Raw genomic sequence first — 57,671 nt, 5'->3', positions numbered from 1 at the left:
CTCTAATAATATGTGTTTTATTAATTATAGGAGGCCTGCTATGAAAAAATTAAAGTCAATATTATCATTTATTATAGTTTTTAGCTTTTTGTTATATACATCACAATATAAAACTTATGCTCAACAAAATTCAAACACCAAAGCCCCAATTAATGTTGCAGTTTTCTTATATGATCTTGATGAATTATTTCTTTCTAATGTAAAACAAAGCTTAGAAAACATCCAAAAAGAAAAGCCTAATAAAATTCAATTTACCTTTTTTGATTCAAAAGGAAATCAAAGTACTCAAAATGATAATGTTAGCAAAGCACTTACTAAAAATTTTGACCTTTTTGTAGTTCAGCCAATCACTCAAAATTTGGATATTTTAAGCAATACTCTCAACATGATATCCTCCAAAAATATTCCCTTTATAATATTTGCGCCACCAAGTACTCAATTAGCAAATTTAGCCAAAAATTATCCTCGCTCTATTGTTATAGGTGGCGATGATGAACAATCTGGAATTTTACAAGGTAAAATTCTTGCTGATGAATGGAAAAATAAAAAAGCATCTCTAGATCATAACAATGATAATACATTACAATACATAATTATAAAAGGTCCTGCTAATGACCCTGCAACCATAGCAAGAAGTAAATATTCTATTCAAACTCTAAATGAAGAACAAGTGAATACCCAAGAACTTTCTTCTACCTCTTGTAATTGGGATAGGATATGTGCTAGAGATACTATTGATGCAGTTATGCTACATCATGATGGTAAAACAGAAGCAATAATAGCTAATAGCGATTATATGGCAATAGGTGTCATTGAAGCTCTTCAAAAGTACGATTTTAACAAAAATGATCCTTCAAAATACATTCCTGTTGTTGGAATTGGTGGTTTACCTAAGACAGAAGAATTAATTAAAGAAGGTTCCATGTTGGGAACTGTTATTCAAAACCCAACAGATTATGCAAATGCAGTTTATGCTGTAGGACTAAATCTTGTTGCTGGAACCTCTCCATTAAGTGGAACAAATTATAAATTTGATGAAACTGGAAATACAATTAGAATTCCTTACTATCCATATACAAAATAATAAAATATTATGTATAAATACACATTCATAAAAACTTGTTTAAATTTGATTGTAAATCTGATAAGAATATCGAAAGAAGAAGCTCATTTTATCTAGAATGGGCTTCTATTTTTATATTGGTGCACAAAAAAATGAAGGCAAACTAGCATTTCTACTTGATTTACCTTTATTATTTTAAAATCTCTATTAAACTATCCAAAATCCATATTCATCTACTTAATATCCATTAATAACTGTATCAACTGTAAGGTATTAATCTCACATAAAATTTATCTCACACCAATTCCTTGATACATCCTCCACAAATACTAATTCCTTTAAATTCAGTAACTTCATTTTCCATCCCACAGAAAATGCATCCTTTATAATATTTTTTTACTACTATTTGATTATTTTCTTGTGAAATCTCTACAGGATCACCTTCACTTATGGATAGTACTTTTCTTATTTCTTTAGGCAGTACAACTCTTCCTAAATTATCAACATTTCTTACTATTCCTGATTTCTTCAATTTTTATTCCTCCCTTAACTTAAATTTATAGTTACTATAAACTGATTTACTTTAATCTATAAATATTATGAAATGAATTTATTTTAATCTATAATTATTGTGTAAATCTTTTTCAACTTCTACAACATAGTCCTTGCACATTTCAAATATTCTAGAACCAACGCCTTCATCAAAAGCCAATAATTTATCAATTGAAAATTCGCTGCTTACTATTATAGGTAAAAATTTAAGATATCTATAATTAATTATTTCAAACATTATATTTGTATCACTTTCATTGATTTTTCCTTTGAAAAGATCATCAATAAGGAGAATTTCACAAACTTTATATTTGTGAAGCAATTTTGTGTAATACTCAGCATCTATCATGTTTTGTTTTATTTTTGTAATCACATCACGATATGGCATATATACAACTTTAGTCTTTCTTTCAAGAAAATTTATAGCAAGTGCTACACTTAAATGAGTTTTGCCACTTCCAACCTGACCACAAAATAAAATACTATTTCTTCTGCTGTCTTTAACTTCATTAAAGTCATTATAATAGGCTAAAGCTGTATCTTTTGCTCTTTGAGAAGCTTCATTCCAGATTTCAAAATTTGAGAATTTATGCTTGGACATTTCAGTATTAATTCCTGAAGCCTTCCATTCATGCCTAAGCTTTTCTACTTTTCTACAATCACAGGTTATGGCTAACGGCTGAGTGTGCTCCTGAGGTATTAAAATCCAACCTGTATCCTGACATTTATCACATTTAACTGAAGAGCGTACTCTGGAATTTCGTCCTTCTAAGTTATCCCTTGATTCCATTTGAGAGTACTTATCTTTAGATGAGTTTTTCTTCAACACGCTTTCGTTCTTCTTCTGTAAGTCTTCGTGGTTCTTTTGGTTTGATTCTTGTAAATTCATTCTTATCTGCTTTACCATTCTTTCCAATGGTTCCATGGTCATTCTTTTTCACCTCCACATCTTCCTTAGGATATCCTTGCATTCTCCAATTTTTTAGGATTCCATTTATATAATTCATATCAATTTTGTTTACCTCAATTGCCTTGTTAATAGCCATCTTTACATATTTTTCTCCATGGATATCAAGTGCTAATGCAATGGAGCCAGAATTAATTATTCCTGGAATTCCAGTTATCTTTTCATAATGCAATAATATTTCTAATGCTTTAGAATTAACGCCTTCAGCTTTAGGATCATCATTATTAGCAGTTTCACCACAGGAACTAGCATTCATATGAGGAATAGCATGGTCATTAGTTTGTATATTTTCTTCTTGGATTTTCTCTAAGGATAATTCCGTTTCTTTTACCTCAAGTTTCTCACTCTCTTTCTTTATCTCCTTCTTATTCTTATTCTTATTCTTATTCTTATTCTCTTTCTTATTCTGTTCCGTTACAGTAACGTTACTTATAATATCAGATTCAGCTTCTTGAGTTTTAATACTTTCATTTCCACAACTTTCTTCTTCATTCTTCTTATCTTTTGTTTCTTCAAAATTATTATCTTTATTTTCACTAGAATTTTCCTTTGAAACTTGTTCGATTTGTCTTTTCTTTTCTCTATGTTCTGCTACCCTTTTTCTATTTTGAGCTCTAACCTTTTCCATGCCCTCAACGTTTTGATGCTTTTCCCAGTTTATTATTTTAATAACATTGTTTGAAGCTACTTCTATCATTTCCAAATCACATAGTATTTTAAGTGCAGATTTAATTGCTTCTAAAGGCTTTCCAAATATTGCTGCAAGCATTTCTGCTGTATATGGAATATTTTCATTTAAATAAACATATCCCCCTCCATTAATTCTGCCAGCTTGTACAAGCAGTCTTATCCAAACATATATGATCATAATTCCTTCTGGCATTGTCTCTATTAATTTAATTTTTTCATCTTCAAATATATGACTATCTATCTTAATCCATTTTATATCTGACACTATTTTCACGCTCCACTAAACAAAATACTCTAAATCTTTCAAGTCCACTCCATGACGGAATTATATCCAATGAATTGCAAACACTTATATAACACTTAAATATTTTGAAATTCATTAATTATAACCCCTCCCCTTTTTTACTTAATCAAAACACCCTTATGTTCTCCAGTTTTTTTACCTTTTTCAAAATCATAATAAATACATTGCTCTACCTGTTTTACTGGAAAACACTCTCCTAACATTTCGGTGCACACCTTTGCATTTTTAGGATAATTTTCTAGTATTTCAATTAGATCTTTGGCTGTTAATCCTTCAAGTTTTCTTATCATTTATAATCCCTTCCTTCTAAAACACTCGTTCTATTCCACCTATTCACACATTTGTATGAAATTCCCATATTTTTATTATATGTATCCATTTGTGTGAAGTCAATATACTTTTAATAATATTTCCATTTTTCGTTTACATTCGTATGAAAAATCTGTAAAATATTTGTGAGGAGTGATAATTATGACCTTAGGAGAAAAAATCAAATTCTATAGAACTAAACTGAATTTATCTCAAGAGGAATTAGCTCACAAATGTGAACTTTCTAGAAATGCTATATATAATTATGAAAATAGTAAAAGAAATCCAACAATATCAACTTTAGAATTGATAGCTCATAATTTAAACTTATATGTTTCTGATTTATTAGAAGATGTTAATGATGCAAATTTGTATTCGAATAGATTGGGAATTTTAAAAGCAATAGATAAAGATATTGAAAATAATGTTTTGGCTGATAAAGAAAAAAGACAAGTTTATGAGAATGAGATGGATGAGCTTGATAAGAATTATTTTTTTGATTTATTTAATCGAAGGACTTCATTAATGACTCCAGGTGAATATTTTAAATTTATTTTATCTCTATGCCCTCTTAAAGAAACAAACCACATAACTGAAGAAGATATTGAAGAACTATCAATTCTATTTTATAGGTTGCTAACTTTAAAATCCTATGAAAGGGATTCTCTTAATGCAACTGAGAAAATACTTCCTGGTCATTCAAAAAAATATGAAAAATATGAATTTGTTACAAGAAACCAAAAGTAAGCTTTTTAATTTCTGTTAATAAAAAAGAAAAATAATGCAAAAATTGTTTGGCTAAATAGTTTTTGCATTATTCTTATTTTGTTAATTTACTAGAATAACTCATTAAAAAAATCGTAAATTCAATCTTCTTGAATAATACGATTTTAAATTTAATCTTTAATTATATTAATTCATCATTTAAGAATGTTATACACTAATTGTGGCACTTAAACCCCTTATATTAATAAACTTTATTTTTTAACCACAGGTATCCAAATTTCGCTTTTGTAGTCAGCTGCACTCATATCACCATTGGAGTACCACTCAACTTCTGGTGCTTCTGCATGCTCATAACCTGATGTAGGAAACCATTCAGAAAAAATCCTTCCCCAAACTTCTGCCATAGCTGTAGGCATAGGGCCAGATATTTCAAATACTGCCCATGTAAGAGATGGTATTACAAGTTCACATAAATTTTCAGGACAGTTTTTTTTCGTTGTGGTGGCTATATAATAATCCGTTGTATTATCTTCATACATACCACTGTATACACCCAATAAACCATATGGTTCAGTGTCGCCCAATCCAACGATTTGTTCAAATGTCTCTTCTGATGTCCCACTCCACATCTTTCCAATATTTTCACCTAAACTTTCATCACGCGAAAACCTTTTCTTCAAACCTACAATGGTAAATGATTCTTTTTGCTCAATTCGGTAATTCATTTTATTCTCTCCTTATCTATACTATTTATTTTATTTATAAATAAGCTTATTCATACTCTATTTATAATTAAGTTTATTTATAAAATAATTTCATAATCAATGTACTCGCCTGAAAAAGCAGAATCATATTTATTATCCCTTCTTTGATGAAGTTTAAATTCCACGCTTTCATAGATTATGCTGTGCTGAAATTAAGCGAATATGAATCCTCCAATAATCGGTGCAATATACCTCTATTAGAGTCGTTTATTTTTTAATTCCAGCCTCAACTATTGCCCCCACTAATTCATAATTTACATTACTAAAAATAAATTAAACTTACATATCCATAATGATCTCCCTTGCAACACTTTCTTCAATTGTGGTTGCAAAAACACCCTTACTAAATTCTACAACATCTCCAATTCCATTTTGTATAACAAATCGTAATTTTCCATTTTTAACTTTTTTATCTGTATATAATTTCTTAACTAATTCATCTCTATTTATATATTCAGGTATAACAATTGGTAATTTAGCCTTTTTAAGAAGATTTATAACTTCATTCATTTCTTGCTCTGTCATATAGCCTAATTTATATGAAAGCTTCACCTCTGCTACTAATCCAATAGATAATGCTTCTCCATGTAGCAATCTATATCCGCTAACAGTTTCTATAGCTCTTCCAACAGTATGTCCTAAATTGAGCACTTCTCTAAGACCATCCTCTTTTTCGTCTCTCATGACAATTCCATCTTTAATTTTACAGTTTTCCTCTGCTATGTATTCGCACGATTTTTTTTCAACATTTAATATTTCATCCATGTTTTTATTTAAGAAATCAAAGAAATTTCTACTAGCTATACATGCATGCTTTATAGTTTCAGCAAGGCCGCTTGATATTTCTCGTTTCGAAAGAGTCTCCCAAGTTGCAATGTCTAAATATACTTTTTTAGGCTGATTAAAAAGTCCTATTAAGTTAGTTGCAAGTGGTGTATCTACAGCTGTTTTTCCTCCTACAGAAGCATCTGCAGCCGCCAGCAATGTTGTAGCATAATTAATGAATGGAATACCTCTACCAAATGTACCTGCAACAAAACCAGCTAAATCAGTTACAACTCCACCACCAACTGCTATTATACAGCAATCTCTTCTATATCCTTTTTCAAGCATTGCATCTTCTATATTTTCTTTCGTTTTTCTTGTTTTATTTATTTCACCAGCTGGAAATACAAAAATATCTGCTTGATAACCAGCTTCAATTAATTTTTTAACTATTGTTCCTGCATATAAATTTTCTACATTGCTATCTGTTATTACTGCAAACTTAGAAATTCCTTTTAGCAAATCATTTCTTAAATCTTCTACTAAGTTATCCATTAAATGAAATCCGATTTGAATTTCATAAGAATCATCAACAACTTTTTTTAAATTCACATTATATATACTCATTTTCCCCCCATAATCTATCTCTTTAAATTATTGCTTATATTTCAAATCATAATAACTCAGATACATCAACTAAAAAATTATCAACGTTATTATTTTCCCTAAAATTAATCATATTACAATTATAAACATTTTTATCATATTAATCTATAATTATCAAAACAATACTGCTCTTTTTAGGAAATCCTCCAATGCTGACTTCCACATATTTAACGTAAATGATAACTAATCAACTTTTGAGATATTTGGATAGTTGAAAATTGAAATGAAATCCTTCATCATCCTAGCCATTTCCTCTGGTGATTTCTGCTTACTATCATTCAACCATCGAATAAGAATCCTCATAAATCCACCAGTACTAAAGGTTAAAGCATACTGAATAGTTTCTTTAGAGAAAGGCATCTCCCTCCCTTTAACCTCATCAAAAGCTGGTGGTAAAAGCTCATCAATCTTTTGAAGAAATAGGGGAAGTAATTGATGTCGATTGACAAGTGATAAAAAAGCTAAATGCTTTTTCATTACTTTAAAAAATACTGTAGCAATGTTAGGTAATGATAATTCTGTTTCTTCCAGAACAGCTGCTCTATATTCCAACCAAATTTTATAAAAACACCCTTCTAAAATTTCATCTTTTGAAGAATAGTTACGGTAAAAAGTTCGTCTTGAAAGCCCTGCATTATCAGTGATTTCCTGTATAGTAATCTCTCTATAATTTTCTGTCTCCATGAGTTTTAGCAGAGCATTTTCCATCCAGAGTTTTGATTGATTAGATACTGTATTTCCTTTATTTTTACCATTCATGTTTTGTTCCTCCTTTACTGTCACAGATTTACTAATTTGTAGCTATTGATCATAAATGCTTGAATATGCTTTTTTAAATATTATAATAAATATTATTAACAGACACAATTGTGTCATTAAAAAGGGGGAATTTTTATGAATACTATGAACTCTATTGTTTGGATCTTTCCAATCATTTTCATGCTTCATGATTTTGAAGAAATCATTATGGCTGAAGCATGGGGTAAGCGCTATAAAAAAGCAATCGATACAACTTGGCCAAATCATCAACCATTTGCTTTGAATTATGTAAACTACTGTAAAACACCAACCTTTTCTATTGGCGTGGAAATAATCTTTTTATTTTTTTTATTGATTAGTTTATTTTCTCTAATCTTTCAAAATTATTTTATATGGTATAGCGCTTTCTTAGGAATAACTATACATTTTGTTTTTATCCATGTGGTTTTATGCATCCATTTTAAACACTATGTACCTGGAATAGTAACATCAATTCTTTTTCTATTCCCTAGTATTTGGTTACTATTTACTACTGCAAGTATATTACACTATAACATGACAATAATTTTGTTAGCTTCCTTAACAGGAATTGCATTAACAACTTTAATATCACCAATGCATAAGCTTATGGGGCCTTTATCTAGATTTTTATACAAATATTCAGAAGCCTCTAAATGAATATAATAAAAGAGAACTAGTGCCATCTATATAGTTGATACTGGTTCTCCTCTACTACTTCAATACATTATTAAATTCTCATTAATATATACAAAATCTTTATTCAGACTTTATAATGTTTTAGAATAAAATCATATAGTATTAATCATTTAATTTTCATAAAAAGAAGCTGATAATTGTCGTCTTTCTGTAAATCTTTTGAATGTATTCTTAGGGTATCCTACCATTACTACTCCTGTTATTTTCTTTCCTTCTGGAATTTTAAAAAGCTTGTACATTGGCGAATTATCATTAAGAGCACAAATTTCAAATAATCCTGCCCAACATGATCCAAGTCCAAGTGATGGGGCATATAATTCTAGATAAGACAATGAGAGAATTGAATTTTCTCTACCATTACGAAAATCTTTATCAGCCAATGTTAAAATTATACTAGGTGCATCTCTTAAGATTGTATCAACTTTATTACTCCTATAGCCACTAATCATTCCTGCCATTGCCTTACTTAATATTTCACTATTTTCAAACCATTTAATGCATTCTTCAACTGCTAATTCAATTGTTTTCTTATCATCTACTATTAGAAATGATATACCTTGCGAATTACTTGCAGTTGGTGCTAAATGAGCAATATCAACAAGCTCTAGTAACTTTTCTCTTTCAACTGGCATATTTTTATATGAACGAATAGAACGTCGTGATCGCATAAAATTCTTTGCTTCTTCTGGATTTAATTTTTTAATTTCTCCTATCTCACTTTGCATAGATAATGGGGATTTTTCATTATCTATAGCTTCTTTAGGACATACAGCTACGCAATGTCCACATTCTAGACATGCATTAGGATTAACTTCTTTTGGACCAGTAGCTTCTAGTTTTATTACTCCTGTTGGACATTCCACCACACACATTCCACATTTTATACATTTTTCTTCATTTACAGTTATTAAACTCATTTTATTCACTCCTTATTAATTCTTTCTCTCGTAGATAGTACGAATAGGCTAAATTTTTATTTGTTTTATTTTTTAATATTTTCCCTTAAAATATCACCTTTGATAATCACCTCCTTAAGTCCATACAAGGTATTTTTTTGAGAATGTTCATTCTAATTAGTGCAAAAAAATTTTTTATATAATAAACATAGAAAGCTTCATTAATATTATTCATTTTTCTTTACACTTTAAATTTCTTACATTATGAAACTAAATAGTGGTTACTCTTTTCTATATGTTCAAGGCTTCAACAGGACATAAATGTTTTTGGGAACGATTATTCTAATTAGTTTAAAAAAATTACTTATTTAATAGATCCATAAAAAAATTGCCTATACGATGAAGTTTTTCCTTACTCGCTGATATTCTTAACTGTACACGAATTCCATGCAAGGTATTATGAAGCACTTCTGACAGAATTTCAGGATCATAAGCACAAGAAATTTCACCTGCTTGTTGTCCTTTTCGAACAAGATCAGCAAGGAGTTGTTCTGTTTGCATAAATATCCTTTCTGTTCTTTCTTTTATCTCTTTATCCATAAGAGCCAATTCTGTAGCTGAATTTACAGTTAAACATCCCCATTGTTTATCTTCATATCCTTCTATAATAAAATCAAAGATAAATTGTATAGCTTGTTTTGCTGTTTCTGCCTTTAAAACTCCAGCTTGTATGTTATTTCTTATTAATTCTTGATAAAAATCCATCGCTTTTAAAAATAATGTATGCTTATCACCAAAGGTATCATATAAACTTCTACGATGGATTCCCATATGCTCTACTAAATCATTTAAAGATGTCTTTTCATAACCTTGTTTCCAAAATAATTCCATTGCTTTTTGAAGAACTACATTTTCATCAAATTCTCTACTTCGTCCCATTGATTTCACTCCTTTATAAAACTGATAATATCATTTTGAGAACGATCGGTCAAGAATTATTTTAAATATGTTTTATTGTAGTTTCAATTTCATAATTGCCCACTCTGCCATTTCCCGAACTTTTGAATTACTATCGTTACAAGCATACAATAAATGTTCTTTATATTTTTCTTCATAATTATTTACCATTACATTAATAGCATTAACTTTCCATTTCCAAACACTTGGTTTATCTATATACCAGAACTTAGTCTGCATCACTTCTTCTAAATAGGAATAATCCATTTTAAGAATTTTTTCTAAAGATATATGCTCACTTAATTCTTCCAGCTTAGGAAACTCTTCTGTTTCTGTCCAACTATTTTTATTCATAGGACAAACATCTTGGCACACATCGCAGCCATAAACCCAGTTTCCTATTTCTTCTCTGTATTTTTCATTAATCATATCTCTTCCCATAAAGGTGGTTATGCAAGAAACACATGCTATAGGATTCATTGTATATGGCTCTGATAAAGAAGCTGAAGGACAGGCTTTCATGCATAAATTACACTTATCAGAACAAGGCCTTACCTTTGGTGTTTCTATACATTCTAATTCCCTATCAATAAGCCAAGCCTCCAAATATACTGTGGAGCCACTTTCAGTATAAAAAAAATTATTCTTTCGAACTATTCCAAGTCCAGCTTTCATAGCTGCAAAACGTAATGGCACAAGACCAAAACCTCTCTCAGTTTCTGCTCTAAGCCCTAATTCCCTCATATATTTTTCAAATTTTAGACTATCTTGAAAATCTTTAGAATTCTCATCTTTTCTTCCATCAACCAAATAGTATTTTGCAATCATTCCTTTTAAATGTTTTGGAATATGATATTTTCCATATTTTCTTACGCATATTACAATTGATTTTGCCCAAGGGTAAGTAGCTTGCAAATTGATAAAACGTTGCTGACTTTGATAAAAACCTTTTGCTTGTGGAATACGTTCAATTCTTTCTTCAAGCTTTTCTTTATAGCCATCTATATCAGATACCTTAATGATTCCACACTTTTCATATCCAAAATTTATTGCTGCATTTTTAATTTCCTCTGCCAATAAAGTCATTTTCCACACCTCTTTCTTGGTCATATAAAACTAATATGTCTGTAAGCTTGCCTTATATTTGCTTTTATATGACCTATTTAATGATTCTAATTATTCTCTTTCAACTATTAAGGCAGTTCCTTGTCCTCCACCAATACACAAGGTTGCAAGTCCTTTCTTGGCATCTCTTTTTTCCATAGCATGTAGTAAAGTTACAAGAATACGTGCTCCAGATGCACCAATAGGATGTCCAAGTGCTATAGCTCCACCATTAACATTAACTTTGTTCATATCTAAATTTAAGCCTTTAGTTATTGCTATACTTTGTGATGCATAGGCTTCATTTGCTTCAATTAAATCTAAATCTTCAGCTTTTAAATTGATTTTATCTAAAGCAGCTTTTGTTGCATAAAATGCACCATATCCCATTATTGCTGGGTCTAATCCTGCTGATCCATAGGATGTGATTTTAGCAAGTGGTTTTATTCCTAATTCTTTAGCTTTGTCTCCACTCATAATTACTAAGGCTGCTGCTCCATCATTTAAGCCAGATGCGTTACCTGCTGTAACTGTACCATTTTCCTTAAAAATAGGTTTAAGTTTTCTTAAGGCTTCTATGGTATTACCAAACCTAGGGAATTCATCTTGGTCAAATATTATTTCACCTTTTTTTGTTTTAATTACTACAGGAACTATTTCATCTTTAAATTCTCCATTTTTAATTGCTCTTTCTGCTTTTTGTTGTGATAAAAGTGAAAACTCATCTTGTTCTTCTCTTGTTACATTCCATTTTTCAGCTACATTTTCTGCAGTTACTCCCATATGATAATCATTGAAGGCATCCCATAAACCATCTTTTATCATTTCATCAACAAATTGCCCATGTCCCATTCTTTGTCCCCATCTTGCATTATCAAGTAAAAATGGTGCACTAGACATATTTTCCATACCACCTACTACAATAGCATCAGCATCACCAGCTTTTATGATTTGAGCTGCTAAACTTATTGCTCTTAAACCTGAACCACAAACCTTATTAATTGTAAAAGCAGGTATTTCTACAGGTAGTCCAGCTTTCACAGCAGCTTGCCTTGCTGGGTTTTGTCCAAGACCTGCTTGAAGCACATTTCCAAAGATAACTTCATTAATTTCTTCTGGTTTAATATTTGCTCTTTTAACAGCTTCTTTTATAACTATTGCACCTAATTCAACTGCTGGTACATCTTTCAAAGTTTTGCCATAAGCTCCTATTGCAGTTCTTACTGCACTTACTATTACTACATCTTTCATTTTTTATTCCTCCCATAATGAAAATTTTATTTGTTATTTTTTTAACAAATATTCGTATAAGAATCTATAAATATATTTTGCAAAAAGGATTGTTCAAAACTTAAAGATTTCCAATGGAAATAAACATTTATTTATTATGGATTATTGAGTATTGAACATTGATAATTGCACTATATTTAATATAAGAGCATTCGTAAAACTTACTAAATTAATTTGCACCTGCTCTATGACTTTATATTATCAAAGGATTATACATCTGTAAAATTGATATATTCGAATTGACAATTCGTTTTTTTCAATATATCATTAACTTAATATAGAGATTGGAGTGAAGTTAATGGATATAAGACATTTTAAAACCTTTAAAGGAATTATAGAAGAAGGTAATTTTTCAAATGCAGCAATGAAATTAGGGTATACTCAATCTACTGTTACATCGCAAATTCAGCAGCTAGAGCAGGAACTTTCAATCAAGTTATTTGAAAAAATAGGCCGTAATATGGTACTCACTCCTTTAGGAAAAGAACTAATACCATATGCAGATGAATTACTTAATACAGTAAAAAAAATTGAGAGCATTGGAAAATATGGTGATAATATTACAGGAGAATTAAAAATTGCTGTTGCAGAATCCTTGATGTCTTATAAATTACAAAATGTATTATATATGTTTAAAGAAAAAGCTCCTAATGTGAAACTTTCTATGGTTTCCCTCAATTGCTATGACATAAAAAATATGTTAGCCAGTGGTGAAGCAGATCTTGGTTTAATGTATAATGTGGGAAGTAAAAATGAAAGCTTAACTGCTGTTAAACTTTCCGATTTTGGCGTAGCTTTAGTATGTTCCCCTCAATTTGAACAAGAAAAATTTGATTTCAGCACACCTAATCAAAAAATTAATACAAGCCTTATCATTAATGAAGTTGAATCAATTTATAGAAAAATCCTTGAAAGCTATTTTTTTGATAAGAACATATTTTTAAACAATACAATCGAACTTGGCAGCATAGAAGCTATAAAAAAATGCGTGGCAAGTAATCTTGGAATTTCATTCTTACCACGTTTTACAGTAGAAGAAGAACTTACTAATGGAAAGTTAAAAGAAATAAAGGTAGACTCTTTAGATGCAAAAATCACAGCAATTTATGCTTATCACAAAAATAAATGGATAAGCCCTGCAATGTCACTATTTATTGAATTGGTAAGAAAAGATTTTAATATTCAATAAAAGAAGGGAGAACCTATCCAATAATTTGGATTTGGTTCTCCTCAATTAAATATTATTAATTTGTAATTTATATAATTAGTATTTTAAATAAATTATCACTCCCAGTACAAGGAAGTATATTCATCATATCTATGATTTAATTTCTCTGCTAAGCTCATTAACTTCCTTTTCTGACAATCCCGTTGCTTTGATAATTTTATCAATGTCAACTCCTAATTTTAATAAGTTTTTTGCAATTTCAATTTTTTCTTTTTCTACGCCCTTCTCTATTCCCTTTTGTTCTACTATTGGATCATATAATGTTTTAGTCATAAGCTTTACCTCCTCTTCAATTTTCATATCTCTAAAATATTTGCCATTCAAATATTCAATTAAATTTTGCACTGCAAGAAGAAACGTATGCAAATCAGTTCCTTCTATTAGCTTATCTTTGAATAATTCATCACAAGTATATACAATAATCTTAGCTTTTTCTCGTGCTTCAGCTAAATACTCTTTCAAAAGTATTTCTTTATTTTCTTTATTACTATCAATTATGCTTTGTAATACTTTTCTTAATTGGAAAAGATTCAAAGGAATCAATGGATACATATATTGGGATTTTAGCGTATCAATATCATATTTCCAATATTTAATTACTGGAACAGTGTAATTAACTTGTTGACCATTAGGAAATATTATTATCATACTTAAAATGTCTTCAATATTTCTATTTTCCTCCATATATATTACCCTCTGATTTGGAAAATATAAAACATTTTTATCTATGCCCTCATTTCTTGCAACTTCCTTTGCATAATTAAATCCATATTCAAAAGTTCTTATTATCATATTATTGTCGTTATTTAATTGAAATTAGATATGGTAATAATGTTTTTTATTGCTAGCCTTTTCAGTAAATTTAGCTAAGAAATCAGCTCTTATTAAATCTATCATTGGAATTTCTTTAGCTTCATAATTTTCTTTTGGAAATTCCTTATTTTCCATTGATATTTCAACTTCTTCTTCAGTAAAATTCTCTTCAAAAATTCCAGTAAGTAATTTTATTAAAACACCTTTTGATGTTGTAAATAGAGCTTTTATAATTTCATCAAGCCTTATCCTCTCACTATCTACTGCCAATATTATCACTACTTTCTTTTAATTTTAAGCTATATTTATCTATCTTTCAATATAAACCAGCTCATTCTTAAACGCTCATATGTATATACTATAGTTATTTCCAATTCCACAAATAATATACGCACATAAGTTCTTATTCTCAGTAAAAATACCACAGCATACTTCATTTTATTTATAATTTAGTTCAACATATCAGTCTATTATTATCCCTGGATGTTCATATACATCATTAGGATTCATTCCAATCCTAAATCCATCATTAAGTTTCTCAATTTCACTCATATCTTCCTTACTAATTTCAAAATTAAATATATCTGCATTTTCTTTTATCCTTGTATATGTTGTTGATTTAGGAATGGTGGCAACCCCCATTTGCAAATCCCACCTTAATACTATTTGGGAAATTGATCTTTCATATTTCTGTGAAAGCTTCTGTAAATATGTAATTTTAAAAACTAATCCCCTCATTAAAGGAGACCAAGCTTCTAACTGAATATTATATTTTATGCAATACTCCATCAATTCTTTCTGAACAAGCCTTGGATGAAATTCTATTTGATTCACTGCTGGCATTATCTCAGCATTTTTCATTAATTCTTTCAAATGATTCGTTGTAAAATTACTAACTCCTATAGCTCTTATATATCCTTCCTTATATAACTTTTCAAGTGCCTTCCAAGTTTCTTTATTTAAAGGTTGTGGCCAATGAATCAAATATAAATCGAGATAATCTGTCTTAAGCTTTTCTGTAGAGTTTTTGAAAGCCTTGAGAGTTTTATCGTAACCTTGCTCAGAATTCCAAACCTTGTTAGCTAAGAATATTTCATCTCTAGATATGTCACTTTCCTTTAATACACTACCAATTACTTCTTCATTTCCATAAAAAGAAGCTGTATCTATATGACGGTATCCGATTTTTATACATTCCTTTAATGAATTCTTAAGTTTGGTTAAGTCTTCAGCATTATAAGTTCCGAATCCAAGCAAAGGCATTTTAACTCCATTATTTAAAATTACATAATCTTTATTATTTTTCATTATTTTTATTCCCTTCATTTTTTTACAAAAGTTGAGGCCACTAACTTATTATATTATAATAAGTTAATGGATATTTTTCCTTTATACTTGTTATCATTTTTATTAATAAACATTTCAAATCAAATAAAAAGAGAGGTATTTTATTTCATATGAAAATCGACAATACAGATATTAAAATTTTGAAGGAACTTCAATTAGATAGTCGTTTATCCGTTAGAGAAATATCAAAAAGAGTAAACTTATCCCCTCCATCAGTTGCTGAAAGAATAAGAAAATTCGAAGATAGTGGAATAATTGAAGGATATACTATAAAAATAAATGAAGCTGCTTTAGATTTTTCTATACAATGTATGATTCAAATTGATATTAAAAATAGTAATTTCGAAAAATTCAAAGAATTTATTTATAATCATCCTCGTGTAATTTTCTGTTATAGAATCGCAGGTCATTCTTGTATATTACTGAAATTATGTGTTAAATCAATATCTGAAATCGAAAAATTTGTTGATTCTATTTCATCATTAGACTCAACAACTTCTACACATATTATTTTTTCAGAAATTCCTATAAATAAGAGTATAGAGAAATTCTTTTCAGATTTCTAAATTTATGTATAACTCTCTATATGCAAGTCATTAAATTCACACAATTTTTTATAAATATATTACTAAAATAACGAAGAGAACCTGCTCAATTTATAACTTGAACTTGGTTCTCCTCCATTATTTATATCCGTAAATTGCTTTGTATAGCTTGCAATTTTATATTTTGTATTTATCTTATTCAATATTTTATACTGCACATTAGCGTAGCCATAACTGCTTTGAAGAACAATATCCTCTTTCTTAGAAACAAGTACAGTTCCAGAAAATCTATCAGCCTTAGCCCAAGCATCCATGTATTTTAGTAGTTTATAATTTAATACTTCCATAACTATCTCTCCTCTATAAGTAACTTGAGATAAATTATACTGCCTTCTTTTTAAACTTAATTGTAAAAAACGGACAACGCTATGTTTTAGTTATGTACTCTGAAGGATTCATGCTGGTTAGTTCATAAAACTCATGTATGAAATGAGATTCATCATAATAACCTGCATCTATAGCAAAATTCACAATTTTATTATCCTTTTTTAAATTCATTATCCTGAGAGTATTTTGAAATCTCACAATTTTTATAAAGGTTTTTGTACTAACACCTACTCTACTATGAAAGATCCTCCTTAATTGTTTTTCACCTATTACTTCTGCTTCTGTAATATCCTTTATTTTTATTATTCCCCTTGCCTTATATATTCTGTAAAGTACATTTTGAAATTCATTATCCCAAGGTATTGACTCTTTCATGTTTAATGTAAAATATTTATTAGCATAATTAATCTTGCTTTCAATGCTATCAAGTCTACTTAATTCTTTCCCAAACTCTATAAAAAGATTTTGCTCTATATTATATATGAATTCCATTTTATCTGTGAATTTATCAGAGTTTTCTTTTATGAAGGCCTGCAATCCTCCAGGATAAAATCTAATACCAAAGGTTTCAATATTGCTATGATCCATATTAACTATTGAGCTTTTACTCATTGTTCCAACTAATATGTTACGACAGTCATCTCCATATTTATCGCTACCAAACAGTACGTCAATACATCCATCAGGCACTACTATTTCACTTTGTATTTGATTTAAACTAATATCTTTAATTATAGGCGAAACCCAATAACAGCATATATATTTCCTTAGATTTTCAGCTGGCATAAATTCTATATATAATTTATTGCATGAACTAATAAAACTGGGTTTTATTTGGACTGGTTCATAAATTCTCTTGTTCATCAATTTATCCATCCGTTAAATTTTTATATATTTACAATTATATCATATGATTCCTATTTTTCTTTACTAGATCTAACGCTTTTTCATAATATATTCTCTTAAGAAATCAGGCAAATGCGCAGCCATATTATATGAAAATGGAACAGCAACTTTATAACGTGATTTAAGCCTTTTTTTCAAAAGTATTTCTGTAATAGCCTCTGCTGCTCCTTTTGAGGAAGTCAGCTTTTGTCTATGTCTATATTTTTCATCTGATTCATAAAAGTTCGAATAGAAAGAATTTGCATTTGACATAAGCTCCTTTGAATTATTAGCCATGGTTTTAAAAAAATTTGTTTTTGTTGGACCAAGTTCCATAACAGTTGATTGAATGTTATAGTTATGTAATTCTAAACGCATTGCATCACTCAATGCTTCAACTGCATATTTAGAAGCACAATATGTCCCATTTATTTGTTGAACAAATTTTCCTGAAATAGATCCAATATTAATAATTTTGCCAGATCCTTTCTTACGCATTTCAGGAACAACTGCCTGAATCATATTAATTATTCCAAATACATTTACATCAAACATGTCTTTTGCACTATCTATATTAATTTCTTCTAAAGCACCTCTAATCGAGTATCCTGCATTATTTACTAGTATATCAATCTTTTTAAACCTTGATATTATCTCATTTATTGCATCAGAAATAGAATCTTCCTTAGTCACATCTACGGATAACTTTAATGCTGCCTTCAAATCTTTTAAGGTTTCCACCTCTCTAGCTGTTGCTACAACGGTATATCCTTTCTCATTTAAAACCTTACAAAGCTCTCGTCCAATACCAGAAGAACATCCTGTAATTAAAATAACTGTTTCATTTTCCATCAAAATCAACCTCCATTAACAAAATTTATTTACATAATAAACCACTTGGAGGTTAACTGCATTATCATTTGTTAAGATTTATTTTTTTTCTTATTCTGCTAAGTGATACTGGAGTTATTCCTAAATATGAAGCAATATGACATTGTTTAAGTCGGTTTTCCAATCCTGGATATACATCAAGAAATTGTTTATAACGTCCCATGCTATCTAATAATTTAAAACTAATCGCATGTTCTTCTTTCATCATAAGAAAACCATCAATCATTTTTTTATAAAATAAAAGTAACTTATAATTTCCTTCTACTATTTTCTCAAAATCCGAAATTTTAGCAACAAGAACCTCACTATCTTCTAAAGCTTGTATATAGTACATAGACTCTTTTTTACACAGATATGCCGCATAGGAAAATAATACTCCACCTTCCTTATAAAAATATTTTGTTATATCATTTCCTATAGTATCAACATAATAGGAACGAAAAATCCCCTTAACAATTATCCCTATTTCATTAGATTCTTCACCCTCTTGTAAAAAAAACATATCTTTTTTTATTGATTTTATTTTAAAAATATTTTGCAATGATGATATACTTTCCTTATCAAGAGAAATTTCTTTGCTTTTCAAAAGATTAATTAATAAATCATCATATGTATTCTCCTTCATTGAAAAACCTCGCTTACTCCATAGTTTTAAAACCTTGATTCACTTAAGCTTCTTTCTAGGATTTTATATACGTATATTTTAATTGCTTAAGAGTAATCTACTCTTTTATTGTACGCCCTAAATTATTTTATTTCCATATAGTCCCTTGTGGAATTATTTTCATAAGGCATTTATCATCCCCCATTTTTATGCTTTTTAAAAGCTCTACTTCTACTTTACACTCAAATGCTTTTTCAAAGAGTACTTTACTATAACCTGTTGTACATTGACACCAAGTATTTGTCTCTAATCTATCCACTTCTGCAAGCATTGGACATGGACAAGAATGAAATTGAAGATATAATTCTCCATCTTCACAATATAACCCTGCTGCTTTTGCCTTAGGTAAACTTCCAAACTCCTTCATGTTAGATGAAGATTTTACTAGATACTTCACCAATTCTAATTTTCCATCCATTCCGTATCCACACTGGCATCCCATTCTTATTTCCTTAATGGTCATATTATCAAAATTGTTTTCTAATCTCTTCATTGTAGCTTTTACCCATGTAGAATTATCCTCTGTTCTTGCCTCTTCATCTTTTCCATATACTATTTCCTTAGCCATATGATCATTGCTTGCACTTCTTACTGCACCGTAAATAACTTGTTCTTGAATCTTTCTTATATCAAACATTTTTACTCCTCCATTTTTTATGTTATATTTAGATTTTAATTGTATATTCATTAAATTGAATTTATTCTAGCTTTGTATTTTTATTAAAATAGTTCTATATTCATCGTATTTTATGAAAACAAAAAACAGACTCCTTTAAAATAAAACTACATCCCTGCTACAGTTTTTATTTTACTAGAAAGTCTGTTTATAAACTTCTGAATTCTTGCTCTATTTAATTGGTATACATAAATCCATAACAACATTAAGATTTTCCCAGTCAATGTTTCTATAAATATTCAAACCATATCTTTCATCCATTTCATAGCCACTTTCTGTCAGCCATACATTAAATAGGCCTTGAAATACAGTAAAAATATCTTGTACAAAACCATCAAAACGATAAACAGCATATTTGCCACCTAAAATAGTTGTAATATTATCCAAAGCACAATCTTTATCTACTGTCATACAAATATCATATAAACATTTATCTACACTAGTAAAGGTAGGATCAGCATAAGATCTTTCAATTAAAATAGTGTCTTCTTTAAAATAATCCTTATACTTTTCTAAAAAATCCTGCCAGTTATTCTTAAGTTCAATATAATTTCCAATATATCTTTCATATATAACCTTAAAATCCTCAAGTTCCTGTATACTAACTTGCTTGTCATATTCTTCAAATGATTCAAATCTAGCAATCTTATCATTATAAAAAGGATTTAGTACCCAATCTAAATGTTTGTCACTTCTATATTTAACTGGAGAAATATTATTTTGCTTTTTAAATGCTGAGCTGTAATTGGATGGACTATATCCATAATCATAACCAATATCCGTAATAGATTTATTCTTTTCAGTTTTAAGTTTAAAAGCACTTTGTTCCATTTTTAATCGTTTTATAAAAGCATAAATGCTTTCACCTGTTTCTGCCTTAAAAACTCTACTGAAATAAAATTTTGATAAATGGCAATGATCTGCAACCTCTTCAATTGAAATTTCTTCTTCTAAATGCTCCATTATGTAATCAATACCTTTAATTACTAATTCGTTTGTAATCATAATATATATCCCCACCAATTGCTTCATTATAATTCTAGTTTGAATAGTATAAGTATAATTTAACACTAGTACATAGATACTAGTATCTGTTATTTTATTAAATTTTTAAAGAAATATAAAGAAAAATTATACTAATTTTTCATATGTCAAACTAAAATATGGTGGTCCCTCAATGAAACCAAGTTTTTTATATAACAATTCTGCTGGATTCCCAACCAAAACACCTAAACCAATAACAGGAGAAATTGTATGTGCAATATTTATTGAATTCATCATCATTGCTTGTGCAATGCCTTGCCTCCTATATTCTGGCAATACAGAAACCTGATTGATTGTTGAAAAATTATTTTGGGAATCTGGATAAATTCCTGCTATGCACACAGCAATAATTTTGTTTGTATCTTTGGTTTTAACTATTGTTCCAAAATGTAGTGTGTTGGTCTGTGAAAATAAAACAAAACGCCTATTGATTTCTCCTTCAGTATAAGAAATACCTGGATCTCCATATACTTTGAAAGTATGTCCATTTAAATGGGCTTCATACACAACCTGTATTATTTCATCCTTATCAATTTCTTTTGGCGTTGTAAAATAAAAATCATCATTTAGTTTTATTTTAAATTCAGCTGTTGGTCTATACATCCTCCGTTCAGCCCATCTTTTTGTAGCTCCAAGTGATATTAGTGCATCAACATGGCTCTCTGGTATATTATCAAAATATAAAATTTCATTTTTACTATTTTTCTTTGAATAATTTATAACTGTGTGCCAAAATTCTTCTGTGTGGCAGAATGGTGGAATTAAAAAAGGTGAAGAAAAATGGTTATTATGAATGATTATTCCACCAATTGGCACACTGTCTTTGAATATAAGTGTTCCATTACCTTTTGGAGCACAACTTTCTAAAACTTCCTTCCAATCAATATTCATATAAATGTTAGTGCCATATATTCCATAATGAGTGGAGAAATAGTCGTCCCTTACCTGTTGAAACAAATATTTGCTCATATACTTATCCTCCAAAAGCAATCTTTAATACGCGATAATTTATAGACAGGATAATTCTAATGAATTTTTCTACTACAAAAAAACTCGGTATTTTACCATGACTTTTCCTTAATTCCTTAATCAAAACTGATTTTGCATCTTCAACATATATTATTTATATTTCTCTATTGCACCAAAACAAGTTCCATACGTTTCTCCTGTTTCAGGGTTCTTTGGCGAATTAATATTATACATAAGACCTGTTCTGCCATATCTGCCTTTATTGTTTTCATCAAAAAAGTCCTCATCCATTGAAATATGTTTAGCCTTTAGTGCAACAACTACATCTCTACATCCTTCAAAATGTTCTTTTTCCCACAAAAGTTCACATTCAATATTCAAAAAGCACTCTTTAATCCTTGGCGCATATACAGTCATTGCTTTTTCTGCTGTAAGACCTGACATGGTTATTTCATCATCATCATATCCATTATGAATAATGGTTTCCTCACATTTTTTATAAATATCTGCTGATGGGAAATTTAATACACACTCTTTTGTATCCAAAAGACTCTTATATAAATGTCCTCTTTTTGATACTGAACCAAGAATACAAATGAACTCCCCTCCATCACCAACAAAGGTTGACCAAGATTGTAGACAAGCATTTTCTCTTTCATTATCTTTATATGTTGTAACTAAAAATAATGTTGAAGGGATAGCTGTTACAAAATCCTGCCAGGAAAAACTTGAAAACTCTCCCTCCCATTCTTCTTTTAAATTAATTGGCATACTTCCAAATTCTTTTTTCATCTTACTATTTCCCCCTTTTGTTACTTCACAATAATTTACAAATATCCATTTATTTGATTATACACTAGGTAATTATAAATATAAAAATATTGCTAAATTCATATATAAATCATATATTAATTTAGCAATAAATGCTTTTAAAAATAATATTTAAATATTATTTTTATTCCAGCAATAACCTTTAAATGCCTCTTTAAAACCTATCTTTTTATACCATTCCAAGGCTATATCATCTGGTTCAACATAAACAATTTTTGCACCAAGGCTTTTGCATATTTCCATTGACTTATATATACAAGCTCTTGCAAGACCATTATTTCTATACTTTTCTGCAGTTGCCAGCGGCTCAATAAAAACTGATTTTGTATCTTCATCAAACCACATGCCACAAAATGCTGCATAACTATTGTCTAGAGCTATTGCAGCAATACATATATCTCGTTTGTAATCTAACCATGCATGCTTTATAGGTAAATAGACATCATCATCGAAAGCAGGTGGCTCCCCATCATAATTAAAAGCCCTCCATAACAGTTCATTTAATTTATCAAAACTGTATACTTCTTCAAGAGATTTTAGCTGAAATCCTGATGGAATTTCGGCAGTAGGTATTGCCTCAGTTAGATCGAAAGAAAACATTTTCATTCCTCCGCCTCTGCTATATCCATTTGCCTTTAATGCTTCTTCCAGCTTGTCCGACTCACGCAGAAATACATTTAAGTATTTATTGCCAGCATCATCTATACCTGCAAAGGATTCTTCAGCATAGTGTATCAACTGGCCATGAAGCTCTTCATATTCAGGTTTAACATCTATAAACACTCCTCCATCCCAAGGACTTTCAAGCCTAACTACTCCTACTATTTCACCTTCATCTTCCCATATACCAATTTTTTCAGGATGAAACATTTCAAAACAGGGATGTTTTGAAAAGCAGTCCCACGCTACCTTGCGGCAGCTATTAACTTCAATATTAGATTTTGCAAAGTAACCAAAAAAGCTACCAATCTTTTCCACATAATTTTCTTTGAACAAACGAAAAGTTATCATCATTATCCTTCCTTCCCAAATATACTTGAATAAAATCATTTCACAATTTGCTATTTATGCAAATTTTATAACATTCCATTAAGCAATGTTATATTTAAATCTTGGCTTTATTCTCATTTACATATAATAAAATTATAGATGTAAATATACATATATTCAAAGGAAAGAATTAATATAATTGTTCTTTCCAAGTTAATACTATAAAACAAAAAACTTGTTAATCTCAAGAAATTATTACATTTCCTATCATAAATTTGCTTTAGTTTTTTTTATTGAGATTTCAATTTAAAATAAATTTGCTAATAGTATCCACTATTTTTATTTCAATATTTTTGTCTTCCCTAGCTTTTTGAAAAACAATATTTAAATTATTTTCATTATAAAATTCATAATAATTCTTTTCTAAATATTTCTCTAATAAATTAATTAAATTTGTATTTCCCCCTTCAAACCTTCCTCTAAAATCAGATTTTATTTCAGTAAATTCATTATTTAGTTCTTCCAAAACGCCCACCCATTTCATTTAGCTTATTTTTCTATTCTAACGCTTCTACTGCATTTTTTATCCTTTAGTTAACATTCAGATTTCCCAAACGTACGTTCTTTAGAATCAATTATATCGAACATATATTCTTTTGTAAAGTAAAAATAAAAGCTCATCTTAGTTTAATCTGAGCTTTTATTTATATATAATTATGAATTTATCCAATAAGTGTTTCATTGAAAATTCCAGTTAAAATCTCGCTTGGTATCTCCTGATTAAGATAAATCTGCAGCATGCCTTTTGGTGTTAACTTAAATTGTTCTAATTGGTGTTTATGTTTCATAATAGCCACTGCTTCAATATTTATATGATCTTTAAAGGGTATAATTCGAATAAATTTTTCTCCTACATAAAAACTAGGTAATTTTGCCCATAACTTTTCTTCAATTTCACAAGGAACACTTTTAATAACAAGTTCCCGCATATGATAAAAAAGTTTTTTTATTTCTTCGCTGAATTTTTCAATATAATCTTCAATTGCTTTATCCATATAAAATCAACCTCCATAAATTTCCATTAATATTATAGCTATTATAGCATGTTTGATAAATATAGCAACCTTCAATTTTTAAAGAACATTTTTATTATTTAACTTCTCCTAAATACATTTCTTCGAATTCCTCCAAGCTTTTGTAATATTTAATTTCAGCACCTAATTTGTCATAGTTCTTTTTATATTCCTCCATTGCATTGTCAAACATTTCTGCCATAAAATTCAAGTTATTTGATGTTATATTTTTCATAAGGTCTATCCTGTCAATATTATACTGGCTATACATCTCATCATAAAATTGTTGGCAGCTTGCAGCAGTCATAAGAGATAAATAAGCATTTCCTTTATCAGCACTATGATACATTTTATTTTTCCAATTAGAATAAATTTCTTCATAAGTGCCTTTAATATCCTCTTCTGAGATTTCCTTTTTTGAAATTACTTTATTCTTCATTTCCTTTGCAAATTCTTTTAGAGTTTTCATTAACATTGTTGCTACTTCTTTAGAATTTTCAACACTATCTGCTTTAATTAAATCGGAGTATAACTTATTAAACTCCATTGGTAGATGTTTCATTGTAGAAATTTCTTCAGGAATTCTTTTAATACCTCTTTTAATATATGCCTTATTATACATATAAATAGCAAACTCTATATAATATAACATCTCCGCTACTGCATATCTGCATTCTCCGTAATTATTACTGAGCATTATATTTGCATATTCTTTACTTGCATCATCAACAAATTTTTCAGCTTTCTCATTATCTTTTATTGAATATTCTTCATTTAATTTACTTGTAACTTTTGATCTTAATTCCATATATTTTTGCATATATTTCTCATCATCACAATATACAATATCTAGTTCAAGTAATTTTGTAACATATGGATTATTATATTCTGACATTTCCTCAAGCCTTTCCCAAGGAGTACAGTATATATCAAAGGCCACATCCTCTAAAATAAAACATGATGCTATTTTCCAACCACTACCATCATTAATAACTATACATAAATCTAAATCAGATTTTTCATATATGTCACCAGAATGAAAGGAACCTGCAATTCCTATTAAAGCAATTGCTCCAGGACATACAACTTTTGCCTTTTTAATAATTGCTTCAATTATTGTATTATTTCTTTCATCTAACTTCTTTTTTATACATTCCTCCATAAATTCTCCCCCTTGTTTTAGATAATATTAAATTTATTATATTAAAGGATTATCGATTAATAATATTAATAAATATAAGTATTCTATTAATTAATGTGATATTTGAATTTTAGCTTTACTCGCATTTACACATAATAAAATTATAAGTATAAATGTAAATAGATTCAAAGGAAAGAATAACTATAACTATTCTTTCCTTTGAATCATATATAATCTATAAGTGATTAAAATATAGCTCATTATTGAATTTAATATTGTACTTTTTAATCTATAAACTCACCAAATGATACCTTATATTTACGCATCTTACTATTATAGTGCATAAAAAAATCGCAGAATCAATCTCTTGATAATACGACTTTACAGTTTAATGTAATTCACAATTTTCTTAGACGCCAAAAAAAATTGTACCTAAATACCAATATAAAAAAGGTAGTAAAAATAGAACTATATTAATAATTACACTTATCTTCCAAAACTTATTAACTAATATTATTCTTGAAATAATAGCTAAAACAATTGCAATAGGACATATTAAAGGTGTTATCATTAATGGCAAACCCTCTAACTTTTGGTAAGGGGTTATTTTGAAAAACCAATTTAGTATAAACATAAAAATAATTACAGGAATACCAATAGAAATAATACCTGTTAAATTTGCTATGCGTAATCTTAAAGATTTATTTTCCATATCCTTCACACCTCATATAAAAATTAATATATTAAGTAAAGCAAACGAAAGGCTTTTTGTTTGAAAAGTTTAATATTTTATATTAAGCCGTATTTAGCATAATAATCACATAATATCATTTAACTCTTGAACAAGTTTATCTAAAAATAATGATATTATATTTCTGTCATATTGTGATCCATAGAGGTTAACACTCAGTGTTGGTTGGTCATCAAACGTTGAAATAGCTAACTGAAAATAGGGACTATATTTGATTGAACCAGTCATATAAGCTTCAGCAATTTCAACTTCCCCAAAAGCAAGTCTTGTTTTGTCAATTATCCCAATATTGGTAAATGCAATCAATGGATTAGCGAATCTCTTTTCTATAATGTCTTTTGCCATCTTATATGGAAGTATATCAAAAAGTCTTTCTAATAGGTTGATGCTCTTAATAGAGGCAATATTTGATTTTTCCTTATCCATCGCTTTTTTTACTTTAATAAGGGTTTGCTCAAAATTTGTGCCAATTTCTAAACCTATATTGCAGGTGAGATTAGTACATAAATTGCAAATACCCTCTGCTCTACGATTAGGAAGATATTTTCTCATGTCCATGGTACATGTTGTAGCAACAACACGATTAAATATTTGAAAAAGGACACGTATATAAGCTGTAAGGATAACATCGTTCACTGTAGCAGCATTTTTTTTAGCATAAGCTTTAATTTTGCAAAAATCCTCTTTTAAAATCGTCCGAATCTCAATAAAAGGATTGCTCAGATCCCCCTCAAGTTTGAACTTAGCCTGATCAAGGGAAAACATATCATTTTTACTGAACATTATTTTTAACTTTTCACGCACCGAAAATTTCTTCAATATTTGACTTATCTTTCTATTAGCCATTGGTGATGTAATGTTATATGGGTTCTCATCAATATTAGAGTAAATGTGACTGAGCATATAAAGATATTCCTTAAATCCAGCAGCATCACATAGCATATGATTGATTAAAACACAAAGCGTATCATTTTTATCATCTCGAATAATTTCAATCTTCAGTTGTGGACCTTTAAAAGCATCGATTTCTTTACAAATAAATTCATTAACATTTTCATCAATATTTGATGTTTCTAAAATCTTCAGCATATCATCGACTGTATATGCCTTATCTTCCCAATAAGATTTATTTTTGGTTTCATTGAAACTGCTCCTAATCAGCGGAAAAGCATCTGCCGAGAGGTTCACAGCCTTTTTAAAACGTTCTAAATCAAGCCTTTTCGAAAGTTTTGCTACAAAATGCAACGTATGGTCATTGATATTTTTAACTTTAAAAAGATGTTGAAGCGTGTCCCATGCTTCAACTTGATAATTATCTAATTGACTATTTAGCATTTTACCTCATCATTCCTTCCAACGAATACTAGTAACAGGCATATAATATTTTACTATTCTATATTAATTATAGCATATTTTGTAAAAATCGTATTATTCAATTCACAAAGAACATTTTTATAATTTACTGAGCCCTATCTACATATACTGTAGTATTACAAACATAAAAATACCACAAATTCATTTTGAATATTGTGGTACCATAAAATATTTTTTAATTGATAATACACGCATATTAATCTCTTTACTTATTTCATCAAACTATTAATGTTTTGAAATATACAGCGTTTTTATTATATTCCGAAGAAAAGTGTGGTGAATAGTTTCCTTAAAGTGCAATTATACAATCTTATTTTTCAACCTTCTACCCATTAAATCAATAATTAACCTCAATGTTGCTCCAAATAATTTTTTTAAGGGATCTATCTTTGTATCATAAAAATAATCTGAATTTAGCCAAGCTTTTTCCTTCCAAAAATCATAGTCAGCTTTAGAAGTAAAAGTCTTAGTCCGTAAACAATTAAACATAAACAAATCATAATAAGAAGGAATTTTTCTATTTTTCCTTTCAATAGCTTGTTTAAATTTGCTTGTAAGCTTTTGAATTCTTAATTCTGCCTTATTATGATAAATTTCATTGTAACCCCAAGGGGAATCGTTCTTCCCATCATCAAAGTACATTGGAGAAATAACATTTATTATTCCTATTAAATCACAAGCCCAACCACTTGCAGTCATCTTCATATATTTACTCACCTGCTTATGCCCGCCACCATCACTGGTAACTACAATCATTGCAGGCTTCCCCACTAATTCTTGGCGATGAAATAAAAATGACATTCTATCAATAATTCTTTTTAGAGGTGCTGGGACTTGATATGCATATACGGGTGTAGCAAAAATAATTCCATCAGCCTCTAGGAGCTTATTTCTTATTAGGGTTAAGTCATCCTTGCATGGGCATAATTTTTCGCTCTTCTTAAAACATAGCCCACAACCTTTGCAATCTTGGATTTCATAATCCTTTAAGAATATATAATCATAAATATTATTGTTTATTCCTAGCCTTCCTTCAATTTCTTTGCAGACTTTTAAACCAGCTTGCTTTCTTGGACTTCCCATTAATATAACTATTTTCATTATTTCTCCCTCCACTTCACTATCCAATGTTGGATAGTCACTTTATTAATTTGGAGCTATAGTATACAGAATAAAACTAAAATGTATTTTTGATTTTAAAATCAAAACACAGTATAGCTTTAGGCCTTAATGCAACAGCTCCCTAATATTATTTACTTAATTTTTTAATTAGTTCTTCTAATTTTTCTGAAGCAGTTTCTGGATTATTTAAGATTTCCTGTTTTAAACTCTCAATTGAATCATTGGTTGAAGCTTCTATTGTTTCAGCATTAGAAAAATCAAATTTTGAAATGAGATTTGAGATTTCATTACTTGTAGCAATACATTTATCCATCTCATCAATAAGCGCCTCATGCCATTTAACTTGATATTCAAGATTGTTAATCATCATTTCAAAAGAAATTCTTTCAACAGCAAGACTTTGCTTATTAACTTTTATCTTCTGCCATTTTTTTAAATAGGTTATTTTATCTTTCAAGCCGCTAATATGATCATTTATAATAGAAATCATAGTTTCTTTATCCAGTGTATTTAATAATGGATAAATAATAAATTTATCAGAACCACATGGAAACACCTCATTGGCCATTTCATTTTTTACAAGTTCCTTTAATTCTTCTCTACCCTTATCAGTTATTTTATAGATTTTTCTGGCTTTTGAGCCTGAACCAATTTCCTCTACTAAAACAATTAGTCCCTCTTTTTCAAGCTTATTTAATGCATAATATATTGATCCCGATTGAATTTTCGTCCATTTATCCATTTGATTTGTTTGGATAAATTTTTGAATTTCATATCCATGTGTAGATTTTATGCTTAGATAATATAATATTAATACTTTAATTATGTTTCTCACCTCTTTATCCAATGTTGGTTATGTTTTTATAATACACCCAACATTGGATAAAGTCAAATATTAAAATTCCATCATTTAATTCTTTATAAATTATATTTACTCATTTGGAAAATTTCCTCTGGCTTCAATTCAAGGATATTTTTAAAGCTGATTTTAGGATAAAACTTTCTAAAGCTCTCCATAATCTTATATCCAAAAAAATAACCTGCGCACCAAGGTAATCCTAATTCTTCATTACCAAACATATACTTTACATAATCAAAATCTGTCTCATATAACAATTTTGAATAATGTTTATCCCACAATTCCTTTTCCTGCTCTTTAGATATTTGTGAAATCCATGTTGGATTTAATTGAGGATAAATACTTTTAGCAAACAAATCAGCTTGTCCATCTATTAATAGTGCTTCTATAAAACTCCCTGCGGCCCCACCATGAACTACATGCCAATAATTTCCCCATACAGTATGATGATATTCATGTGCAAATACATATAGAATCCATTTAAAATAATCTTTAGCAAATGGATTAACCCGTATTATAATATTGCCAAATACATTAACTCCTTGGACACCATTTTGCAATTCCTTAGCATTATTATTTTCATCATCAAGAGGATAAATTGCAACTACAATTGTATCATCATCATAATTTTGGAGTACATCTGCCACTCGTATAAATTCCTCCCTAATCACCTCAAGATTCATTTCTTTCAATACTTTAATCTGTTGTTTCAATTTACATATATTCTTTATTGGCTTTGGCTTCCTATCAGACATATCCATTGGTGCCCATTGACTAATTTTCTCCCAGTAAGGCTCAATTGCATACTTATCCCATAATGCGTTGTAATCTGCATTATCCTTTTCCATCTCCAAAAGATAACCCTCTAAATTCTCGTAAACTGCTATTATTTCTAATTTCATTTTTTTACCTTTCCATACTATACATTCATTTTGAATCTATTATTATTAATTTGCCTTACCAAAATTATATAAACCTATTTAAGTTAATACAATTGAAAGAATATTTATAACTATTCTCTCCCTAAAAATTCTTTAACATTTCTTACTATAAATATTTTAACCCCAAAATATTAACATCTAATTTAACTTAACCATATATTAATTGTATACTATGAAATAATCTTGCAAAAAAGCGTTACAAAGGAATGATCCAAATGAAACCTACTTATAGAGTATCCCTTTCTTTCACTCTGGACAAAACTGGAGTTGCTTACAATATAACAGGAGCAACGCCACCAAGAAAATATAATGGTGATGGTACAATTGGCATTTTGGAGCCAGGTTTTGTTTACAAAATAGACACCATGACAATTTATAGTAAAGATTCCTCAAAAGAAAATTTAGCAAAATATAGACAGGGAAATAAATTTTATCCCTCTATTTCAAAGATATTTACTCCCATGAAATCATCCCAAAACTATACTATAGATTTACAATACGAGGAACCTAAAATAGCTATGATCAAAGGTTCAATAAAACTAGATGCAGCTATTCCTCATTTTGTAAGCATTCAAATTTTCGAAATAGATGATTTTGCCAAGGAGTCTCTATTAGGCTCTTCATTTACAGATGAGTACGGTAATTATAGCATCAACTTCCTAATAAAAAATAATTATAGTTATAAACTAACAGCCGATTATATTAGTTTTTAATAATATAATAAGGAGATAAAAATATGATAAACTCTACTAATAGAAATAATTTAAGGATATTATGTGGTCGTGTTTTTGACCATAATGGTAAGCCAGTATCCAATTCAATTATTATATTATATATAAAATATAAAAGTAAATATTATGGGAATGTTACAAAAAAAATAGCTTATACTGCTACAAATAAGCAAGGTAAGTTTGCTTTTTATATAGATATTTATAAATTTAGATTTTGTGATTTTATTGTAGAAGCTTATAACCCACTACACAAAATCTCTTAAATAGTTTTTTCACATTATGTGATATTTTGAATACTATGTATTATAAGCTAAATCGTAATTTAAATATAAACAGAGGTGAAAATATATGGCAGCAAGTATTAGCGCTCAACAACGTGTATATGATAATTTTACTATTCCTACTTTAGGTTCAATATATGATATAACTGGACTAGTTGCATCTGATAAACCAGCTCCAACTGGAAAAACAGTTTTAAATATAACTCTTCCAGCAACTTATAAATATATAGATGCTACTTTCAAATTCTCTACTTCAGACACTTTTGCCAGCGAAATCGCTTATGATTCAGTTGATAGTACTACAACTGCTGGTATAATAACAGTAACTTTTACAAGTACTAACTTAACTGCAGGTGGCTCATATTATATGACTTTTGATATAACAAAGTAATATTTTCTGATTTGAATTAATGGGAGCAACAGTATTTCTGCTGCTCTTTTATAATAAAAATTTAACTTCTTAATATAATCTAACAACAATTCATATGCAAAATTAAATTAAAATATAGTAATTTATAAAAGCTAGAGTTAAAGACCTTAAAAATATTAATTAAGGAGTCAAAACAATGAATAAAAATAAAATAAAGATTAAAGGATCTTATTTATATAATCATCCTTGTACAAATATAAAATTATATATTGATAACTTCAAAAGTTCAATGATTGATGGTATCGTAAAAGATCCTCAAGGTAACCCAGTACCTAACGCTGGCATCGAAATAATTAGAATAGATAAAACTACTAATGAAGAAAAAACAATAGGCTGTATATTTACAGATGAAAATGGAAGGTATGCTGTAAGCTTGAAAAAAAGTCCTGATTATTCATATAAATTCAAATTATATTCAAAACTCAGCACTTATTAAAAGTACAACTCTCCTATAAAAAGCCAATACTTATTATGACCTCTAAATTTATAAAAGGGATTAAATGATATTAAGATTAAAACCCTAATATCATTTAATCCCTTAATTTAGAATTTAAATAAAACTTATACTTACTAAAATGTTATTTGAAAGCACCTTGATATTGCTCTGGATAATCAAAATCTAAGTTTCTAATTTTTGCTTCGTTTAATATAAAATATGGATTTCTCAAAAGTTCCCTGCCAATTGCAACTAAATCCGCTCTATCATTGGATATTATTTCTTCCGCCATGTTAACATCTGTAATTAAACCAACAGCTATTGTAGGAATGTTACATTTTTCTTTAATTGTGCTTGCAAAATTCACTTGGTATCCTGGATATGCATTAATTCCTGCTGGAAGTAAGCCTCCAGTACTTACATGCACTATATCAATATATTCTTTTATTTCATTTACTATTTCAACCATATCATTAAGTGTTATTCCGCCATCTTTATAATCATAAGCTGATACTCTAAGGAGAATTGCTTTTTCTTTAGGCCAAACCTCTGTTACAGCATTTAGTATTTCTTTAAGAAATCTAGTTCTATTTTTTACATCTCCACCATATTCATCTTGTCTTAAATTAGTTAATGGTGATAAAAATTCATGTATCAAATAACCATGTGCCCCATGTATTTCTATGGCATCGAAACCTGATTTATCTGCTCTTTTAGCTGCTTCTTTAAAGTTTAATATAATTTCTTTAATATCATCTTTTGTTAGTTCCTTTGGCAATGTACTTTTTTCATCAAATTTAATTGCACTTGGAGCTACTACCTGACTAGCTGTTCCTGTATATTTTCTTCCACCATGATTTAATTGTATTGCAATTTTTGAGCCATACTCTTTTACACCGTCAACAATTTTTTTCAATCCATCTATATGCTTGTCATCCCAAATTCCTAAATCATTATCTGTTGTTCTTCCATTTTCAATTACTCCTGTAGATTCTACTATTATAAGACCCACTGAACCAATAGCTCTAGTAACATAATGAGTATAGTGAAAATCCTTTGCCATACCAGTCTCATCAGAAGAGTACATACACATTGGTGGCATAACAATTCTGTTGTTTAAGTTCAAATTTTTTATAGTATAGTTTTTAAAAGTATTCATAATTAAAATCTCCTTTTTTATATAATTTTCTTGCTTGTTGCAATTGTATCATCTATACTATATTTTAAAAAGTAGTGATATTTTTTTCACCTAATTTCAAAAAAGTAAGTATTACGAGAAATCAATATCTGAAAGGAGTTTTATTTATGTCAGAAATCAAACTTGAACGAGGAAATCCAAATGAAAAATGTCCTATTGAAGCTGCAATAAACATCATAGGTAGCAAATGGACATTTTTAATAATAAGAGATTTATTAATAGATGGAACAATAAGATTTGGGGATTTATTACGTTCTTTAGAAGGCATCAGTCCTAAAACCCTTTCTCTTAGACTACGTGAATTAGAGAAATTTGGGCTAGTAAAAAGAATTGTTTATCCAGAAATCCCACCAAAAGTAGAGTATGAATTAACTGAAAAAGGTAAAAGCTTAGAAACTGCTTTTATAGAATTGAAAAAGTGGGGACTTACAATTATTGATGATTAAAATTATTATGCTATATATTTAAGGTTGTAGATATTTCAATGTATTATAATTTTCTTTTTGAAGATAATAAATAACTTGAATAAATTAATATTATCAATTAGAGTTGGTTCCTTTTACGGGTAAACATACTTAATGCTTAACCTATTCATTATTAATTTATAAATCAAATTAATTACACAGTTTATTTACCCATACAAAGAACCAACTTCAACCACTATCTTAATATTTCTAATTTACCAAAAAACTAAATGTTATAATCATCTACATCAAATTCATTATTTCTATAATAATATTTGCGATCTTCGTCTGTAATCTCACGAATAACCTTACATGGATTTCCTGCTGCGATCATATTATCTGGAATATCTTTTGTAACTACACTTCCCGAGCCAATTACAACATTATTTCCAATATGAACGCCAGGATTTATTACAACATTTCCACCTACCCAGACATTATCTCCTATTGTTATTTCAATTCCATACTCATAACCTGAATTTCTGGAATCTGGATGAACTGGATGTCCTGCTGTATATATTGATACATTAGGTGCAAACATAACATTATCTCCTATTATTACCTTTCCAACATCTAAGATTATACAATTGTAATTAGCAAAAAAGTTTTTGCCCACCTCAATATTTTTGCCATAATCACAGTGAAATGGTTGCTCTATAAAAACATTATCTCGAGCCTTTCCAAGTATATCTTTAAGCAATTCACTCATCCTATCTTTTTCATCTGGACGAAGTAAATTATATTCATGTATTTTCAACTTATTTTCTGTTCTTTCTTCACTAAGTCCATCTAACCAAGCCTTATATGGTAATCCCGCTAACATTCTTTCTTTTTGATTCATATCTTTTTTCTCCTTTTTTATCTTCATCTTTATTTATATAATTTTCACTACTGGTTATAAATTTATTATAACTAGGTATTACTTTTATTAACATAACTCTCTGTACTAGTTTCTAATAAACCAAGTTAATTTTAATTAATGATTAATGTTGAATAATGAATGACTAACCCAATAAACACTAGATTTGCACTATTAAACTTTAGTAACTCTACTTTAATATTTATTCCACCTTTTGTATTAATAGTGTATTTTATCATCTATCTTCAATTCACTATATACTATAAATTTATAAACTCCTCTAATTCGGACATGATAATATCCTCTTTGCCTTCACAATCTGTTCCACCAATAGAAATGCTAGGTTTAGTTTTTCCATGAAAGTCACTACCACATGTTAAAAGCAATTTGTTTTTTAAGGCAAATTCCTTATAAAATGCCACTTGCTCTTTACTATGATAGCTGCTATAAACTTCTAGTCCCTTAATACCACAAGAAATAATATCTTTCAATAAGTCTATATTTTCTTTAACATTGTTTCCAGGATGGGCAAGGACTGGTATACCACCACTTTCTTTTATAATTTTAATTGCTTCCTCTAAGTCTATATACTTCACTTCTGCATAAGCTGGTTTCCCTTGAGCACAGTAATCCCAGTAAAAATTAACATATGGATTATCATGTCTTGAACCATTTTCATAATATGGCATAAGTAATGGATTTTTATGCTCCTTATCAAATTCCATTGCCGCTTCAGCAATCATTTCACCATTAACTACTCCATTTCTAGCTAAGGAAGCTATAACCTCATCTGAAAATTCTATACCTAATTCACGAATCAATTTCATACGCTTTTTTGATGCTGTTTGTTCCTGAAGTATAATATTTTCTTCAATTTCATGAAATATTTTATTCTCATAATTAATTCCATAACCCAAAACATGCAAATTAACTTTACCAATAGAACAATCTAGCTCTATTGCTGGAATAATTTCAATATCCTTGCCAATACAGTATTCTTTTGCTTCCTTTATTCCATTTACACTATTATGGTCTGCAATAGAAAAATATTTTATTTTATTTTCCAAGCATAAATCAACCAATTCCTTTGGCTTAAATTCTCCATCATCACTACAATATGAATGCATGTGTAAATCAATATAACTCATTATAATTCTCTCCTTTTTCATTTTATATTTAATATTATTGCTAAATGTAGACTAGTTTCTTTCTCTTAACTTTTTAATGTTAAGTTTTATTGTCACAACTTTATAAACCCTCTTTATAAAGTGTGCATGAAGATATATAATCCATCAACATACATTTAATTGATCCTTACAGCTTTATCTTCGGTTCTAAATAATTTAAAGCAAGCTGCTTTATTCCAATTTCAAAATCATGATTTAATTCCTTAGAAATAATTATTTTTGGAATCATAATTTTTTCAATTTCAGAGCTGCATTTAATTTTAAATTCTGAAATAATATTATCACTTATTTCATCACCATATAAAACTATAATATCTGGATTATACATACATGAAAAAGCCAATAATGTCTTCAAAATTATTTCTTTCATTTGATCTTTATCAAAATCGAAATCTTCCCAATCTATACCTAGTGGAAGATATTTAATTTCACCTGCAAGCCCATTTCTACCTTTGTAAATACCTCCATTAATATAAATTCCAGCTCCAGGAGGATATTTGCTTGGAAAATATATTCCTATTACGCATTGACTTTCTGTTACCCCATGAGAACTGCAATATCCTTCAATAGCTGCATTTATATCATTTTCAAATATGACTGGCAAATTAAATTTCTCTTTAATATAAGTGGTGAAATATTGATCTTTTAGTTCCTTATAATCACTAATCAATAATCTTCCATCTACTTCTTCTCCTGGCATGCCAAAACTTATTACTTTTATATTGGGATATTTTAAAACCATTTTCTCTATCAAGTTATCAAAACTATCCCTTTTTATTTCAGTCATTTTTTTCTCAATTTTATCTACAATTTCCCCATATAAATCTGAAACGCATATAAATACTGTATCTTGAGAATTTTGCTCATACATATAAATAACTAATGCCAAACTAAATTCATTATTAAATCTATAGGCTGTTGCTGGTCTTCCTCCATTGGACGGCATTATTACATCTTCTATTACTTCCCCATTTTCAACAAGTATACTAACTAAAGAATTAATTGTTACTACACTTAAACCTGTTAGTTCTGCTAATTGTGGCTTTGATGCTATCTTTTTGAATTTAAATGCATTTCTCAGCTTATTTAAATTAATTTCTTTTTGTAAATTAGTATTTACAGTGCTCATAACTTTCTCTCCCAACTTTATAAAGTTACTTTATTAAGTCTATTTATAAAGAGTTTAAATTAAATAAATAAACCTGTCAATATACATAGTATAAAATTAAAAACTTAATTTAGAGGCTGATAAAAATCTTTCATTTATTATTCCATGCATCAACAATCATTTTCCCTTGTAAAGTACCTGCCTGTTTCGAATCAGTGTTTATAGCAAAATCACAAAAACCTAGCCTATACACCTACATATTATTTTCTCTCATAATTATATTTTTGTTTAAAAGTGTAATTTTGCCTATAAAAAAATCGCATATTCAGCTTGAATAATACGATTTTACAATATATTACTTATCTTTAGTTTTTCATTAATAAAAAATATTAAATATCACTCTTATTTTTAAAATTACTTTTGAATATTATTATGATTATCAGTTGCTAAATCATTTTTTGTATAATAATTACTTATATTATCGCCGCCAATAACATTGATACCTTTCTTAATAGGAGATATGAAAAATCCTAAAACGATCCCTATGGAAAATGCTGTTATTGATAGCATAAAGATTTCACTTTTTTTCAATTCTCTTCCCCCTGTATTCCTGCTCATTACTTCCTATTACTAACAATTATAACATAATTTATAAACTTAACAACTACTTACTTATTGATGGTATTATGAAATGAAAAGATCCATTTCATAATTATTATCAACATAAATGTCTTTACATACATCATGAAAACTGCCAGCAGGTTAAATCCACTGGCAGAAAAAATTTTTATTATTACCGTAAATGTTAATGTAACTAAATCCTGTCTTGTTACTTCAATTAACCACCCTCCAAAATTCAAAACTTTTCACCTATAAAAAATACTTAATATTCCCTTAAGCTTAAAAATGGACTATATGAGATTAAGTTTAAAAATCTAATCTCATATAGTCCTAGATTGATTGATTGAATGAATATAAAAACTCTACACATCATATCCAAATTCAATATTTACACAATACATTCTATACCCCAAAGACTTGTACAAATTTATAGCTGGTTTATTGTCACCATCAGTACAGAGAGTTGCCATGGTCTTACCATTGTTCTTAAGGTACTTTAAGGCTTCTGTAATAAAAGCTTTTGCCACGCCTTTTCTTCTCCACTCTGGTAAAACAAATATATTTTCAGTAGCACTTCTCTCTTCTGTTATTAAATAAGTCATTACACCACCTAAAAATTCATTATCCTTTGAAAAAGCAGCAAATGTAGCCCATTCTGGTGAATACCTCATCCAGCTTACTGTATCAAAGTTCCATGCTGCCCCATCATTACATTTTGCATCAGTTTCAACATAGCTCTTTACCTCGTCCGCAGTTTCCATCTTCCAATTCACAATTCTAAACTCTGGACTAGAATCACATGGCTTAATTTCCTCTGTTAAGTCGCGTTTCATCACTAATGAATTTCTATATGCAATGAAGCCCTTTGAAATAAAAAGATCCATTTCTTCATTATTATCAGCAGAAATATATCTTATCACTCGTATCTTTTTTCCTGGATAATCCTTTTTTATCTGCTTCGCCCTATCCAATATAACATCCATCAAAGAAGATCGTAAATTTTTGTGAGCCTCATATGATGGATTTATCCTTATATTTACACATAATCTATAAATATAATCTTGATTTTGAGAATTCTCCTCTATAGGAGTCCAAGATATATGAGGTTCTAAATCCGCCACACCTAAAATTTCATTTTCTGAATTTACTGCACAAAAAATATTAGCTGGCTTAAAATCTCCTTTATAACGGTATGACAGTTCTGCAACTTTATCAAAGCTGCCAATTTTATCAGCATCATCATTGCAATAATTTCTTATTATATAATCCTTCATGCTATTGCTCTTTCTTCCTCCATGTCTCTAAATTATATTCACTATAGATTTATATATAAATCTTACATTATTTATTTCCACATACCTTACATACCTTTATTGTTCCATCTTCAGTGAGTTTGTCCCAAAGCAGCTTTACACCAGTTCTTTTACAAACAGGACATGTTCCCCTCAAATTAAGTATTTTTTTTATATTATTACCTCTTTTAGTTTTTGCCATTGTGCCACCTCCTTCTATACATAATTATTCTTTTCTTTTTATAGGAATCCATACTTCACATATGTACTTATCATATGCGTCCCCATCCCAATAATATTTTTCTAAGCAAGGACCTTCTAATTGTTCAAAGCCTGATGAAGGAAACCATTCAGAATATATACGTTTCCATACATTTTGAATATAGATATTATCATCTATTGAACTTTTACCTTCAAAGACAGCCCAGGTACATGACGGTATGTCCAAAATTTTATACTCTTTAGGTACACCTGTTTCTGGAACTTCCCACCCCATCATATATCTTCTACTTCCATCCTCTTTGAAATCATAATGAATTCCGTGGAGCATATGTCTTTCATTATATCCTAGAAATTGATTAATCTTAAGGTGGGTTCCATCTTCCCAAATTTTATCACAAAATTCTGGTATTTCTTTGTATAAAACATTATTTACTGTAGTCGTTAAGAAATCCACACCAAAAACCTTAAATGAATTCTTTTCCACTATTCTATAATTCATTTCACACTCACCTTTAATTGATATTTCAAAAGAGAGCTTTGGAAATGCTTTAAGTCTTACATCACCCTTCTTTATTTTTGAAGGCGTTGCTCCGTGCATTCTTTGAAATGCTTTTGTAAAAGCATCTATACTTTCATAGCCATATTTTATAGCTACATCGGTTACCTTTACCTCTTTAGACGTTAATTCTTCTGCAGCAAGAGTTAATCTTCTATTTCTGATATATTCCCCTAAAGTAAATCCAGTTAATGCATGGAACATTCTTTGAAAATGGTATCGTGATACAAGGGCTACCTTCGCTATTTCATCTATATCTATTTGAGAGTCTAAATTGTCTTCAATATAATCAAGTGTTTTGTTAAGACTTTTAATTATTTCCAAATTTCTAACCTCCATGTAAGTATATAAAAAAATATAGTTTTATTCTCGACTTTTTGTGCTTTCGTATGTCCATTTTGAAATAAAGCTAAAATTATGTTTATTATAACATTACTTATAAATAAATTACATGACTGCACATAGTAGACTTTTGCTTTAATTAATTCTAGGTTGAATATGTTTATTGAATAAAAATAATTAAAGGAGAGAACCTAATTCAACTCTATGTGAATTTAGTTCTCTCCTCTTACTTATGAATAAATATAAGTTAAATTTAATTAAATATTATTTTATTTAGTTAACTTCTTTTCTTAACTACACCACTGCTCCCATTAACAATTACATAATCACCTGTTTTAAGTTCCGTTGTTGCAATTCCGCATCCTACAACTGCTGGAATACCAAGCTCACGTGCCACAATAGCTGCATGAGATAGTGGTGCACCAAGATCCGTAATAATAGCTGTTGCTTTAGGAAACAAAGGTGTCCAGCCAATGTTTGTCATAGTTGTTACAAGGATTTCTCCCTTTTCAAAAGCTTCTGCTTCCTCAAAGCTGTGCAAAACACGAACTCTTCCCTCAACTGTGCCTGGGGCACCTGCAAAACCTTTAATTACATTTTCATCCTTTACCGGTGCCTCTGCATTAGGATCATAATAGTCCTGTCTTCTATCCTTAGAATTAATCCATTCCTTTGGATTAAACCTGCCTCTAATTAACTGTGGAAAGACTGGCAGCTTTTGATATTCTTCAAAATTTTTGCGCCTTAAAGATAGCTTAACAAGCATTTCATTGTCTCCCTGCAAGAATTTAGGTACCTCAAAACAGTACATCATAAATATATCTTCGCCAATTCCAGTAACTGATCCAATTTTCAAAAGCAAATGTCTAATGACTCTAAAGACCTTAACAAACTCATTTCTCAATGATTCACGGGTATGTGCATCCTTAGAGACCTTTTCAAGCTTTTTCTCAAGCCACTGCTGCTTACCAGGGAATCTTTTCAAGAAAAGATCTTTACCCTTTATAAATTCACTTTGCTGCTTTTTCATTAATTCTGTGGCCCTTAAGTTTGTATTCTTAAATTCTTCGACTTGCTTTTCAATAAAAGAAGGATCATCTGCAGGATATTCATAATAAACCTCAAACTCATGAGGACTTCTATGTCCATAAAGCTCTAGGTACTTTTCAGGAGTTAAGCTGCCACTAATAACTTGCTCTATGGCCAGCAGTGGCTTCATACTTACTAGGCTTTGCTCACCGCTAAAATTAGAACATAACAAATTGGCCAATTCTTCCCCTGCCATCTTTTCAAATTTTTTTCTGAGGGTTACCAGTGTAGCACTTCCCGCTCCACCGAACCATATATTCCACAATGCAGATAAATAAGGTCTTAAGTCAGATTTCCAAAGTTCTAATAATTCCTCCCTGGTATTTGCATCTTCTATTCTTTTAAGAGTTTCCACATACCATACTGGTGTATTCTTTAAGTAATAAATCTTTTGTTTTTTTGAATCCCGCATCCTTTTTATACTCTTTTTTGATCTCTTAAACATCTCCCTGATTAAATAAGCCTTTCCAAAGGGATAAATAGGCACTTCAATGTTCTCAGGAATATTCCCAAACACGTCACTTATAAGTTCCTTAGCCTTTTCTACATTATATCCAAGTACTCTTAAGGAAGAAATCATAACACTGATATTTGAATATGTTCTGCCACATATATTACCAAACATGAAATACCCAGGTACCTTCTGGCACTCCAAATCCATCTCATGCAGCAAGCTCCAGGTAAAGGGGCTCATTACATCAGGTACGGCCTCTCCTACATTATTACTACTCCATAATGCATCTGTGTCAAGACTTTGATTTATCTCATAGGTATCATAATCAATGGTTTGAAGAGTTGTAATCGGACGTGCCTGAACTATATAAAGCTTTCCACCTTCCAACACCCATTCAATATCAAGCATGCAGCCAAAAATCTCCTCTGCTTTCAAGGCTGCTTTATACAAAGCCTTTACATTAGCTGCTAAGTCCTTATTACCATTATATTTTCCACCAATTCTAGAAATGGTAAAAGCATGAGCATTTTTCTCTCCTGAAACAAGCTGTTCTCCAGCACCAAATACAAAGTTTCCTACCATATTTACATGACTTCCCGTAATTGGGTCTGCAGAAAAAAGAACTCCTGCTATCTTTGCATTTATCATACTTTGAACTACAACTGCAATTTTATGTTCATCATTAATACCATGAACTTTACTATATTGGCTCACACGCTCTGACTTTGCAGATGCTGCAACCTTTTCTATTGCAGAAAACACATCAGTTCTTGGCACATACAGTACTGATTCAAACTCCCCTGCAAATGAAGTTTTTGCACTGTCCTCTGAAAGCGCAGAGGAACGAACTGCAAAAGTGCTCTCAGACATCCTTTCAAGGCATTTTTCAATGTCTAAGTGTGCAGCTTTCTTTAATTCATTATTTTCGAAGGCCTCAGACAAAATAACAAATCCATTAGGTACAGCAATCCCTGCATTATACATCCTACAGAGGGAACTTCCTTTTCCCCCTGCATAGCCAAGTCCTTCGTTAGTAATATCACTAAAATTATAAGCGAATTTCATACTATTCTTCCTCCTTCATTACATTTCTTGGGATACGAGCACTTAGAAACTCTCCTTCCACCAGAAAATTACTTATGGTAGATCTTTTATACATTTTTAATCTACTTGTAAAATGCAGTACGCAGCAGAGTTATATATTCATCTATTTCTCTTATATACCGTTCATGTTCCTTGTTGTAATCTTCAACAAGTTTTCCCTCTAAAGTCTGTGCATCACTGTAGCCTCTAAGGGTATATATAATAATGTCGATTACCTTTTGAATATTGTTATTTTCTTTAAAAAGAGATAGATTAATGTCCTTAAGTATCTTCTTCTGTGCATCAAGAAACATTTCAGTTGAGTACTTATTAATTTCTGAAGATACCGCAGGGTCTTTTTCAAAATAAGCTGATGCTACAAAGTCGAAAATAGAAGGATATTTATTTGTTAACTGTAATTTTAATAAAAACATTTTACGCAATCTCTCTAAAATATCCTTTTCCCCCATATCAATCTGAGCATAAAAATCCTGCATTATGGTATCACTTGCATATTCAAATAAGAATATGTACAAATCCTTTTTTGTTCCGAAATAATGAAAAAGTAAGCCCTTTGATATTTCGGCTTCAGAAATTATCTCATCTGTAGCTGTTTTCTTGTAGCCATTCTTTGCAAATTTGCTCATAGCCACCGTAAGTAAGTTGTTGCGCTTCGTATCCTCCATTGTAAATATCTTGTGTTTTCTTAATTCTTCCACTTAAGCATCTCCTCACTATAATATTGACTGATTTAGTCAATATTATATTCTCATTGACCATAACAGTCAATAGAGTGCGTAAAATATTTATTGAGAGTTAGTACAACTAAAAAGTTCTCTAAACAAAAATAAGAAGTACCTTTTTAGATACTTCTTATCATTGTACTTTTAACTGTTACGTCATATAAATAATACTTGCTTTACAAATTGAAATTTGCATAATAGAAATGTTATCTTAACTTTTGTTTTATTATTACAACATAATAACCTTAGACTATACATAGCTTGTAAATTTATTCATTGATTGCACTTGTTTTCTCTGGACAATTTTCATATTTAAGATTATGTCCGACACCATTAAAAACAATGCAAGGAATGTTTTTCTCTGCGCAATAACTTTTCAAAAAATTGTAATTCATATGCTTATCTTCTGTACCAACAACCATTCCTATTAAAGGAATTTCAGAAAAACAAATCCTCTCCAACAAACATTGATTATTATCAATAGCACTTTTGGCATAATCAACTGTTGGATAAAGTCCTTTTTGCCAATTTGTATAAGATACTGTTTATTCTTCATAATTCAAAATCTCATTATATATATTATCTATTTCCAAAATATAATCTAATGTAGCAAGCCTAATCATAGTTTTTCTCCTTTATTGCTGTTTATCTTTTAGTTGATTATATTATATTTGACGAATATGAGACTATTCAATTTTCAGAATAAAACTTCAACGCTTCTCCTATAAATTTAGATGCACCATTTCCATATTTCTTATCAGTAACTTTTATATAAATGTCATTTGATAAATAAAGATCTGCAGTATACCCTAAATAATTTTCTCCAGCATCTACTTTTAAATCTTCATTCTGCTTTTTTGTTTCATTTGCTATTTCATTTACAATTTCTTGGATTTCTTTTGAATAAGGGTCTTTATTGAAATCAGATGTAAGCTTATTGTATAACTCTTCTATTTTAGGCAGCTTAGTACTAGGGCACTTTTTTAGAGCTTCTCCTATAAATTTAGATGCACCACTTCCATATTTATTATCTACTGCTTCTATCCATTCAGGTAATATGGAATAAGTTTTCACCATATAGTACCAATAATCATCTCCTCTTTCACCTTTGAAAGCGTCATAATCTTTTTTTGATATATTTGCAACTGCTTCAGCAATTTCTTGAATCTCCTTTGAAGCAATGTCTTTACTTAAATCAGCTGTAAGCTTATTAAATAAGTCTTTTAATTTAGGATGCTTATCTTCTAAACAATCTTTTTTATACTTATCATATTGCTCTGCTAAAGATATTGTAGCACTATTAAGATTATTTTTTACTGCCTTAGCATATTTTTCGATACTTCCATATTGTTTTATAGCCTCTTTCGCAATTTCATCTTCCTTAGCTTTACATTTTTCAATAAATTCATCATATTTTTCAATGCTTCCATAGTTTTGAATTACTTTATCTTCATGTTCTGTTTTATATTCTTCTAATACATTATAATATTCAGTCATATCAAATTCTTTAAAATTCATGGTTCCCTCTCCTTTTAAGGTTTTATTTATAAGTTTTATTAAACCATTCAATCTCTTTTGTTTTAATATAAGCAGCTTTTTTTGATTTTTTAATGCCTCCATTTTATCAAAGTAAGGACTTGTCATTATATCTTTTATTTCCTTCAAAGGCATATCAAGCTCTTTAAAGAATAAAATCTGCTGCAGAGTTTTAAGAGCTTCATCGTCATAAAGCCTGTAACCTGTTTTTGTAATTTTGCTTGGTTTTAATAAACCTATTTCATCATAATAATGTAGTGCGCGCACACTTATTCCTGTCAGATCTGATATTTGTTTTACTGTCCTCATTTCTACACCTCGGAGTTTAATTTTAAGCTTTAAAAATAATATCTAATAATTGTCGACAAGAAGCCTTGGTAATATATCCAAGCTCTACTTTTATATTACACTATGACGTAATGTTAGGGTCAACAAATTATAAAAGAATTATATTTTATCCTTAACCTCCTTCAAAAAAAGAAGAAGATAACCTAATCCAGCGCCATATGGACTTGGCTATCTTCTATTACTTATGAATAAATCGAAGTTAAATCTAAAAATATTATGTTAATTAGATGCAATTCTATTTAAATTTTACCTATTTAATTATTTCCTGCTATTATTAAACCATTCAATTGTTGCTTTTTCCACATCTTTTGGAAGTTTTTTATTATACACCTCATTATATAACCACCATAATGTCTTTGTATTTAAATATTTTTTCATTTCATTTTCTGCTTCTGACATTACTACTTTTATTAAACAAGGACATTTTGTATGAGTTTCTGGCAAGTTATCCTTATCCAATAATATATTATTTTGCCTGATTTCAGCACATTGAAAAAAGTCTTCACTTCCTTCTATTGCTTCTATTACATTCCAAAATGTTATATCTTCTGCGCTACGAGCTAGTGCATATCCTCCTTTTACCCCTGGTATAGATTTTATAATTCCTGACTTACTTAATTTAGCATATACTTTTGATAAATATGTTTCTGAAATACCTTGAAATGTTGCTAAATCCCTTATTCCTACAGATTTACCTGCTTCTAAATTTACCATATATAATAAGCAATGTAGTGCATATTCTACGCCCACTGAAAATTTCATTTGTTTTTACTCCTTCTTATTTCTCTTATTCTTTTCTTAATAATATATCATTATCTATTTCTATTCAATATATTAACCTGATCCGAAATATATAAAATAATTTTAGGAAAACATTTTATTGACAATAAACAAAAAATATAATATTCTAATCATAGATACATTGTATCGACGATTAAATATATCCATTATATGAGGAGGAATATAAAATGTTTACAGAAAAATTTTTAGAGGTATTAAATCATGAAGGTGTTGTTTCTATTGTAACTTGTTCAAATAATGAGGCTCATGTTGTAAATACATGGAATAGTTATTTAGTTATTGTTGAGGATAATAAAATTTTAATCCCAGCTGCTGCTATGATTAAAACAGAAGAAAATATCAATGCTAATCCTAAGGTTAAATTAACACTTGGTAGTAAAGAAGTTATGGGACATGCATACATAGGAACTGGTTTTTTACTTGAAGGAACTGCTAAATTCTTAAAATCTGGAGAGCACTTTGAAAATATGAAAGAAAAATTTTCATTCCTAACAAGAGTATTAGAAATTACAGTTAACTCTTGTAAGCAAACATTATAATTTTAAAAATTCAAGGTGAAAATTATGCCTAGAAGAATTAACAAATCAGACTGTGTAGGTTGTGGTTCTTGCCAAAGGGTATGTCTTGTTGGGTGTATAGCACAAGGAGACCATAAAAAAAGAATAATAAATGAATCTGCCTGTGTTGACTGTGGAGCTTGCCAACTCACTTGTCCTAAGAAATGTATTTACGCAAATTAAGTGAAATGATAAATTAAAATGGCATTAACAAAAATATAAAGATATACTATTTCTACTCCTAAAACAAAAGCGTTTAAACATCACACTTCCAAAGGCTTGTGGCGTGATATTTAAACGCTTATTATTTCTTTACTTTATTAATATTAGTTAATTATACTTCTCATGCAGCGAAGCAAAATCAATCATATTACTATTTTTACATACTCTTTTTATTTCATTTCTAACTTCCATTAGCGCAAATCCAAGTAAATTTTCTCCACGCCACAATTTGGGATTTTTAATATCAACATCCTCCTCCGCCATCTGTATTCCCCAAACATTATCATAAGGACTTGCCTCTACTAATATTTTATCTTCAGTTGAAAGAAGAAAGTTTTTTAACTTTTCATTTTGAATAAACTTATTATAATTTCCATTTATAACAATTGAATATTTAACATCATTCCAAATCTCTTCATCAAAATTCTTTACCTTACGCCCAAGACCTTTTATTTCATTAGGATTATTACAACTCATAATTTTTTCTTCTATTTCTTTATCTCCAAAAAGTCTAGCTTTTTCAGCCATCATATATTGTTCCATAAATAAATATTTAACATGTCCAACATTAAAGCTGCTCTTCCACCACTGACTAAAGCAAGATTTTGAAATAGAACCTTCTTTTTTAGGATGATGTCCCCAAAAATAAATATATTCTAAATTTTTACCTGCTGTATATTCTGAAATAAGATTATTCAAATCATATTCAGGCTTGCCATCTTCTTGCCAAAAGTATGTCCAATAATGATTATATCTATAAATATTATCACCTCTTTCCCACCTTTTAGGCTCTGGAAACATTTCTTTATACTTTTTCTTCTCATCCTCTTTTAAATTATTAAACCACAAATAAAAATCAATTGCATATCCTTCACCATATCCCATTCTCCAGCCAATGCTTCCATTTTGAATATGAGGATACATTAGCCATAGTGGAGCCATTAACTTGTTGCCATCTTTATTTTCCATAATAATATATCTCCTTAAATCTCAGATTTAATAATCAACACCCACAAATTACGTTCTTACTCCATAATTTATTTGGTTACTTTATAGCTTTTATCAATGCAGTTTTATTCCATTTCTTTTCAACTGAAATGATGTTAAACCCTGTGTCAGAAAGTAAACTAAGTTCTGTATCTAATGCAAGTGGAACATCAATATGAATGCTTCCAAATGGAAGTTGCTGTCTTTCATATAACTCATTTGCATTATTTAGCAAGTTAATTTCGGTATCCTTGTCTTTACAAACAGTATCACCATTAATAAAACAAGCATTTGATTTTAAACAATTATATATTTTTCTATAAAGTTCTGCTTTTTGTTGCACCGTAAAGTGATGAAAAGAATATGTGGAAAGTACTAGGTCAAAATTATCATCAGCAAAATCAACATCAAAATATGACTGACAGATAGTATTTAATGTTACTTTCGGATGCAACTCCTTTTTCTTTAACTCTTCCAACATCCCTGATGAAATATCAATGGCTGTAACTATTGCTGAATGTTTAATCCTTTCTATTTCAAGTCCTGTGCCACATCCAAGAACCAAAATATTTGTTGGTTTTCCACATATATTAATTTGTTTTTCTATTTCATCATAAAACTCACTCATACCTAAATCTTCATAAAAATTTCTATCATAATCCGAAGCACATTTATTAAAATGAATATCCATATTATCAATTTTAAAATCCATATTTATTCCTCCAAATAAAATATAATATACTATTTCATGTGGAATATTATCATACCGGCTACAAACATAGCCTAATCACCCCCTTTTAACTATAAATGTTTATGAATCAAAAGAACCTATAGATCCGTTCTTGTTTGGGAATACTAAGTCTCAAATTATAAACTCTAAAAACTTCACTATATCAACTTTTGCTGAGCTGAAATCTTATTATTTCAATATATCAAAAAAGCCTCCCCCGTAAAAGGACGAAGACTTATAAATTCAACATCTAATACGGCATACTATCATATGCGTTCCTATTAACAGTAGAAAACCGCCAGTGTTTACTTACAATCAAGCTTTCAATCTGGCACTCAGGAGTGATTTATAATGATTTTCTTATAGCATCGGCTCTCACCATTCCCGACTCTCTGTAACGTTTGATAAATCATTACGCTCTCCTTCAAAGTGTTTATTATTTCCATTAATTGTATCAGATTGTAAATTTAATTACAACCCCATATATGTGTAAAGCACTGTCCATCAGGTGTATTGACTTTAGATGGCTATGACAAATATAAATGTTTTGTGGTACTAAGAAAATTTTATTTCAAATTAACAAAAATTAATCCTACCATGCAGCATACAATTCCTACTATTTGATATAAACCAATATGGTCTTTATAAAATAAAACACCAATAATAATTAATAAAATAGCTAATGAAACATTTGCAACTAAGGACCCTCTACTTATATTCCAGCCTACTCTATACATATAAAGATACCCTATTTCTACTCCTAAAATTGCCAATCCAAGAATATAACTTGTCCAATTTAACTTATTTACATCAGTTAAAATCTTACTTGGCTTAGAAGTTATACAATACATTGCTATAGCCATAACCATACCCACCAGGTAAGTTATTGCTAATGATAAAAATGAATTTGCTTCTTTGGGTATATTCTTGGCTGTTAAATGATAAGCAATATTTGAGATAATAATTATAATAATCGGTATAATATAGTTAAATGACATGAAAAACCTCCTAAAACAAAAGCGTTTAAACATCACACTTTCAAAGGCCTACGGCGTGATATTTAAACGCTTATTATTTTCTTTATCCGGCGACAAAGAAATAATTTTATTATTTTTATACTTATTATAACATTTTGAAAAAATAATTCAAACCAAAGACCACTCCTTCAATAAACATTTCTTCAACCATAAATCCCTAAAAAAGCATTAGTTATAATGGAAATATCTATTATTATCACTCATTGTATTAAAAAAAACTTTAACAGTAAAACTTTATTATTTTTTCATCTAAGCAAGTTTTGTCATTCATTAATATATTGAAAGCCTTTATACTATAATCAAGCTTAAGCTATAAAGGAGATGTCTCTTATGGATGAAAAAATACTAGGGGTAATTTTAAAGATTGAAAGAGAACCATTTGAAGATTGGAGCCTTGAGAATGTGTCAAGGGAAGCAGGGTATTCATCATTTCACTTCCACAGAATTTTTAAAGCCACAACAGGTATCACGCTCTTTCAATTTGTACGCTACAGGCAGATGCAGGCAGCCGCAAAACTTGTAATTATGGAGAAAAAGTTTGAAGACATTGCATATCAATGTAAATTCTCATCAGCCGAGGCTTTTTCAAGAGCCTTCAAAAACTATTTCGGAAAAAGTCCAAAGGAATTTCAGATGAATCCGGATAAGTTTATAAAAAATTATGAAATAATTGAAAAAGGAGTTGTGAGCATGAATTGTAAAATAATAGAGCTAGACAAAGATATCCTTATAGTTGGTGTTCCAGTAGACACAAATCCATCAGTGGATTTTAATATCTCCAGTGCATGGAAGGAATTATCTGAAAAGTGGAATGATATTTTGTATAAACCTGATAGACCGAGAGCTTTCGGCTTGGAAAAATACTATTCAAACAACATGTACCGTTCTGAAGGGATAACCTACACTGCATGTGTGGAGGTTTCAACAGCAGACGTAATACCTGAAGGAATGGTTAAAGACATAATTCCTGCCGGAACCTATGCAGCCTTCACCCATGTTGGGCCAACAGAGAACCTTGATCAAACCTTCCGCTATGCTTATACCGAAGGACTAAAAAATGAAAAGCTTATACCAAAGGGTGATTATGACATTGAAGTATATGACGAAAGATATAAAGAAGGTAGCCCAGATTCCAAGCTTGATATTTACATTCCTGTTAAACCTATGACCGAATAAACATTGAATCTTCTTAGTATAAAAGAAGGTGTACTTAAACTGTACACCTTTACTCTTTTCTGAACCCTAGCTAAATGCGCTTAGCCAAAGAATATTTTCATTGTATCTGTATTAGATGATAACCACTTATATTTAAATTCCTCAACTCAGAATTTAACAAGTGTAATGTATCTTTTTAATTAGATTATTATCCCTTCAAAATGATCCATTTCATGTTGAATTATTTGAGCTGTAAATCCATTAAAAACTTGCTTTTGCTTCTTAAAATTCCTATCAAGATATTCCACCTCAATAATTTCATATCTCTTTGTTTTTCTAAAGCCAATTAAAGATAAACAACTTTCTTCTGTTTCATAAAGCTTTTCCTTCTTTAAAATAACTGGATTTATCATAGGCACAATAAGGCGGCCTACAGCAAATACCAATACACGCTTTTTTACTCCAATCATATTGCCAGCCAATCCAACACAACAGTCTAAATTTGCTCTTAATGTATCTATTAAATCATCAATTACTGCAATATCATTTTTATTTGCCTCTTCTGATTTTTGTCCTAAAAACAATATATCTTTTACTATTGGTTTTACCATTTCTTTGTACCTCTTTTTCTATTATAATTTTTTGTAATAAATAAGTATATGATAAGAAAAAGCACCTATCAGACCAAGAATAGCGCTTTTCCTAATTAACAAAATAATAATGTAGTTAATAAAATTCAATAGCACTAAAGCAAAATAAACATTTTTTTAAAGAGGCCAGCACCAAATATTATATAAATTCCTCATTCTCTATTTCTGTAAGATTAATTAGAATTTTTATTTTTTACTGTATCTCTTACTAATTCAACATCTATTTCATTTATCTCTGCAATGTATTCTATAGAAAGACCTTTACTATACTGTTTTAATATCAGTTGTTTTATTATTTCTTTTATGCCTTCTTCTCTACCTTCTTTTATGCCTTCTTCTCTAGCACCTTTTAACCTGCTCTGCTCATCCATAATTGCTTTTTCTCTCATTTCTGCAAGCATTATAGCTTCTTTATCACCGCTAATTTTGTATAAGACATCCATTGCTTCCTTAATTTCTCCATCGGTTTTCATAAATTCCTCAATCTCCTTTCCTGTAGGATTTGATAAAAATGTTAGCCATTTATGTAACTTGTTATTGTAATCTTTATTAGTTTCTGTAAATTTAGGTAACTCAATAAAAATATATTCAAGTAAATCTGTTAAAGGCTTTTTGCTTTCTTTTTCAAATAATCCATACTTTTTAATAAAATTTTCATCGTCTAAATAATTAAAATTTAATATATTAATCGTTACAGTCTTATTCAAGCAAGCATAGTCTTCACCTTTTACAAGTTGACTAATTAACATTTTAGCCATATAGAATATTGTTCGCTTAATCATATTATACTGGTTTATAAGCTGTATTTCTACATTTACATGCATACCAATTTCAGTTGTTATATGTAAATCTAGAATACTAAGTTTTTCACTTGTAATTAATGATACATCAAGGTTTTTTTCTTCAAATTCAACCTCTTTAATTGCATTTCTTCCATTTAAATTTAATATGGAATTCAAAAAGCTAATAAGCTTGCATTTTCCAATATTTCAGCCTCTTTTGATGCACCACAGTTTTTTATGCAATAATTGTTTCATTAACATAATCTTTTGTTGAATCATAAAAAAAACCTTCCATGCCTTCCATTTGTAGCTCTGTATCATAATCAATAATAAATATAATTGAGGATACTTTTTAAGCTCATTTCTTTCTATTGTTTCAATATATATATTTGCCATTGATTGTAAAAAATCATCAGCACTCATTTCATTTATTCTAGCTAAAGTTTTATCAATAAAATTCATCCCAAAATCTCCTTAGCGACTTACTATTTAAACAATGTTGAGTTTAATTTATTTATTATATTTAGTCAAATGTTATAATTTCTTTTTTATATTCACTCTTTCCAGCTCCATAATCATAACTTAATTCAACAGATTTATTCTCTAACCATTTTAGGTCGTAATGATTATTTGAAAATGGCCTATAGCCATCATCAGTTGTTATTGAGTTATTTAAATCTTTAATAAATATAAAGCCTTCTCTTTTATAAAATGTACTACGACCAGCCAATAAAAAAGAACTTTCTTCAACAACCAATGTATGAGATTTATCAGGTGCATCAAAATAAAAGTAAATATTCTCATAATTAAACAATGAATACCTAAATAATAACATTCCTATAGATATGATTGTTATAAAATTTATCATATACTTTATTGATTTTCTTACATATTCATTTACAATTAACATAATTACTATTACAAGTGATATATTTACTATCAAATCAATAGTTGACTGGTTTATGTTTGTAACCAAAAAATATGTATCAAAACCTTCATTTAAAATAAAACATAGTATTTTAAATAATATCAAAATGTATAAAAATATCTTTATTTTATTATTATGTATTCTTTTTCCCATTAAATTTACTATCCTTTTTTACAAACTCCTCTTTAATATCATTTCCATTTATATTAACAACACCATTTTTTATTGCTATGTGATCTCCTGGTAATCCAACGACTCTACTAATGATTTTTTCTTTTAATTCATCAGATTCAAATATAATAATATCATCATTACTTACTTTCCTCACTCTTTTAGGTGGTGTAACTTTTTCCATTATACTTTCTCCTTTTATCACCATAATGTTTTTATTAAATTAAACATATTTTTATATCTTTTTTCAATTATAAATGTACTAACATAGTTGTCCCTTGCAATTATTTGAATTTTTCAAGTCTATACAATAGTTCATCATCAACTTTATCATTTCCATTCTTATAGTCATAACCAAGTCTTCTATAAAATTCAACAGCAGTAATTGATGCTGGAATTTCTATTCTTCTAGACCTTAAAAAGTATTCATCTTGTTCTAATGTTTCAATTATCTTTCTTCCAATTCCTTTTCCTTGATATTCAGGTAATACGAATATTGTAAATAGACTACTTTCTTCCTTACTTCCCCAATATGGACCTATTGAGCCACATCCAATTAATTTGTTATCTTCACAAACCACATAACTGTGTGTACATTTTGCTCTCTCTATTAAATACTCTGCTGTTAATATTTTCACGTCATTTTCAATATATTCTGCTGAATAATCATTAATATTTGTTTCTCTCAAAGTTCTTGCTATTAAATCTGAAACTTCTTCTGCATCACTTTCTTCAAATCTTCTTATCATAATAAGATTCTCCTTTCGTTTATAAATAAAAAAATAATAAAAAGCTATCCTTCTTGACTGTAATTTCAATTATTCCTCTATAAGTCCCTTTAATTTTTCAACTATATAATCAGTATTAGTCCAATGAATATAGTGACTAGAATTTTGCAATGTTTCCTGAGAACTAAGGTCTGACCAACTTAATAGTTCTTTCTGAGTTTTCTCCCAACTTTCACCGCTATCTGAGGATATAATAACTAAAGGAATATCATTAAGATGCCCCTTCGCTATTACTTCTCTAGCATTTTCATTTATATTACTAATATATTCTAAATTACTTGTATTCCCAAGATATTTATAATACATAGCTGCATCTATATTCTTCACATCATTTGATATGGAATTATAACGTAAATCCTCACCAAGTAAAGGAAGCTTAATTCCTAAACATCCTAATGCTCTTGCAATTCCTGTTACTCTCAATCCAGCACTAAATCGGTTTAATATATATGATTTCATTTCAGAGTCATTTGCATAAAATTCTGGACTTCCCCCATCTAATAAAACAATTCCTTTAACTTCATTTGGGTATTTTTGTGCAAAGCTTATTACTTCTAAAGAAGCCAAGGAATGTCCCACCAATATATAAGGTGATGTTTGTCCTGATTTTTCAAGGAGTTCATGCAACTCTTCTGTTAAAACATCTATAGTTCTAGGCATATTAGCTTTTTCACTCCATCCAAATCCAGCATTATCAAAGCTTACTGTTCTTGCATAGGGCCCAGCTCCATCTGAATTCTGTAAAAATCGGTGAATGAACTTGGTGTTCCAGATCCTGCTACAAAAACAACTGTATTTTTCCCACTTCCTGTAGAATGTACATACATATTATGATTATTAATATTAAATACTTCTCCCTGAGGTAATAATATATTTGCTTCTTTTTCAATCATAATTCGTTGCCATACTCCTCCAGTTAGAAGTATTATTATAATAAATATAAGAACTTTTTTAATTTTTAATTTTCTTTTACTTATACCTTTCCCAACTCCATTCATATGGATCTCCTTTAGTAAAACTTTGCTTTAATATTTTTCAACTGCTCTTCATATTTTATTTGAAATATTCAATAACAAATCACAAAACTTATCATTTTCAGTGTACTGAGGAAAATGTGCTGAATTTTCAAACCAAATAAATTCTTTATTTGGAGCTTCCAGCATTTCATAATACTTTTCTACCAAAACTGATGGAGTAATATAATCATATCTTCCTGCACAAAATTTAATAAATAATTATATCCAATTAATATGATTAGACTAATAATAACCGTAACAACTTCTAATTATATGAATAATAGGAAATTTAATTTATTACGAGTATATTCTAGTGCTGTACTTATATATGATATTACGCATTAAAAAAACCGTAAATTAAATCCTCCTGAATAATACGATTTTATAATTTGTTATTTAATTTTATTGATTCATAATTTAAGGATAATGTGCCATATTAACAATTATATCTATTACATAGAAGCATTCAATATAATGCTTTTATATTCATTCAGTAGAGGAAATTTATTGTCAATTGCTATTTTAATAATCTCACCTACAGGATAACTAATTCTTCTATTTATTAAATTAACTCTATCTTCAACAAAATCTAAAATTCCATAGGATATTCTATTATCACCATCAAGTGAATTACCTATACTCCCCACATTAAATATCATTTTATCATCTACTTCACCTATAAAAGAAGTATGAGAGTGTCCGCTTAAAATAAGTTGTTCTTCTACACCTTTTATTGCTTTCTTAATTTCTTCTTCTGAAACATTGCTATCTATTGCTTCAACTATCGATTGAGGTGTTCCATGAACACAAAGTATGTTAATTCCATTTAAATTAATTGAACACTCTAATGGTAATTCTTTAAGAAATACTATTTGCTCTTTTTTCAAATTATCTTTTGCGTATTTATAGTATAAATTTAATTCCTTTTCTCTTCTTGTTAAAGGTATCCAAACATCTGTAATTTCTTCAAGCCATAAATCTGTATTTCCTTTAATCCATGCTATAATTTCTAAATCCTTATCCTTTAGCATTTCAAGTGACTGCAAAGGCATAGGCCCCTTCATTATTACATCACCTAAAATAATAATTTTTTTGATACCTAAACTTTTCAAATCATTTATTGCATATTGTAATGCTACTCCATTACCATGAATATCAGACAAAACTGCCACCCTCATAAAATGCCTCCTTGATTTATATAGTTAATTTCTTTGTAATAATTGTCTATCATACATTATTATAACATTTTTTGCTAAAATCGCATTATTCAATTTTCAAAGAACATTTATATAATTTACTACATCAAATCTATATGGTATAGACATAATTAGCATAATTATAAGACTACAACTTATCCAATCCTTTTAATTCTTCTTAATCTTTTTAATGGAATTAATGCAGGCATTATGCTAGTAACAATATATGGGTAAATAATAATTCCAAAACCATTTATGAAAAAAGTTGTTATTCTTGAAAATAGACATGGCAAGAACAATAAATATCATTCAAATAAAAAATTTTCACCATGGCAGTTTACTTTTACAAAAGCAATATGGACATTTGAGCATAAATTTCACCTCAATTACATTAATATACTATAGAAGGTAACCTTCTTCTAGTCACATTAACTTCCCGTTATATATAATATCAACTCACCAAAAAAATCCCATCATTTTTTGAATCCATCACTCCCACCATACCACAATTTTACAATTGATCCTATATTATTCCTTGCCACCTTCCCTAAATAGAAATCGAGTAGGAGCTAAATAATTATTTTATTTAGCGTCCTCTCACACCACCGTAC

The 57,671-nt window shown here is 29.2% G+C and carries 71 protein-coding genes and 1 pseudogene; 14 read left to right on the top strand and 58 right to left on the bottom strand.

Features of this window, described 5'->3' with window-relative positions; genetic code table 11:
- Positions 1–40 precede the first annotated feature (40 nt).
- Positions 41–1,084 (top strand): galactose ABC transporter substrate-binding protein, encoded by a 1,044-nt coding sequence (locus GXK56_RS11780; protein ID WP_160687657.1) that lies wholly within the window; start codon positions 41–43, stop codon positions 1,082–1,084.
- Positions 1,085–1,358: 274 nt separating this feature from the next.
- On the opposite strand, the gene GXK56_RS11775 is transcribed toward GXK56_RS11780, so the two are convergent.
- From GXK56_RS11775 to GXK56_RS11760, 5 genes are all read right to left on the bottom strand, one after another.
- Positions 1,359–1,595 carry an AbrB/MazE/SpoVT family DNA-binding domain-containing protein gene (locus tag GXK56_RS11775; RefSeq protein WP_160687656.1) on the bottom strand — a complete coding sequence of 79 codons (237 nt, stop codon included), beginning with the start codon at positions 1,593–1,595 and terminating at the stop codon, positions 1,359–1,361.
- A 78-nt stretch (positions 1,596–1,673) separates the two neighbouring features.
- Positions 1,674–2,405 carry an ATP-binding protein gene (locus tag GXK56_RS11770; protein WP_243156106.1) on the bottom strand — a complete coding sequence of 244 codons (732 nt, stop codon included), beginning with the start codon at positions 2,403–2,405 and terminating at the stop codon, positions 1,674–1,676.
- 16 nt (positions 2,406–2,421) lie between these two features.
- On the bottom strand, positions 2,422–3,537 hold the full coding sequence (locus GXK56_RS11765; RefSeq protein ID WP_160687654.1) for a phage replisome organizer N-terminal domain-containing protein: 1,116 nt from the start codon (positions 3,535–3,537) through the stop codon (positions 2,422–2,424).
- Positions 3,515–3,652, bottom strand: coding sequence for a hypothetical protein (locus tag GXK56_RS27785; protein WP_202127871.1), 138 nt, complete (start codon positions 3,650–3,652; stop codon positions 3,515–3,517). The genes GXK56_RS11765 and GXK56_RS27785 overlap by 23 nt, the downstream gene beginning before the upstream one ends.
- A gap of 22 nt (positions 3,653–3,674) precedes the next feature.
- The gene (locus GXK56_RS11760) at positions 3,675–3,866 is read right to left on the bottom strand and encodes a hypothetical protein (RefSeq protein WP_160687653.1); all 192 of its coding nucleotides are present in this window, start codon (positions 3,864–3,866) and stop codon (positions 3,675–3,677) included.
- A 181-nt stretch (positions 3,867–4,047) separates the two neighbouring features.
- On the opposite strand from GXK56_RS11760, the gene GXK56_RS11755 reads away from it, so the two are divergent.
- A complete protein-coding gene (locus GXK56_RS11755) occupies positions 4,048–4,632 on the top strand; it encodes a helix-turn-helix transcriptional regulator (protein WP_160687652.1) in 585 nt (194 codons plus the stop codon).
- Positions 4,633–4,862: 230 nt separating this feature from the next.
- Here GXK56_RS11755 and GXK56_RS11750 read toward each other — a convergent pair whose 3' ends face one another.
- The 3 genes from GXK56_RS11750 to GXK56_RS11740 all read right to left on the bottom strand — a co-directional run bounded on the left by GXK56_RS11750 (position 4,863) and on the right by GXK56_RS11740 (position 7,565).
- Positions 4,863–5,336 (bottom strand): GyrI-like domain-containing protein, encoded by a 474-nt coding sequence (locus GXK56_RS11750; protein WP_243156098.1) that lies wholly within the window; start codon positions 5,334–5,336, stop codon positions 4,863–4,865.
- A 318-nt stretch (positions 5,337–5,654) separates the two neighbouring features.
- A complete protein-coding gene (aroB, locus tag GXK56_RS11745; protein ID WP_160687651.1) occupies positions 5,655–6,767 on the bottom strand; it encodes a 3-dehydroquinate synthase in 1,113 nt (370 codons plus the stop codon).
- Positions 6,768–6,989: 222 nt separating this feature from the next.
- The gene (locus GXK56_RS11740; RefSeq protein WP_160687650.1) at positions 6,990–7,565 is read right to left on the bottom strand and encodes a TetR/AcrR family transcriptional regulator; all 576 of its coding nucleotides are present in this window, start codon (positions 7,563–7,565) and stop codon (positions 6,990–6,992) included.
- 135 nt (positions 7,566–7,700) lie between these two features.
- On the opposite strand from GXK56_RS11740, the gene GXK56_RS11735 reads away from it, so the two are divergent.
- Positions 7,701–8,243: an HXXEE domain-containing protein gene (locus GXK56_RS11735; RefSeq protein ID WP_160687649.1), complete on the top strand. Its 543-nt coding sequence runs from the start codon at positions 7,701–7,703 to the stop codon at positions 8,241–8,243.
- A 149-nt stretch (positions 8,244–8,392) separates the two neighbouring features.
- Here GXK56_RS11735 and GXK56_RS11730 read toward each other — a convergent pair whose 3' ends face one another.
- The 4 genes from GXK56_RS11730 to GXK56_RS11715 all read right to left on the bottom strand — a co-directional run bounded on the left by GXK56_RS11730 (position 8,393) and on the right by GXK56_RS11715 (position 12,490).
- Positions 8,393–9,199 (bottom strand): nitroreductase family protein, encoded by an 807-nt coding sequence (locus tag GXK56_RS11730; protein WP_160687648.1) that lies wholly within the window; start codon positions 9,197–9,199, stop codon positions 8,393–8,395.
- A 339-nt stretch (positions 9,200–9,538) separates the two neighbouring features.
- Positions 9,539–10,117: a TetR/AcrR family transcriptional regulator gene (locus GXK56_RS11725; protein ID WP_160687647.1), complete on the bottom strand. Its 579-nt coding sequence runs from the start codon at positions 10,115–10,117 to the stop codon at positions 9,539–9,541.
- A 72-nt stretch (positions 10,118–10,189) separates the two neighbouring features.
- Positions 10,190–11,221 (bottom strand): epoxyqueuosine reductase, encoded by a 1,032-nt coding sequence (locus tag GXK56_RS11720; RefSeq protein ID WP_160687646.1) that lies wholly within the window; start codon positions 11,219–11,221, stop codon positions 10,190–10,192.
- Between the two features lie 90 nt (positions 11,222–11,311).
- The gene (locus GXK56_RS11715) at positions 11,312–12,490 is read right to left on the bottom strand and encodes an acetyl-CoA C-acetyltransferase (RefSeq protein ID WP_160687645.1); all 1,179 of its coding nucleotides are present in this window, start codon (positions 12,488–12,490) and stop codon (positions 11,312–11,314) included.
- Positions 12,491–12,827: 337 nt separating this feature from the next.
- On the opposite strand from GXK56_RS11715, the gene GXK56_RS11710 reads away from it, so the two are divergent.
- On the top strand, positions 12,828–13,718 hold the full coding sequence (locus tag GXK56_RS11710; protein ID WP_160687644.1) for a LysR family transcriptional regulator: 891 nt from the start codon (positions 12,828–12,830) through the stop codon (positions 13,716–13,718).
- A gap of 129 nt (positions 13,719–13,847) precedes the next feature.
- Here the strand turns inward: GXK56_RS11710 and GXK56_RS11705 are convergent, their stop codons facing one another.
- The 3 genes from GXK56_RS11705 to GXK56_RS11695 all read right to left on the bottom strand — a co-directional run bounded on the left by GXK56_RS11705 (position 13,848) and on the right by GXK56_RS11695 (position 15,878).
- Complete coding sequence (locus GXK56_RS11705) at positions 13,848–14,441, bottom strand: hypothetical protein (RefSeq protein ID WP_243156097.1); 594 nt, start codon at positions 14,439–14,441, stop codon at positions 13,848–13,850.
- Between the two features lie 132 nt (positions 14,442–14,573).
- Positions 14,574–14,840 (bottom strand): hypothetical protein, encoded by a 267-nt coding sequence (locus GXK56_RS11700; protein ID WP_207710265.1) that lies wholly within the window; start codon positions 14,838–14,840, stop codon positions 14,574–14,576.
- A gap of 192 nt (positions 14,841–15,032) precedes the next feature.
- Positions 15,033–15,878 (bottom strand): aldo/keto reductase, encoded by an 846-nt coding sequence (locus tag GXK56_RS11695; protein ID WP_160687642.1) that lies wholly within the window; start codon positions 15,876–15,878, stop codon positions 15,033–15,035.
- Positions 15,879–16,027: 149 nt separating this feature from the next.
- Between GXK56_RS11695 and GXK56_RS11690 the strand changes: the two genes are divergently transcribed.
- On the top strand, positions 16,028–16,483 hold the full coding sequence (locus GXK56_RS11690) for an Lrp/AsnC family transcriptional regulator (protein ID WP_160687641.1): 456 nt from the start codon (positions 16,028–16,030) through the stop codon (positions 16,481–16,483).
- A 62-nt stretch (positions 16,484–16,545) separates the two neighbouring features.
- On the opposite strand, the gene GXK56_RS11685 is transcribed toward GXK56_RS11690, so the two are convergent.
- The 17 genes from GXK56_RS11685 to GXK56_RS11605 form a co-directional block, all read right to left on the bottom strand.
- Positions 16,546–16,809: a hypothetical protein gene (locus GXK56_RS11685; protein ID WP_160687640.1), complete on the bottom strand. Its 264-nt coding sequence runs from the start codon at positions 16,807–16,809 to the stop codon at positions 16,546–16,548.
- Between the two features lie 79 nt (positions 16,810–16,888).
- Entirely contained in the window at positions 16,889–17,713 is an 825-nt protein-coding gene (locus GXK56_RS11680; RefSeq protein ID WP_160687639.1) for a helix-turn-helix domain-containing protein, read from the bottom strand.
- Positions 17,714–17,785: 72 nt separating this feature from the next.
- Positions 17,786–18,586 carry an SDR family oxidoreductase gene (locus GXK56_RS11675; RefSeq protein ID WP_160687638.1) on the bottom strand — a complete coding sequence of 267 codons (801 nt, stop codon included), beginning with the start codon at positions 18,584–18,586 and terminating at the stop codon, positions 17,786–17,788.
- A gap of 64 nt (positions 18,587–18,650) precedes the next feature.
- Entirely contained in the window at positions 18,651–19,250 is a 600-nt protein-coding gene (locus GXK56_RS11670) for a Crp/Fnr family transcriptional regulator (RefSeq protein WP_160687637.1), read from the bottom strand.
- A gap of 127 nt (positions 19,251–19,377) precedes the next feature.
- Entirely contained in the window at positions 19,378–19,926 is a 549-nt protein-coding gene (locus GXK56_RS11665) for a DUF6144 family protein (protein ID WP_160687636.1), read from the bottom strand.
- A gap of 210 nt (positions 19,927–20,136) precedes the next feature.
- On the bottom strand, positions 20,137–20,970 hold the full coding sequence (locus GXK56_RS11660) for an AraC family transcriptional regulator (protein ID WP_160687635.1): 834 nt from the start codon (positions 20,968–20,970) through the stop codon (positions 20,137–20,139).
- A 126-nt stretch (positions 20,971–21,096) separates the two neighbouring features.
- A complete protein-coding gene (locus tag GXK56_RS11655) occupies positions 21,097–21,978 on the bottom strand; it encodes a GNAT family N-acetyltransferase (RefSeq protein ID WP_160687634.1) in 882 nt (293 codons plus the stop codon).
- A gap of 150 nt (positions 21,979–22,128) precedes the next feature.
- A complete protein-coding gene (locus tag GXK56_RS11650) occupies positions 22,129–22,770 on the bottom strand; it encodes a flavin reductase (protein WP_243156096.1) in 642 nt (213 codons plus the stop codon).
- A gap of 150 nt (positions 22,771–22,920) precedes the next feature.
- A complete protein-coding gene (locus GXK56_RS11645; protein ID WP_160687633.1) occupies positions 22,921–23,823 on the bottom strand; it encodes a GNAT family N-acetyltransferase in 903 nt (300 codons plus the stop codon).
- Between the two features lie 277 nt (positions 23,824–24,100).
- Complete coding sequence (locus GXK56_RS11640) at positions 24,101–24,325, bottom strand: hypothetical protein (protein ID WP_202127870.1); 225 nt, start codon at positions 24,323–24,325, stop codon at positions 24,101–24,103.
- Positions 24,326–24,521: 196 nt separating this feature from the next.
- Positions 24,522–24,854: a DUF1801 domain-containing protein gene (locus GXK56_RS11635; protein ID WP_160687631.1), complete on the bottom strand. Its 333-nt coding sequence runs from the start codon at positions 24,852–24,854 to the stop codon at positions 24,522–24,524.
- 94 nt (positions 24,855–24,948) lie between these two features.
- Positions 24,949–26,034, bottom strand: a complete 1,086-nt coding sequence (locus GXK56_RS11630) for a hypothetical protein (RefSeq protein ID WP_160687630.1) — start codon at positions 26,032–26,034, stop codon at positions 24,949–24,951.
- 388 nt (positions 26,035–26,422) lie between these two features.
- Positions 26,423–26,725, bottom strand: coding sequence for a hypothetical protein (locus tag GXK56_RS11625; RefSeq protein WP_160687629.1), 303 nt, complete (start codon positions 26,723–26,725; stop codon positions 26,423–26,425).
- Between the two features lie 105 nt (positions 26,726–26,830).
- Complete coding sequence (locus tag GXK56_RS11620; protein WP_160687628.1) at positions 26,831–28,099, bottom strand: WS/DGAT domain-containing protein; 1,269 nt, start codon at positions 28,097–28,099, stop codon at positions 26,831–26,833.
- 339 nt (positions 28,100–28,438) lie between these two features.
- Positions 28,439–29,239: an NAD(P)H-dependent oxidoreductase gene (locus tag GXK56_RS11615; RefSeq protein WP_160687627.1), complete on the bottom strand. Its 801-nt coding sequence runs from the start codon at positions 29,237–29,239 to the stop codon at positions 28,439–28,441.
- 148 nt (positions 29,240–29,387) lie between these two features.
- Positions 29,388–30,107, bottom strand: a complete 720-nt coding sequence (locus GXK56_RS11610) for a PadR family transcriptional regulator (RefSeq protein WP_243156095.1) — start codon at positions 30,105–30,107, stop codon at positions 29,388–29,390.
- A gap of 71 nt (positions 30,108–30,178) precedes the next feature.
- Positions 30,179–31,021, bottom strand: a complete 843-nt coding sequence (locus GXK56_RS11605) for a DUF2268 domain-containing putative Zn-dependent protease (RefSeq protein WP_160687626.1) — start codon at positions 31,019–31,021, stop codon at positions 30,179–30,181.
- Between the two features lie 254 nt (positions 31,022–31,275).
- On the opposite strand from GXK56_RS11605, the gene GXK56_RS11600 reads away from it, so the two are divergent.
- From GXK56_RS11600 to GXK56_RS11585, 4 genes are all read left to right on the top strand, one after another.
- Entirely contained in the window at positions 31,276–31,773 is a 498-nt protein-coding gene (locus GXK56_RS11600; protein WP_160687625.1) for a hypothetical protein, read from the top strand.
- Positions 31,774–31,796: 23 nt separating this feature from the next.
- Positions 31,797–32,054: a hypothetical protein gene (locus GXK56_RS11595; protein WP_160687624.1), complete on the top strand. Its 258-nt coding sequence runs from the start codon at positions 31,797–31,799 to the stop codon at positions 32,052–32,054.
- A gap of 85 nt (positions 32,055–32,139) precedes the next feature.
- On the top strand, positions 32,140–32,463 hold the full coding sequence (locus tag GXK56_RS11590) for a hypothetical protein (RefSeq protein ID WP_160687623.1): 324 nt from the start codon (positions 32,140–32,142) through the stop codon (positions 32,461–32,463).
- Positions 32,464–32,638: 175 nt separating this feature from the next.
- Positions 32,639–32,938, top strand: coding sequence for a carboxypeptidase-like regulatory domain-containing protein (locus tag GXK56_RS11585; RefSeq protein ID WP_160687622.1), 300 nt, complete (start codon positions 32,639–32,641; stop codon positions 32,936–32,938).
- A gap of 142 nt (positions 32,939–33,080) precedes the next feature.
- Here the strand turns inward: GXK56_RS11585 and namA are convergent, their stop codons facing one another.
- Positions 33,081–34,097: an NADPH dehydrogenase NamA gene (namA, locus tag GXK56_RS11580; protein ID WP_160687621.1), complete on the bottom strand. Its 1,017-nt coding sequence runs from the start codon at positions 34,095–34,097 to the stop codon at positions 33,081–33,083.
- A gap of 146 nt (positions 34,098–34,243) precedes the next feature.
- Between namA and GXK56_RS11575 the strand changes: the two genes are divergently transcribed.
- On the top strand, positions 34,244–34,582 hold the full coding sequence (locus GXK56_RS11575) for a helix-turn-helix domain-containing protein (RefSeq protein WP_160687620.1): 339 nt from the start codon (positions 34,244–34,246) through the stop codon (positions 34,580–34,582).
- Between the two features lie 244 nt (positions 34,583–34,826).
- On the opposite strand, the gene GXK56_RS11570 is transcribed toward GXK56_RS11575, so the two are convergent.
- From GXK56_RS11570 to GXK56_RS11520, 12 genes are all read right to left on the bottom strand, one after another.
- On the bottom strand, positions 34,827–35,441 hold the full coding sequence (locus GXK56_RS11570; RefSeq protein ID WP_160687619.1) for a sugar O-acetyltransferase: 615 nt from the start codon (positions 35,439–35,441) through the stop codon (positions 34,827–34,829).
- Positions 35,442–35,719: 278 nt separating this feature from the next.
- Positions 35,720–36,607: a PHP domain-containing protein gene (locus GXK56_RS11565; protein WP_160687618.1), complete on the bottom strand. Its 888-nt coding sequence runs from the start codon at positions 36,605–36,607 to the stop codon at positions 35,720–35,722.
- Between the two features lie 166 nt (positions 36,608–36,773).
- Complete coding sequence (locus GXK56_RS11560) at positions 36,774–37,775, bottom strand: ROK family protein (RefSeq protein ID WP_160687617.1); 1,002 nt, start codon at positions 37,773–37,775, stop codon at positions 36,774–36,776.
- A gap of 393 nt (positions 37,776–38,168) precedes the next feature.
- On the bottom strand, positions 38,169–38,345 hold the full coding sequence (locus GXK56_RS11555; protein WP_160687616.1) for a hypothetical protein: 177 nt from the start codon (positions 38,343–38,345) through the stop codon (positions 38,169–38,171).
- Positions 38,346–38,737: 392 nt separating this feature from the next.
- Positions 38,738–39,649: a GNAT family N-acetyltransferase gene (locus GXK56_RS11550; protein ID WP_160687615.1), complete on the bottom strand. Its 912-nt coding sequence runs from the start codon at positions 39,647–39,649 to the stop codon at positions 38,738–38,740.
- A gap of 67 nt (positions 39,650–39,716) precedes the next feature.
- On the bottom strand, positions 39,717–39,869 hold the full coding sequence (locus tag GXK56_RS27780) for a hypothetical protein (RefSeq protein ID WP_202127869.1): 153 nt from the start codon (positions 39,867–39,869) through the stop codon (positions 39,717–39,719).
- Between the two features lie 24 nt (positions 39,870–39,893).
- On the bottom strand, positions 39,894–40,769 hold the full coding sequence (locus GXK56_RS11545; protein WP_160687614.1) for a GyrI-like domain-containing protein: 876 nt from the start codon (positions 40,767–40,769) through the stop codon (positions 39,894–39,896).
- 295 nt (positions 40,770–41,064) lie between these two features.
- On the bottom strand, positions 41,065–43,314 hold the full coding sequence (locus GXK56_RS11540) for a PEP/pyruvate-binding domain-containing protein (protein ID WP_243156094.1): 2,250 nt from the start codon (positions 43,312–43,314) through the stop codon (positions 41,065–41,067).
- Between the two features lie 182 nt (positions 43,315–43,496).
- Positions 43,497–44,132 carry a TetR/AcrR family transcriptional regulator gene (locus GXK56_RS11535; RefSeq protein ID WP_160687612.1) on the bottom strand — a complete coding sequence of 212 codons (636 nt, stop codon included), beginning with the start codon at positions 44,130–44,132 and terminating at the stop codon, positions 43,497–43,499.
- Positions 44,133–44,425: 293 nt separating this feature from the next.
- Entirely contained in the window at positions 44,426–44,617 is a 192-nt protein-coding gene (locus GXK56_RS27775) for a hypothetical protein (protein WP_202127868.1), read from the bottom strand.
- A 229-nt stretch (positions 44,618–44,846) separates the two neighbouring features.
- Positions 44,847–46,001, bottom strand: coding sequence for a MerR family transcriptional regulator (locus GXK56_RS11525; protein ID WP_160687611.1), 1,155 nt, complete (start codon positions 45,999–46,001; stop codon positions 44,847–44,849).
- 297 nt (positions 46,002–46,298) lie between these two features.
- Positions 46,299–46,802, bottom strand: coding sequence for an Rrf2 family transcriptional regulator (locus GXK56_RS11520; RefSeq protein ID WP_160687610.1), 504 nt, complete (start codon positions 46,800–46,802; stop codon positions 46,299–46,301).
- 206 nt (positions 46,803–47,008) lie between these two features.
- On the opposite strand from GXK56_RS11520, the gene GXK56_RS11515 reads away from it, so the two are divergent.
- Entirely contained in the window at positions 47,009–47,380 is a 372-nt protein-coding gene (locus tag GXK56_RS11515; RefSeq protein ID WP_160687609.1) for a pyridoxamine 5'-phosphate oxidase family protein, read from the top strand.
- 24 nt (positions 47,381–47,404) lie between these two features.
- Positions 47,405–47,581: a 4Fe-4S binding protein gene (locus GXK56_RS11510; protein ID WP_160687608.1), complete on the top strand. Its 177-nt coding sequence runs from the start codon at positions 47,405–47,407 to the stop codon at positions 47,579–47,581.
- Between the two features lie 147 nt (positions 47,582–47,728).
- Here the strand turns inward: GXK56_RS11510 and GXK56_RS11505 are convergent, their stop codons facing one another.
- Together GXK56_RS11505 and GXK56_RS11500 are read right to left on the bottom strand one after the other, a co-directional pair.
- Positions 47,729–48,589: an NADAR family protein gene (locus GXK56_RS11505; protein ID WP_160687607.1), complete on the bottom strand. Its 861-nt coding sequence runs from the start codon at positions 48,587–48,589 to the stop codon at positions 47,729–47,731.
- A 76-nt stretch (positions 48,590–48,665) separates the two neighbouring features.
- On the bottom strand, positions 48,666–49,319 hold the full coding sequence (locus GXK56_RS11500) for a class I SAM-dependent methyltransferase (RefSeq protein WP_160687606.1): 654 nt from the start codon (positions 49,317–49,319) through the stop codon (positions 48,666–48,668).
- Between the two features lie 501 nt (positions 49,320–49,820).
- Between GXK56_RS11500 and GXK56_RS28725 the strand changes: the two are divergent.
- Positions 49,821–49,901, top strand: a pseudogene (locus GXK56_RS28725) (epoxyqueuosine reductase); the annotation flags it as partial.
- Positions 49,902–49,903: 2 nt separating this feature from the next.
- Here GXK56_RS28725 and GXK56_RS11490 read toward each other — a convergent pair.
- Positions 49,904–50,335 (bottom strand): EamA family transporter, encoded by a 432-nt coding sequence (locus GXK56_RS11490; RefSeq protein WP_160687605.1) that lies wholly within the window; start codon positions 50,333–50,335, stop codon positions 49,904–49,906.
- Positions 50,336–50,704: 369 nt separating this feature from the next.
- On the opposite strand from GXK56_RS11490, the gene GXK56_RS11485 reads away from it, so the two are divergent.
- Positions 50,705–51,550, top strand: a complete 846-nt coding sequence (locus GXK56_RS11485; protein ID WP_160687604.1) for an effector binding domain-containing protein — start codon at positions 50,705–50,707, stop codon at positions 51,548–51,550.
- 179 nt (positions 51,551–51,729) lie between these two features.
- Here GXK56_RS11485 and GXK56_RS11480 read toward each other — a convergent pair whose 3' ends face one another.
- From GXK56_RS11480 to GXK56_RS11440, 10 genes are all read right to left on the bottom strand, one after another.
- Positions 51,730–52,140: a peptide deformylase gene (locus tag GXK56_RS11480; RefSeq protein WP_160687603.1), complete on the bottom strand. Its 411-nt coding sequence runs from the start codon at positions 52,138–52,140 to the stop codon at positions 51,730–51,732.
- A gap of 212 nt (positions 52,141–52,352) precedes the next feature.
- Entirely contained in the window at positions 52,353–53,138 is a 786-nt protein-coding gene (locus GXK56_RS11475) for an Rpn family recombination-promoting nuclease/putative transposase (RefSeq protein ID WP_160687602.1), read from the bottom strand.
- Between the two features lie 30 nt (positions 53,139–53,168).
- Entirely contained in the window at positions 53,169–53,423 is a 255-nt protein-coding gene (locus GXK56_RS11470) for a hypothetical protein (protein WP_243156093.1), read from the bottom strand.
- Between the two features lie 61 nt (positions 53,424–53,484).
- Positions 53,485–53,937: a hypothetical protein gene (locus GXK56_RS11465; protein ID WP_207710264.1), complete on the bottom strand. Its 453-nt coding sequence runs from the start codon at positions 53,935–53,937 to the stop codon at positions 53,485–53,487.
- An 85-nt stretch (positions 53,938–54,022) separates the two neighbouring features.
- Positions 54,023–54,244: a signal peptidase I gene (gene lepB / locus GXK56_RS11460; protein ID WP_243156092.1), complete on the bottom strand. Its 222-nt coding sequence runs from the start codon at positions 54,242–54,244 to the stop codon at positions 54,023–54,025.
- Between the two features lie 100 nt (positions 54,245–54,344).
- Positions 54,345–54,809, bottom strand: a complete 465-nt coding sequence (locus GXK56_RS11455; protein WP_243156091.1) for a GNAT family N-acetyltransferase — start codon at positions 54,807–54,809, stop codon at positions 54,345–54,347.
- Between the two features lie 69 nt (positions 54,810–54,878).
- A complete protein-coding gene (locus GXK56_RS11450) occupies positions 54,879–55,508 on the bottom strand; it encodes an alpha/beta hydrolase (RefSeq protein ID WP_347707949.1) in 630 nt (209 codons plus the stop codon).
- A gap of 41 nt (positions 55,509–55,549) precedes the next feature.
- Entirely contained in the window at positions 55,550–55,846 is a 297-nt protein-coding gene (locus tag GXK56_RS28155; protein ID WP_243156090.1) for a hypothetical protein, read from the bottom strand.
- A gap of 48 nt (positions 55,847–55,894) precedes the next feature.
- A complete protein-coding gene (locus GXK56_RS11445; RefSeq protein ID WP_160687599.1) occupies positions 55,895–56,032 on the bottom strand; it encodes a hypothetical protein in 138 nt (45 codons plus the stop codon).
- Between the two features lie 284 nt (positions 56,033–56,316).
- On the bottom strand, positions 56,317–57,042 hold the full coding sequence (locus GXK56_RS11440; protein ID WP_160687598.1) for a metallophosphoesterase family protein: 726 nt from the start codon (positions 57,040–57,042) through the stop codon (positions 56,317–56,319).
- Positions 57,043–57,671 lie beyond the last annotated feature (629 nt).

It is taken from the genome of Clostridium sp. C2-6-12 (assembly GCF_009928485.1).
Lineage (GTDB): Bacteria > Bacillota > Clostridia > Clostridiales > Clostridiaceae > Clostridium.
This window is presented reverse-complemented; position numbering and strand designations above follow the sequence as displayed.

Excerpts from the sequence above, each read along its gene's own strand:
- GXK56_RS11780 (WP_160687657.1), top strand. The coding sequence starts at position 41 with ATGAAAAAATTAAAGTCAATATTATCATTTATTATAGTTTTTAGCTTT.
- GXK56_RS11770 (WP_243156106.1), bottom strand. The coding sequence starts at position 2,405 with ATGGAATCAAGGGATAACTTAGAAGGACGAAATTCCAGAGTACGCTCT.
- GXK56_RS27785 (WP_202127871.1), bottom strand. The coding sequence starts at position 3,652 with ATGAATTTCAAAATATTTAAGTGTTATATAAGTGTTTGCAATTCATTG.
- GXK56_RS11760 (WP_160687653.1), bottom strand. The coding sequence starts at position 3,866 with ATGATAAGAAAACTTGAAGGATTAACAGCCAAAGATCTAATTGAAATA.
- GXK56_RS11755 (WP_160687652.1), top strand. The coding sequence starts at position 4,048 with ATGACCTTAGGAGAAAAAATCAAATTCTATAGAACTAAACTGAATTTA.
- GXK56_RS11750 (WP_243156098.1), bottom strand. The coding sequence starts at position 5,336 with ATGAATTACCGAATTGAGCAAAAAGAATCATTTACCATTGTAGGTTTG.
- aroB (WP_160687651.1), bottom strand. The coding sequence starts at position 6,767 with ATGAGTATATATAATGTGAATTTAAAAAAAGTTGTTGATGATTCTTAT.
- GXK56_RS11740 (WP_160687650.1), bottom strand. The coding sequence starts at position 7,565 with ATGAATGGTAAAAATAAAGGAAATACAGTATCTAATCAATCAAAACTC.
- GXK56_RS11735 (WP_160687649.1), top strand. The coding sequence starts at position 7,701 with ATGAATACTATGAACTCTATTGTTTGGATCTTTCCAATCATTTTCATG.
- GXK56_RS11730 (WP_160687648.1), bottom strand. The coding sequence starts at position 9,199 with ATGAGTTTAATAACTGTAAATGAAGAAAAATGTATAAAATGTGGAATG.
- GXK56_RS11725 (WP_160687647.1), bottom strand. The coding sequence starts at position 10,117 with ATGGGACGAAGTAGAGAATTTGATGAAAATGTAGTTCTTCAAAAAGCA.
- GXK56_RS11720 (WP_160687646.1), bottom strand. The coding sequence starts at position 11,221 with ATGACTTTATTGGCAGAGGAAATTAAAAATGCAGCAATAAATTTTGGA.
- GXK56_RS11715 (WP_160687645.1), bottom strand. The coding sequence starts at position 12,490 with ATGAAAGATGTAGTAATAGTAAGTGCAGTAAGAACTGCAATAGGAGCT.
- GXK56_RS11710 (WP_160687644.1), top strand. The coding sequence starts at position 12,828 with ATGGATATAAGACATTTTAAAACCTTTAAAGGAATTATAGAAGAAGGT.
- GXK56_RS11705 (WP_243156097.1), bottom strand. The coding sequence starts at position 14,441 with ATGGAGGAAAATAGAAATATTGAAGACATTTTAAGTATGATAATAATA.
- GXK56_RS11695 (WP_160687642.1), bottom strand. The coding sequence starts at position 15,878 with ATGAAAAATAATAAAGATTATGTAATTTTAAATAATGGAGTTAAAATG.
- GXK56_RS11690 (WP_160687641.1), top strand. The coding sequence starts at position 16,028 with ATGAAAATCGACAATACAGATATTAAAATTTTGAAGGAACTTCAATTA.
- GXK56_RS11685 (WP_160687640.1), bottom strand. The coding sequence starts at position 16,809 with ATGGAAGTATTAAATTATAAACTACTAAAATACATGGATGCTTGGGCT.
- GXK56_RS11680 (WP_160687639.1), bottom strand. The coding sequence starts at position 17,713 with ATGAACAAGAGAATTTATGAACCAGTCCAAATAAAACCCAGTTTTATT.
- GXK56_RS11675 (WP_160687638.1), bottom strand. The coding sequence starts at position 18,586 with ATGGAAAATGAAACAGTTATTTTAATTACAGGATGTTCTTCTGGTATT.
- GXK56_RS11670 (WP_160687637.1), bottom strand. The coding sequence starts at position 19,250 with ATGAAGGAGAATACATATGATGATTTATTAATTAATCTTTTGAAAAGC.
- GXK56_RS11665 (WP_160687636.1), bottom strand. The coding sequence starts at position 19,926 with ATGTTTGATATAAGAAAGATTCAAGAACAAGTTATTTACGGTGCAGTA.
- GXK56_RS11660 (WP_160687635.1), bottom strand. The coding sequence starts at position 20,970 with ATGATTACAAACGAATTAGTAATTAAAGGTATTGATTACATAATGGAG.
- GXK56_RS11655 (WP_160687634.1), bottom strand. The coding sequence starts at position 21,978 with ATGAGCAAATATTTGTTTCAACAGGTAAGGGACGACTATTTCTCCACT.
- GXK56_RS11650 (WP_243156096.1), bottom strand. The coding sequence starts at position 22,770 with ATGAAAAAAGAATTTGGAAGTATGCCAATTAATTTAAAAGAAGAATGG.
- GXK56_RS11645 (WP_160687633.1), bottom strand. The coding sequence starts at position 23,823 with ATGATGATAACTTTTCGTTTGTTCAAAGAAAATTATGTGGAAAAGATT.
- GXK56_RS11635 (WP_160687631.1), bottom strand. The coding sequence starts at position 24,854 with ATGGATAAAGCAATTGAAGATTATATTGAAAAATTCAGCGAAGAAATA.
- GXK56_RS11630 (WP_160687630.1), bottom strand. The coding sequence starts at position 26,034 with ATGGAGGAATGTATAAAAAAGAAGTTAGATGAAAGAAATAATACAATA.
- GXK56_RS11625 (WP_160687629.1), bottom strand. The coding sequence starts at position 26,725 with ATGGAAAATAAATCTTTAAGATTACGCATAGCAAATTTAACAGGTATT.
- GXK56_RS11620 (WP_160687628.1), bottom strand. The coding sequence starts at position 28,099 with ATGCTAAATAGTCAATTAGATAATTATCAAGTTGAAGCATGGGACACG.
- GXK56_RS11615 (WP_160687627.1), bottom strand. The coding sequence starts at position 29,239 with ATGAAAATAGTTATATTAATGGGAAGTCCAAGAAAGCAAGCTGGTTTA.
- GXK56_RS11605 (WP_160687626.1), bottom strand. The coding sequence starts at position 31,021 with ATGAAATTAGAAATAATAGCAGTTTACGAGAATTTAGAGGGTTATCTT.
- GXK56_RS11600 (WP_160687625.1), top strand. The coding sequence starts at position 31,276 with ATGAAACCTACTTATAGAGTATCCCTTTCTTTCACTCTGGACAAAACT.
- GXK56_RS11595 (WP_160687624.1), top strand. The coding sequence starts at position 31,797 with ATGATAAACTCTACTAATAGAAATAATTTAAGGATATTATGTGGTCGT.
- GXK56_RS11590 (WP_160687623.1), top strand. The coding sequence starts at position 32,140 with ATGGCAGCAAGTATTAGCGCTCAACAACGTGTATATGATAATTTTACT.
- GXK56_RS11585 (WP_160687622.1), top strand. The coding sequence starts at position 32,639 with ATGAATAAAAATAAAATAAAGATTAAAGGATCTTATTTATATAATCAT.
- namA (WP_160687621.1), bottom strand. The coding sequence starts at position 34,097 with ATGAATACTTTTAAAAACTATACTATAAAAAATTTGAACTTAAACAAC.
- GXK56_RS11575 (WP_160687620.1), top strand. The coding sequence starts at position 34,244 with ATGTCAGAAATCAAACTTGAACGAGGAAATCCAAATGAAAAATGTCCT.
- GXK56_RS11570 (WP_160687619.1), bottom strand. The coding sequence starts at position 35,441 with ATGAATCAAAAAGAAAGAATGTTAGCGGGATTACCATATAAGGCTTGG.
- GXK56_RS11565 (WP_160687618.1), bottom strand. The coding sequence starts at position 36,607 with ATGAGTTATATTGATTTACACATGCATTCATATTGTAGTGATGATGGA.
- GXK56_RS11560 (WP_160687617.1), bottom strand. The coding sequence starts at position 37,775 with ATGAGCACTGTAAATACTAATTTACAAAAAGAAATTAATTTAAATAAG.
- GXK56_RS11550 (WP_160687615.1), bottom strand. The coding sequence starts at position 39,649 with ATGAAGGATTATATAATAAGAAATTATTGCAATGATGATGCTGATAAA.
- GXK56_RS27780 (WP_202127869.1), bottom strand. The coding sequence starts at position 39,869 with ATGGCAAAAACTAAAAGAGGTAATAATATAAAAAAAATACTTAATTTG.
- GXK56_RS11540 (WP_243156094.1), bottom strand. The coding sequence starts at position 43,314 with ATGTATAATGCAGGGATTGCTGTACCTAATGGATTTGTTATTTTGTCT.
- GXK56_RS11525 (WP_160687611.1), bottom strand. The coding sequence starts at position 46,001 with ATGAGGACAGTAAAACAAATATCAGATCTGACAGGAATAAGTGTGCGC.
- GXK56_RS11520 (WP_160687610.1), bottom strand. The coding sequence starts at position 46,802 with ATGAAATTTTCAGTGGGCGTAGAATATGCACTACATTGCTTATTATAT.
- GXK56_RS11515 (WP_160687609.1), top strand. The coding sequence starts at position 47,009 with ATGTTTACAGAAAAATTTTTAGAGGTATTAAATCATGAAGGTGTTGTT.
- GXK56_RS11510 (WP_160687608.1), top strand. The coding sequence starts at position 47,405 with ATGCCTAGAAGAATTAACAAATCAGACTGTGTAGGTTGTGGTTCTTGC.
- GXK56_RS11505 (WP_160687607.1), bottom strand. The coding sequence starts at position 48,589 with ATGGAAAATAAAGATGGCAACAAGTTAATGGCTCCACTATGGCTAATG.
- GXK56_RS11500 (WP_160687606.1), bottom strand. The coding sequence starts at position 49,319 with ATGGATTTTAAAATTGATAATATGGATATTCATTTTAATAAATGTGCT.
- GXK56_RS11490 (WP_160687605.1), bottom strand. The coding sequence starts at position 50,335 with ATGTCATTTAACTATATTATACCGATTATTATAATTATTATCTCAAAT.
- GXK56_RS11485 (WP_160687604.1), top strand. The coding sequence starts at position 50,705 with ATGGATGAAAAAATACTAGGGGTAATTTTAAAGATTGAAAGAGAACCA.
- GXK56_RS11480 (WP_160687603.1), bottom strand. The coding sequence starts at position 52,140 with ATGGTAAAACCAATAGTAAAAGATATATTGTTTTTAGGACAAAAATCA.
- GXK56_RS11470 (WP_243156093.1), bottom strand. The coding sequence starts at position 53,423 with ATGAATTTTATTGATAAAACTTTAGCTAGAATAAATGAAATGAGTGCT.
- lepB (WP_243156092.1), bottom strand. The coding sequence starts at position 54,244 with ATGGAAAAAGTTACACCACCTAAAAGAGTGAGGAAAGTAAGTAATGAT.
- GXK56_RS11455 (WP_243156091.1), bottom strand. The coding sequence starts at position 54,809 with ATGATAAGAAGATTTGAAGAAAGTGATGCAGAAGAAGTTTCAGATTTA.
- GXK56_RS11450 (WP_347707949.1), bottom strand. The coding sequence starts at position 55,508 with ATGCCTAGAACTATAGATGTTTTAACAGAAGAGTTGCATGAACTCCTT.
- GXK56_RS28155 (WP_243156090.1), bottom strand. The coding sequence starts at position 55,846 with ATGAATGGAGTTGGGAAAGGTATAAGTAAAAGAAAATTAAAAATTAAA.
- GXK56_RS11440 (WP_160687598.1), bottom strand. The coding sequence starts at position 57,042 with ATGAGGGTGGCAGTTTTGTCTGATATTCATGGTAATGGAGTAGCATTA.